General features: G+C 67.2%; 48 protein-coding genes. 21 read left to right on the forward strand and 27 right to left on the reverse strand.

Annotated elements, in window-relative coordinates; all coding sequences use genetic code 11:
* Positions 1-173: 173 nt before the first annotated feature.
* The 3 genes from V3B41_RS18440 to V3B41_RS18450 form a co-directional block, all read right to left on the reverse strand.
* The gene (locus tag V3B41_RS18440; protein ID WP_057495109.1) at positions 174-956 is read right to left on the reverse strand and encodes a helix-turn-helix transcriptional regulator; all 783 of its coding nucleotides are present in this window, start codon (positions 954-956) and stop codon (positions 174-176) included.
* A gap of 153 nt (positions 957-1,109) precedes the next feature.
* Positions 1,110-2,235 (reverse strand): peptide chain release factor 2 gene (gene prfB, locus V3B41_RS18445; RefSeq protein WP_099551678.1). Its coding sequence is split into 2 segments (ribosomal slippage): positions 1,110-2,159 and positions 2,161-2,235, totalling 1,125 coding nucleotides; the frame shifts between segments, so codons are not numbered across the junction.
* Positions 2,236-2,410: 175 nt separating this feature from the next.
* Positions 2,411-3,280, reverse strand: a complete 870-nt coding sequence (locus V3B41_RS18450; RefSeq protein ID WP_049427642.1) for a LytTR family DNA-binding domain-containing protein — start codon at positions 3,278-3,280, stop codon at positions 2,411-2,413.
* Between the two features lie 175 nt (positions 3,281-3,455).
* On the opposite strand from V3B41_RS18450, the gene V3B41_RS18455 reads away from it, so the two are divergent.
* From V3B41_RS18455 to V3B41_RS18465, 3 genes are all read left to right on the forward strand, one after another.
* Positions 3,456-4,658, forward strand: coding sequence for an acyltransferase family protein (locus V3B41_RS18455; protein WP_329861767.1), 1,203 nt, complete (start codon positions 3,456-3,458; stop codon positions 4,656-4,658).
* A 9-nt stretch (positions 4,659-4,667) separates the two neighbouring features.
* Positions 4,668-5,639 carry a phosphatase PAP2 family protein gene (locus V3B41_RS18460; protein ID WP_329861768.1) on the forward strand — a complete coding sequence of 324 codons (972 nt, stop codon included), beginning with the start codon at positions 4,668-4,670 and terminating at the stop codon, positions 5,637-5,639.
* A 127-nt stretch (positions 5,640-5,766) separates the two neighbouring features.
* On the forward strand, positions 5,767-6,924 hold the full coding sequence (locus V3B41_RS18465; protein WP_329861769.1) for a hypothetical protein: 1,158 nt from the start codon (positions 5,767-5,769) through the stop codon (positions 6,922-6,924).
* 110 nt (positions 6,925-7,034) lie between these two features.
* Here V3B41_RS18465 and V3B41_RS18470 read toward each other — a convergent pair whose 3' ends face one another.
* From V3B41_RS18470 to V3B41_RS18500, 7 genes are all read right to left on the reverse strand, one after another.
* Positions 7,035-9,929, reverse strand: a complete 2,895-nt coding sequence (locus tag V3B41_RS18470) for a VIT domain-containing protein (RefSeq protein ID WP_329861770.1) — start codon at positions 9,927-9,929, stop codon at positions 7,035-7,037.
* A gap of 125 nt (positions 9,930-10,054) precedes the next feature.
* Complete coding sequence (recJ, locus tag V3B41_RS18475) at positions 10,055-11,812, reverse strand: single-stranded-DNA-specific exonuclease RecJ (protein WP_049427637.1); 1,758 nt, start codon at positions 11,810-11,812, stop codon at positions 10,055-10,057.
* A 163-nt stretch (positions 11,813-11,975) separates the two neighbouring features.
* Complete coding sequence (locus V3B41_RS18480; protein ID WP_049427636.1) at positions 11,976-12,893, reverse strand: phosphoglycerate mutase; 918 nt, start codon at positions 12,891-12,893, stop codon at positions 11,976-11,978.
* A 4-nt stretch (positions 12,894-12,897) separates the two neighbouring features.
* Positions 12,898-13,362, reverse strand: a complete 465-nt coding sequence (greA, locus tag V3B41_RS18485) for a transcription elongation factor GreA (RefSeq protein ID WP_026347191.1) — start codon at positions 13,360-13,362, stop codon at positions 12,898-12,900.
* 8 nt (positions 13,363-13,370) lie between these two features.
* Complete coding sequence (gene carB, locus V3B41_RS18490; protein WP_197620414.1) at positions 13,371-16,613, reverse strand: carbamoyl-phosphate synthase large subunit; 3,243 nt, start codon at positions 16,611-16,613, stop codon at positions 13,371-13,373.
* Between the two features lie 148 nt (positions 16,614-16,761).
* Positions 16,762-17,889 carry a glutamine-hydrolyzing carbamoyl-phosphate synthase small subunit gene (carA, locus tag V3B41_RS18495; RefSeq protein WP_049429087.1) on the reverse strand — a complete coding sequence of 376 codons (1,128 nt, stop codon included), beginning with the start codon at positions 17,887-17,889 and terminating at the stop codon, positions 16,762-16,764.
* Between the two features lie 373 nt (positions 17,890-18,262).
* The gene (locus tag V3B41_RS18500; RefSeq protein ID WP_329861773.1) at positions 18,263-18,934 is read right to left on the reverse strand and encodes a dihydrodipicolinate reductase C-terminal domain-containing protein; all 672 of its coding nucleotides are present in this window, start codon (positions 18,932-18,934) and stop codon (positions 18,263-18,265) included.
* A 137-nt stretch (positions 18,935-19,071) separates the two neighbouring features.
* On the opposite strand from V3B41_RS18500, the gene V3B41_RS18505 reads away from it, so the two are divergent.
* The 4 genes from V3B41_RS18505 (at position 19,072) to V3B41_RS18520 (ending at position 21,489) form a co-directional block, all read left to right on the forward strand.
* Entirely contained in the window at positions 19,072-19,833 is a 762-nt protein-coding gene (locus tag V3B41_RS18505; RefSeq protein ID WP_329861771.1) for a 3-oxoacyl-ACP reductase, read from the forward strand.
* A gap of 4 nt (positions 19,834-19,837) precedes the next feature.
* A complete protein-coding gene (locus V3B41_RS18510) occupies positions 19,838-20,233 on the forward strand; it encodes a MerR family transcriptional regulator (protein WP_049429090.1) in 396 nt (131 codons plus the stop codon).
* 55 nt (positions 20,234-20,288) lie between these two features.
* The gene (locus tag V3B41_RS18515; RefSeq protein WP_197620420.1) at positions 20,289-20,870 is read left to right on the forward strand and encodes an NAD(P)H-dependent oxidoreductase; all 582 of its coding nucleotides are present in this window, start codon (positions 20,289-20,291) and stop codon (positions 20,868-20,870) included.
* Positions 20,871-21,027: 157 nt separating this feature from the next.
* Positions 21,028-21,489 carry a DUF4304 domain-containing protein gene (locus V3B41_RS18520; protein WP_049429092.1) on the forward strand — a complete coding sequence of 154 codons (462 nt, stop codon included), beginning with the start codon at positions 21,028-21,030 and terminating at the stop codon, positions 21,487-21,489.
* 95 nt (positions 21,490-21,584) lie between these two features.
* Here V3B41_RS18520 and V3B41_RS18525 read toward each other — a convergent pair whose 3' ends face one another.
* Genes V3B41_RS18525 through V3B41_RS18535 form a run of 3 tightly spaced genes read right to left on the reverse strand, consistent with a single transcriptional unit; the run spans position 21,585 to position 23,955 of the window.
* Positions 21,585-21,839 (reverse strand): DUF6587 family protein, encoded by a 255-nt coding sequence (locus tag V3B41_RS18525; RefSeq protein ID WP_049429093.1) that lies wholly within the window; start codon positions 21,837-21,839, stop codon positions 21,585-21,587.
* Positions 21,839-23,704 carry a ferrous iron transporter B gene (locus V3B41_RS18530; RefSeq protein ID WP_100443538.1) on the reverse strand — a complete coding sequence of 622 codons (1,866 nt, stop codon included), beginning with the start codon at positions 23,702-23,704 and terminating at the stop codon, positions 21,839-21,841. Before V3B41_RS18530 ends, V3B41_RS18525 begins: the two co-directional genes overlap by 1 nt.
* Positions 23,701-23,955: a FeoA family protein gene (locus V3B41_RS18535; protein ID WP_005409473.1), complete on the reverse strand. Its 255-nt coding sequence runs from the start codon at positions 23,953-23,955 to the stop codon at positions 23,701-23,703. Before V3B41_RS18535 ends, V3B41_RS18530 begins: the two co-directional genes overlap by 4 nt.
* Positions 23,956-24,074: 119 nt before the next feature.
* Between V3B41_RS18535 and V3B41_RS18540 the strand changes: the two genes are divergently transcribed.
* The 6 genes from V3B41_RS18540 to V3B41_RS18565 all read left to right on the forward strand — a co-directional run bounded on the left by V3B41_RS18540 (position 24,075) and on the right by V3B41_RS18565 (position 28,182).
* Positions 24,075-24,863 (forward strand): enoyl-CoA hydratase/isomerase family protein, encoded by a 789-nt coding sequence (locus tag V3B41_RS18540; protein WP_197620426.1) that lies wholly within the window; start codon positions 24,075-24,077, stop codon positions 24,861-24,863.
* A 2-nt stretch (positions 24,864-24,865) separates the two neighbouring features.
* A complete protein-coding gene (locus V3B41_RS18545; protein WP_100443539.1) occupies positions 24,866-25,267 on the forward strand; it encodes a VOC family protein in 402 nt (133 codons plus the stop codon).
* Entirely contained in the window at positions 25,264-26,160 is an 897-nt protein-coding gene (locus tag V3B41_RS18550) for a hydroxymethylglutaryl-CoA lyase (protein WP_049427504.1), read from the forward strand. The genes V3B41_RS18545 and V3B41_RS18550 overlap by 4 nt, the downstream gene beginning before the upstream one ends.
* 100 nt (positions 26,161-26,260) lie before the next feature.
* Positions 26,261-27,031, forward strand: a complete 771-nt coding sequence (locus tag V3B41_RS18555; protein WP_049427502.1) for an SDR family oxidoreductase — start codon at positions 26,261-26,263, stop codon at positions 27,029-27,031.
* A 49-nt stretch (positions 27,032-27,080) separates the two neighbouring features.
* Complete coding sequence (gene yeiP / locus V3B41_RS18560; RefSeq protein ID WP_005409468.1) at positions 27,081-27,647, forward strand: elongation factor P-like protein YeiP; 567 nt, start codon at positions 27,081-27,083, stop codon at positions 27,645-27,647.
* Complete coding sequence (locus tag V3B41_RS18565; protein WP_049427499.1) at positions 27,637-28,182, forward strand: hypothetical protein; 546 nt, start codon at positions 27,637-27,639, stop codon at positions 28,180-28,182. Before yeiP ends, V3B41_RS18565 begins: the two co-directional genes overlap by 11 nt.
* An 88-nt stretch (positions 28,183-28,270) precedes the next feature.
* Here V3B41_RS18565 and V3B41_RS18570 read toward each other — a convergent pair whose 3' ends face one another.
* The 4 genes from V3B41_RS18570 to V3B41_RS18585 form a co-directional block, all read right to left on the reverse strand.
* Complete coding sequence (locus V3B41_RS18570) at positions 28,271-28,963, reverse strand: MliC family protein (RefSeq protein ID WP_049427498.1); 693 nt, start codon at positions 28,961-28,963, stop codon at positions 28,271-28,273.
* Between the two features lie 83 nt (positions 28,964-29,046).
* Positions 29,047-29,439: a nuclear transport factor 2 family protein gene (locus V3B41_RS18575; RefSeq protein ID WP_049427496.1), complete on the reverse strand. Its 393-nt coding sequence runs from the start codon at positions 29,437-29,439 to the stop codon at positions 29,047-29,049.
* Positions 29,420-32,569 carry a multidrug efflux RND transporter permease subunit gene (locus V3B41_RS18580; RefSeq protein WP_049427494.1) on the reverse strand — a complete coding sequence of 1,050 codons (3,150 nt, stop codon included), beginning with the start codon at positions 32,567-32,569 and terminating at the stop codon, positions 29,420-29,422. Before V3B41_RS18580 ends, V3B41_RS18575 begins: the two co-directional genes overlap by 20 nt.
* 36 nt (positions 32,570-32,605) lie before the next feature.
* Positions 32,606-33,751, reverse strand: a complete 1,146-nt coding sequence (locus tag V3B41_RS18585; RefSeq protein ID WP_100443540.1) for an efflux RND transporter periplasmic adaptor subunit — start codon at positions 33,749-33,751, stop codon at positions 32,606-32,608.
* Positions 33,752-33,880: 129 nt separating this feature from the next.
* Between V3B41_RS18585 and V3B41_RS18590 the strand changes: the two genes are divergently transcribed.
* A complete protein-coding gene (locus V3B41_RS18590) occupies positions 33,881-34,597 on the forward strand; it encodes a response regulator (protein ID WP_180848859.1) in 717 nt (238 codons plus the stop codon).
* The gene (locus V3B41_RS18595; RefSeq protein WP_049429054.1) at positions 34,597-35,673 is read left to right on the forward strand and encodes an ATP-binding protein; all 1,077 of its coding nucleotides are present in this window, start codon (positions 34,597-34,599) and stop codon (positions 35,671-35,673) included. Before V3B41_RS18590 ends, V3B41_RS18595 begins: the two co-directional genes overlap by 1 nt.
* Here V3B41_RS18595 and V3B41_RS18600 read toward each other — a convergent pair.
* The 3 genes from V3B41_RS18600 to V3B41_RS18610 form a co-directional block, all read right to left on the reverse strand.
* Positions 35,651-37,411, reverse strand: coding sequence for a DUF4105 domain-containing protein (locus tag V3B41_RS18600; protein ID WP_100443542.1), 1,761 nt, complete (start codon positions 37,409-37,411; stop codon positions 35,651-35,653). The two genes, V3B41_RS18595 and V3B41_RS18600, sit on opposite strands and share 23 nt — an antisense overlap.
* 145 nt (positions 37,412-37,556) lie before the next feature.
* On the reverse strand, positions 37,557-37,856 hold the full coding sequence (locus V3B41_RS18605; protein ID WP_005413193.1) for a DUF2388 domain-containing protein: 300 nt from the start codon (positions 37,854-37,856) through the stop codon (positions 37,557-37,559).
* Between the two features lie 62 nt (positions 37,857-37,918).
* Positions 37,919-39,307 (reverse strand): FAD-binding oxidoreductase, encoded by a 1,389-nt coding sequence (locus V3B41_RS18610; protein ID WP_049429053.1) that lies wholly within the window; start codon positions 39,305-39,307, stop codon positions 37,919-37,921.
* 169 nt (positions 39,308-39,476) lie between these two features.
* Here V3B41_RS18610 and serA point away from each other — a divergent pair, with 169 nt between their 5' ends.
* Positions 39,477-40,718 (forward strand): phosphoglycerate dehydrogenase, encoded by a 1,242-nt coding sequence (gene serA, locus V3B41_RS18615; RefSeq protein WP_014037034.1) that lies wholly within the window; start codon positions 39,477-39,479, stop codon positions 40,716-40,718.
* Positions 40,719-40,812: 94 nt separating this feature from the next.
* Here serA and V3B41_RS18620 read toward each other — a convergent pair whose 3' ends face one another.
* Positions 40,813-41,427, reverse strand: coding sequence for an NUDIX hydrolase (locus V3B41_RS18620; protein ID WP_080355001.1), 615 nt, complete (start codon positions 41,425-41,427; stop codon positions 40,813-40,815).
* A 133-nt stretch (positions 41,428-41,560) separates the two neighbouring features.
* Here V3B41_RS18620 and V3B41_RS18625 point away from each other — a divergent pair, with 133 nt between their 5' ends.
* The 5 genes from V3B41_RS18625 to mtnC all read left to right on the forward strand — a co-directional run bounded on the left by V3B41_RS18625 (position 41,561) and on the right by mtnC (position 47,118).
* The gene (locus V3B41_RS18625) at positions 41,561-43,036 is read left to right on the forward strand and encodes an amino acid permease (RefSeq protein ID WP_100443543.1); all 1,476 of its coding nucleotides are present in this window, start codon (positions 41,561-41,563) and stop codon (positions 43,034-43,036) included.
* 82 nt (positions 43,037-43,118) lie between these two features.
* The gene (locus V3B41_RS18630) at positions 43,119-44,546 is read left to right on the forward strand and encodes an amino acid permease (RefSeq protein WP_049429050.1); all 1,428 of its coding nucleotides are present in this window, start codon (positions 43,119-43,121) and stop codon (positions 44,544-44,546) included.
* Positions 44,547-45,127: 581 nt separating this feature from the next.
* Positions 45,128-45,769, forward strand: a complete 642-nt coding sequence (locus V3B41_RS18635; RefSeq protein ID WP_049426740.1) for a methylthioribulose 1-phosphate dehydratase — start codon at positions 45,128-45,130, stop codon at positions 45,767-45,769.
* A gap of 92 nt (positions 45,770-45,861) precedes the next feature.
* On the forward strand, positions 45,862-46,419 hold the full coding sequence (locus tag V3B41_RS18640) for an acireductone dioxygenase (protein WP_049426741.1): 558 nt from the start codon (positions 45,862-45,864) through the stop codon (positions 46,417-46,419).
* A gap of 3 nt (positions 46,420-46,422) precedes the next feature.
* Positions 46,423-47,118 carry an acireductone synthase gene (gene mtnC, locus V3B41_RS18645; protein WP_329861772.1) on the forward strand — a complete coding sequence of 232 codons (696 nt, stop codon included), beginning with the start codon at positions 46,423-46,425 and terminating at the stop codon, positions 47,116-47,118.
* A 175-nt stretch (positions 47,119-47,293) separates the two neighbouring features.
* Here the strand turns inward: mtnC and V3B41_RS18650 are convergent, their stop codons facing one another.
* The 6 genes from V3B41_RS18650 to V3B41_RS18675 all read right to left on the reverse strand — a co-directional run bounded on the left by V3B41_RS18650 (position 47,294) and on the right by V3B41_RS18675 (position 57,214).
* Entirely contained in the window at positions 47,294-49,912 is a 2,619-nt protein-coding gene (locus tag V3B41_RS18650; RefSeq protein ID WP_049426743.1) for a glycoside hydrolase family 2 protein, read from the reverse strand.
* Between the two features lie 90 nt (positions 49,913-50,002).
* Entirely contained in the window at positions 50,003-51,229 is a 1,227-nt protein-coding gene (locus V3B41_RS18655) for an AGE family epimerase/isomerase (protein WP_049426744.1), read from the reverse strand.
* The gene (locus V3B41_RS18660; protein ID WP_049426745.1) at positions 51,226-52,221 is read right to left on the reverse strand and encodes a carbohydrate kinase; all 996 of its coding nucleotides are present in this window, start codon (positions 52,219-52,221) and stop codon (positions 51,226-51,228) included. The genes V3B41_RS18655 and V3B41_RS18660 overlap by 4 nt, the downstream gene beginning before the upstream one ends.
* Before the next feature lie 7 nt (positions 52,222-52,228).
* Positions 52,229-53,542: an L-fucose:H+ symporter permease gene (gene fucP, locus V3B41_RS18665; RefSeq protein WP_049426746.1), complete on the reverse strand. Its 1,314-nt coding sequence runs from the start codon at positions 53,540-53,542 to the stop codon at positions 52,229-52,231.
* Between the two features lie 60 nt (positions 53,543-53,602).
* A complete protein-coding gene (locus V3B41_RS18670) occupies positions 53,603-54,652 on the reverse strand; it encodes a LacI family DNA-binding transcriptional regulator (RefSeq protein WP_049426747.1) in 1,050 nt (349 codons plus the stop codon).
* A gap of 96 nt (positions 54,653-54,748) precedes the next feature.
* Positions 54,749-57,214 carry a GH92 family glycosyl hydrolase gene (locus V3B41_RS18675; RefSeq protein ID WP_049426748.1) on the reverse strand — a complete coding sequence of 822 codons (2,466 nt, stop codon included), beginning with the start codon at positions 57,212-57,214 and terminating at the stop codon, positions 54,749-54,751.
* Between the last annotated feature and the right edge of the window lie 358 nt (positions 57,215-57,572).

Consider the following 57,572-nt stretch of genomic DNA (forward strand, 5'->3'; position numbering starts at 1 on the left):
TGGGTTGGCAGGACCGTTGGCGCCATGGATGGCGCCATCGAGCCCCCAAGGACGGGTTTACGGCGTGTCCTGCCAACCCACACCGCCCCGCCAAACCACGGAATCCAGCTCTGGCTCTGGCTTTGGCCGTTGCATTGAGCAGGTGCAGGGCTGCAAGCCCTGCCGAACACCCCCTACTTCCGCGGCAGGTAGGTCACCAGTGACAAATCGTGCCGGCTCTCCGGTACCAGCGCCACGTACTGCAGGTCCAGCAACCCACGCGTGGGATGGTTCAACTTCTTCGCACCTTCATCGAACCGCCGCACGTCGTGCTCCGGCCACCACTGGCGGAACTCCTCACTATGCGCGGCGAGATCCTCCACCAACGCCAGGAACGGCGCCTTGTCCGGCGCCTGCGCCATCGCCGCGCGGAAGCCGGCCAGCAGGCCGCGGGTCATTTCTTCCCAGTTGAGGATCAGCGTACGGTACGGCGGGTACAGGAACATCAGCCGCAGCGTGTTGCGCTCATGCGGTGCCAGCTGGCTGTAGTCCACGAACAGGTCGGCGATGGCCGGGTTCCAGGCCAGGATGTCGAAGCGGGTATTGCGCACATACGCCGGGATCGGCTGCATCGCTTCCACCAGCTGGCGCAGGCCGTCGGTCACGCTCTCGTCCGGTGATTCCAGCGGCACGCCATAGCCGGACAACGCGAACGCATAGGCACGCTCGTCATCGCTCATGCGCAGCACCTGCGCCAGCCGCTCCAGCACCTCGGGCGAGGCGCGCACTTCACGGCCCTGCTCGATCCAGGTGTACCAGCTGACGCTGACCCCGATGGCCAGGGCGACTTCCTCGCGCTTCAGTCCCGGGGTCCGCCGGCGCCCGGCCGGCAGGCCGAGCGTGGCAGGGTCGACACGGGCGCGGCAGGCCTTGAGGAAGCCGCCGAGTTCCTTGCGTTCACTTTCGCTGCGCATCATCGGCCCGTCCTGCCCTATGTAGCGTCGAGCCATGCTCGACGCATCTGCTACTGCGCCAACAGCAGCCGAGCATGGGCTCGGCTCTACCGGAAGCGCGATCAGCCACCCTCGGCGTTGCGCGCGAGGGTGACGATCTCAGCGCACGCGCGTCGATCAGGCATCGACGCGTTTGGAGCCCACGGCCAGGCCGGCCTTCAGGCTGGCCTCGACGAACTCGTCCAGGTCGCCGTCGAGCACCTTCTGCGTGTCCGAACGTTCGATGCCGGTACGCAGGTCCTTGATGCGGCTCTGGTCCAGCACGTAGTTGCGGATCTGGCTGCCCCAGCCGATGTCGGACTTGGTGGCTTCCACCGCGTCCTTCTCGGCATTGCGCTTCTGGATCTCAAGCTCGTAAAGCTTGGCGGCCAGCATCTTCATCGCGTTGTCGCGGTTCTGGTGCTGGCTGCGGCCGGTCTGGCACGCCACGACGATGTTGGTCGGGATGTGGGTGATACGCACCGCCGACTCGGTCTTGTTCACGTGCTGGCCACCGGCACCGGACGAACGGTACACGTCGGTACGCAGGTCGGCCGGGTTGATGGTGATGTCGATGTTGTCATCGATTTCCGGCGACACGAACACCGAGGTGAAGCTGGTGTGGCGGCGGTTGTCCGAGTCGAACGGCGACTTGCGCACCAGGCGGTGCACGCCGGTCTCGGTCTTCAGCCAGCCATAGGCATAGTCGCCTTCCACGCGCAGCGTGGCCGACTTGATGCCGGCGACGTCACCACCGGAGACTTCCATCAGCTCGGTCTTCCAGCCGCGCGATTCACACCAGCGCAGGTACATGCGCAGCAGGATCTCGGCCCAGTCCTGGGCTTCGGTACCACCGGCACCGGCCTGGATGTCGACGAACGCCGCCGCATTGTCCATCTCGCCGGAGAACATGCGCTGGAATTCCAGCTTCTCCACGTGCGCCTGGTGCTTGTCCAGGTCCGCGACCACGGCCAGTGCGGTGTCCTCGTCCTGCTCGGACTCGGCCAGCTCCAGCAGCTCGGTGGCGTCGGTCAGGCCGTCCAGCACCGAGGCGATGCCGCCCACGGTCTTTTCCAGGCTGGAACGTTCGCGGCCCAGGTTCTGGGCGTACTCGGCGTTGTTCCAGACATCGGGGCTTTCCAGCTCCCGTGTTACTTCTTCAAGACGCTCTTTCTTGGCGTCGTAGTCAAAGATACCCCCGAAGCGACAGCACGCGATCGGTCAGATCGGTGATGCGCTGGCGGACAGGATTCAGTTCGATCATGTCGGCGGTTATGCATTCAAAAGATGACTGCCAATGATACCGCAGGCCGGGGGTGCCCGGAATGAGGGACCCGGGTATCCTGCTGTGCTTCAACCCGGCCGTTGGTAGAGTCGACTGTCAGTCGACTGCCTTTCATTCAGGTTGCGGCGAAGCCCGCGCTGCGCGCGATAGTCGACTAACCCGCGCCCGCCCCGCCCAGCGCCTGCCGCAGCACCGGCAGCTGTCGCCGGCTGCACGGCACCTTGGCCCCGTCGGCCATATGCAACAGGGCCTCGCCGCCGTCCAGCGGCTCGATCGAGCGCAGCTGGCCGCGATGGATCAGCCAGCTGCGGTGCGGGCGCAGAAACAACGCGGGATCCAAACGCTGTTCCAGCACCGCCATGGTGATCCGCAGCGGATAGTCATGTCCACGCACCCGCAGGTTCACGTAGTTCCCCGCTGCCTGGGCGTACTCCACGTCTGCGGTGGCGACCAGGAACTCCTTGCCCAGTTTGCGCACCAGGAAGTGCTGCGGGCGCTCGACCGGTTCCACGGGCGGGCCTACATCGGGCTCGGCCAACAGGCTCGCCTCGCCCTGCCTGCGCCGCCCGAACCAGCTGGTGAAGTGCTCCAGTGCCACGAACATCGCGAACGTGCGGACATCCTTCAGGTATTCGTAGGCAAAACGCTCCAGCCATCCCGCATCGTCCTGGTAGCGGTAGCCCAGCGATGCATAGGCCAGGTGCCGCAGCACCATCATCCCCACCACGTGCAGAAACGACCAGCCCACGCTGGCCAGCAGGTACAGCGGCAACCGCTGCTTCCAGGTATCGGCATGCAGCGGCCAGCGCTCGCAGCCCCACCACAGCAGCGGCAGGGTCAACAGGATCAGGGCGAGGCTGCTGAATTCCCAGATCATCGGCTCCCACAGGCCGAGATCGCTGCCCCGCCGCGTGGCGTCCATCACCTCAACCAGCGCATTGGTCACCGCCGAGGCCGACAGGATCGCTGCCCAGACCAGCAGACGGATGGTGGTGCGCCAGCGCGGTGGTCGGCCCTGGGTCATTGTGGCGTCCATGTGGTTGCAGTGCTCCAGCGTGCCCCAAGGGACCGAGAGTAGCGCCTCCATTGGTCCCACCACCCCCGCCATTGGTCACTGGGCGGGTTCCGGCGGCCCCTTGGCAGTCGCTGCACGGACCGGGCGGCGTCACCTTGGCTCGACTCTCCGGCACACCACCACCATGACCCGACGCCACGACATCGACGCCCTGCGCGTGTTCGCCTTCGCGCTGCTGATCCTCTACCACACCAGCATGGCCTACGTGGATGACTGGGGTTTCCACCTCAAGAGCCTGCATACCGCCGAATGGCTGCAGTGGCCGATGCTGTTCATCAACCGCTGGCGGATGTCGCTGCTGTTCCTGATCTCGGGCATCGCCATCGCGATGATGCGACCGGAAGGAAAGCTGCTGCGCTTTGCCGGCCTGCGCACGTGGCGGCTGCTGCTGCCATTGCTGTTCGGCATGTTCGTGATCGTGCCGATCCAGCCCTACTGCGAAGGCGTGGCCAACGGCCACGTGGCACCCGGCTTCGGCCACTTCCTGTTGCGCTACTGGCAGGTGCGGCCGTGGCCGGAAGGCAGCTTCGCCGGCTGGCAATACGGCATCACCTGGAACCACCTGTGGTACCTGGCCTATCTGTGGAACTACACGCTGGCCCTGGCCCTGTTGATGCCATTGCTGGGAACGGCCGTGGTTCGCCGTGCGATCGCGTTCTGCGCCGCCTCGCCGATACTGCTGATCGGAATTCCGTCTGCGCTGCTGCTGGCCTGGGTGATCTGGCTGGAGCCGATCTATCCGTCCACCAATGCCCTGCTTGGCGACTGGTACCAGCACGCGAAGTACGCGACAGTGTTCCTGGCCGGCTACCTGCTCGGTCGCGAGCCGTTGTTCTGGCAGCGCGTGGTCTCCCTGCGCCGCACCACGCTGTGGCTGGCGCTGGCGGCGGTCGGCTGGTATCTGGGGTTGCGCATCCTCGGCCAGGTGCTGCCGGCTGACTCCTCGCTGCGGCAATGGCCTGAAACGTTCTGGGACCTGCAGGGCAGGACCAGCCAGTCGGTGTATGTCTGGAGCGCGCTGCTGGCCATCCTCGGCTGGGGCAAGGTCTTCCTCGACCGCCCGTTCGGCTGGCTGCCGTACTGCACCGAGGCAATCTATCCCTGGTACATGCTGCACCAGAGCCTGATCATCGCCCTGCTGTTCTGGCTCAAGCCGTTGCAACTGGGTCCTTGGCTGGAGCCGTCGCTACTGCTGGGCGGCACCGTCGGCGGCTGCATGCTGATCCACGAACTGCTGATCCGACGCTCCCGCTGGCTGCGGCCCCTGTTCGGCCTGAAGGCCGATCCGCTATCGTCACCGGCGGTACGCGCCGCCACGGCGCAATGAGGACAACGGATGTTCCAGACCCACTGGCACCTGTGGCTGCAGCAGACCTTCGACGGCGGCTGGATGCTGGCGCTGATGCAGTTCATCAGCCTGCTCGGCTACGAAATGGCCTACACAGCGCTGATCCTGCTCTGCGCGTTCGGCGCACGAATGCGCGCCGGCCTGTGCGTGATGCTGGCGGTACTGCTGATGGCCTGCGCCACCCATGCGATCAAACAGGGTGCCGCCCTACCCCGTCCATCGGATGTGGATGCACGCGTGCTGGACAAAGGAGTGCCGTCGCACCCGTTCGTGGTCGACGGCGGAGGGCACACGTTCTGGTCCCTGCCTGATGCCCGGGCCACCGCGATGCTGCGGGCGCAGCCCGATGCCGACTATGGCTTCAACAGTGGCCACGTCGGCGTAGCCACCGCCGCCTGCGTGGGCCTGCTGCTGGCCTTCGGCATCCGCCGCCGCTGGCTGCGCTGGGCATTGGCGTTCGGTTGGCCACTGCTGATGGCGGTGTCACGGATGTACCTGGGCCGGCATTTCCTGGCCGACGTACTGGCCGGCTGGCTGGTCGGCATCGGTGTTGCGCTGCTGGCGTGGCAGTTGATGCCAGGCATGCGCTCAAACCAGCGTTGGCAGCTGCCGGTCCTGCTGGGGCTGGGCGTGCTGATGGCATGGGCGGCAGCGACCACCCGCTTCGTTCCAGTGGGTGAAGCCGGTCGACTGCTCGCACTGGGCCTGCTGGTGGCGTGGCTGCAATGGCGTGGCTGGCCGAAGGACCCGCAGGGTATCGTGCAGCGGATATTGCGCGTGTTGGGCGTGGTGCTGATCTACCTGCTGGCACGGCCGTTGATCGACTGGCTTGCCGGAACTGCGAGGCTGCCCGACGTGCCGGCTACCGAGCTGCTGTGGCAGACCGTCGGCGCGCTGTTGGTCCTTGGCGGCGGCGTGGCGCTGACGCGGTGGATTCCGCGCAGGGTCACTGCGGCCTGATACGTGCACGGATACTCGTTGCCTTCACGGCATTTGCAATTATTCGCATTGGATGTTCCAAGGCACCCTGCGAGCCTAGGAGGTCACCTTCCCGACGGAAGGCTCCCCTTTTACCTGGAGGCCTGCAATGGATCAATCCGACATCAATCTGCTCGTAGCCTTTGTTGATTCAGAAGAAGCTGCGCTTGCCGAAGAACGTCAGGGCGACCTGTACCCGAGTTGCCACTCCCCCCTCGGAGCACTTGCGCCGAAAGCCGGTCGCGGCCTGTCCGGGGAAATGTTGCAACGCTTCTACTTCCACTGGCTGCGCGTTGGGGACTGGAAGGTCGCCGGACTCCCTGAGAGAGACTTTCCCACCCTTGTTGCAGCCTATCTGGAACTCACAAAGCTCCCGGTGGGCTACTACACGCGCCAAGCCAGCCGCAGCCTCGAGCACCTGTTCTGCTTCGGCTTCAATGAGCATGGCGAGCTGCCAAGTGGCACGGTTGCAAATGCAGCCGATCTGAAACAGCGCACCCGTCTGGTGGAGCATTGCAGGAAGTACCAATCGTTCCATGCCCAGCGAGAGAAGGTCGAAAAATTCCTTCCATTCCGCTCGTCGGCCCCAATCATTCTCGAAGCCGGCCGATCCCTGCAACACGATATCAAGGAAATGGGGCCAATCCTCTATTGGGGCATGGCACTCATTGCACAACTCAATGAGGACACGCGCATCCAGATGGCACATGACCTGATGGTCAGGAAGTGGTCTGGAGACGGAGATCGAAGCCACGCGCTCTCCGTGCTTTACCTGACTGCCGAAGCCGCCCGACCACACTGCGCGGAGAACAGCGAGTACGTCGCTCTTTGTGAAAATCTGGCGCAACTGCATGACATGCGGATCATGGCGGGGGACGCTGTCCAGCTGGTGCAGCGCCAGGGTTGGCGCGTGCAGAACATCCGAGACTGGAGCGCCAGAATCACCCTCTATCAGGACGGCGAGTACAGCAGCGAGAGCGGGCATCCTCGGATCAGCCTGACCCTCAACAGTTGGCCTGACAGCCCTTGGTCAATCAACCTGACCTCTGGTGATGGCTCCTACGTCGCCTACCGGGACAGACCCACCAGCAACGACTTCCAGTTGCCGCCAATCATCGGCGCCAAGCTTGATCACTTTCCCGAATGGGTCAAGCAGATAAATACAAGCCTGGGTATCAACTTGGTTCCAGGGACGGATTCGGTTGCGTCTGCCCACAAGAATCGCACGCTGGCCAGGCAGCTAGACGCTTGGATGCGCGGAAAATAGCAGTGTAGAGCCGAGCCCACGCTCGGCTGCTTCTGCCATGAGCCGAGCGCAGGCTCGGCTCTACATTGAGGCAGTCGAGCAAGCTCGACTCCACAGGGGCGTCCGAGTGATCAACGCACCTCGAACTCGCCCACCAGCACGGTTTCGGCGCGATCCTTCAAGCGCATCGTGACCATCTGGTCCTTCTGCTTCGGCGTGCCCCAGTGGGTGGTCAGGCGCAGCATCAGCGTCGTCGCACCCGTTACCAGCTGCTGGCGGCTGCCGAAGTAGTTCGCTTCCACCTTGTACTTGCCCGGCTTGGCGTTGCGCAGCGAGAACTGCTCGGGACCATAGCCGCCGGTGAAGTCCTGCGACATCTGCCCGCCCTGGTAGGTCAGGCGGTTGCCGTAGTAAGCGCGCTCGCCGTTCGGGTCGGTCACCCACAGGTCCATGTCGCTGTTGTCGGCATCCCACGACAGCACCACGCGCAGGTCCAGCGGCATCGCCTGCAGCAGGCGTGGGTCGATGGCCGAGGTATCCAGCCGGGGGGTGCTGCGTGCCACCAGGTTGGTCAGCTCATCCAGTGCGATCAGCGCGATGCCATCGAAACGGCTGTCCCACGGGCGCACGACCACCTGGTACAGCGGCGCCAGCGCCTGCTGCGGCTTGCCGGCTGCTGCCAGTGCCAGGCCCAGGTCGCGGAAGCTCTGCGGTTCTTCCTGGCCCATGGCCAGCACCTGCTCGAACACCGGCACCGCCAGCGCAGGCGCATCGGCCTGCATCAGCCGATAGCCGAGCACGCGCAGCAGGTGGCGATTGTCCAGGTCCATCTCGGCCAGGTTCGACAACACGCGCAGCGCCAGGTCGCGTTGGCCCTGCTCCAGCAGCAGGTCAGCCACGTCGAGGAAGAATGCGCTGCTGTCGGCATGGGCATCGCGCTCGGCCAGATAGCGGTCATACAGTTGCGACGCCGGGCCCTGGCGCAGGCGCCGGGCGATGGCCGAGTCCGGCTGCCACGCCGCCAGCTGGATGCCGAGCTCGCCCTCGTTGGCGGCAGCGGGCGCAGCGACACGGCCACCCGTGACCGTGATTGAATCCAGGGCCTTGTTCGATGCAGGCGCTGAGCGACGTGCACGCGCGCTGCTGGCTTCCATGCGCTGCTCGGCGGCAGCCATCGGTGCCGCAGGGGCCGGCGCGGCGAGCATCGCTACCGGCGCCGATTCCATCGCGTAGTCCGCAGAGGCCACTTCCAGTGCCCCGCCCTTCGGCTGCGGCGGCCTTCCCTTCGGCCAGCTGCGGTCCCACCACTGCAGGCGTTCCTTCCAGCGTGCCGCCACTTCATCCAGGCGCTGGCGATCTGCCGCGGCGCGATCCGCCACCTGCACTGCGAATCGTGCATCGTATTCGGTGCGAAGCGTGCCAGACGGACGGATCGCATAGCGCAGGTAGTCCTCCAGGGTCTCCAGCACGATCAGCGAGGTATCCGGCCCCACCAGGCCAAACTGCTGCGACAGGCGCTGCATCGCCTCGCGGTTGCCACGGCGGTCGGCGGCCAGCTGCTGCAGGCGCGCCTGCGCCCACAAGCCCGCCAGCAGTTCTCCGTCGTTGCTCTTCTGCGTGGCGGGCAGCGCCTGCCATTCGCCGCCACCCACGCGCACCCGCATCGGCACGCCATCGGCTGCCAGTCGTGCGTGCAGCCACAGCCAACCCTGGGCCTCACTGCGACGATCGATCACCACGTCCTGTACGCCACGACCTGCATCGACCTGCACGTCCAACGGCGACGACAGCAGCTCGCGCGCAGCCGAATCGACATCCTTGCCCAGCGCGACGAAGCGACCGCCATGGGATTCGCTCCAGCCACGCAGTCGGGTGCTGTCGGTGCGGGCACCGGCGCTGCTGATTGCAAACAGGCGCTGATCCGGTACCAGCGTCGGCAACTGCTCCGGCCCATAGGTCAGCAGGCCATCGCTGACCAGCAGGTATTCCTTCACACTCGGCTGCGGCTGCCACTGGGCCAGCGCGCTGGCACCGTCCGGGCGCACCGCCTGCAGTGCCGCGCGCAGCTCGCTCCAGTTGCCTGCGCGGATACGGAAGCGCCGTACCGGTTCGGCGCGGTCGCGCAGTACGGTCAGTGCCACCGTGCCGTCACCCATTGCGGCGAAGTACCGATCCAGCAGGGCGAACTCACGCGTGCGGTCGCGCTGGCCCGCCGAGCCGGAGCCATCCCACAGCAGCCCGACCTCGCTGGGCAGCGTGCGCGGCGAGTGGCTGACCGGCACCGGCAGCTGCGCCAGCAGGTAGTGGCCGTCCTGCCAGGGCGCCACCTGCACCTGTGCCTGACGTGCCGCCGGCAGGCTCCACTGCAGCTGCGCTGGCAGCTGCGCGCCCTTGCCCTGCCAGTACAACTGGCCCGCGTTGATTCGGAATGGCGCCGTACCCGCAGTGGTCGCACCCGGCGCCTGCAGCTTCAGCTCAACCGAGGCCGCACCGGCGGCGAACTGCAGCGGCAGCGTCCACTGCCAGCCTTGTCCGGCGAAGGCCAACGGCTCACGAATCACCAACTGCACGCGGCGGCTGCCACCGGCCGGCAGCGGATAGATGCGCAGGCGGAACTGGTTGCCGGCGGTCTGTTCCAGCAGGCCCGGATCAACGCCACGGCGGGCGATCTCCTCGAACACCTGGCGGCCGCGGTCCTTCGGTACCGGCACGGCGTCGCGCAGCTCGCCGTTGATATCCAGGGCGAAGCCGGAGATCTGCTGGCCATCGGCCAGCGGGAACTGCAGCTCGCCCTCCAGCACGCGCCGGTTCGGGTTGTGGAATTCCAGTGTGATCCGGGTCTGGGCAACGCCGGCCTGCACGTCGCCTTCAATGCGTGCGCGCTGCAGCTGCACCGGTTGTTCGGCGGCCGGCGCGATCAGCAGCGGCGTGGTGGCCTGCGGCCGGGAGATCCGTGGCGACTGCGCGCCAGCGGGCCAGGCCACGAGGGCCAGCAACAACACAGTGCAGCATCGGGCGAAGACCATGACCGGACTCCAGTGGGATCGTGGACGGTTCAACGCTTCAGCATGGCAGACGGGGTTACCGTTCCAACACTGAAGTCGTCCGCCGGGCGTGGCCCGGCGCTACCTTGGCGTCTGGCCCCCCTTTCCTAGGCGGGCAGGCTGTGCTCGACGATCAGCTGGATGGCGCTGCCGCCGCGGTAGTCGTCGCAGGCCAGGCGGTAGGCGAGATGCACGTGGCGGCCCGGCGCGTTCCCGTGCCAGCCGCCGAAGTGGATCGCGTTGATCGTGCCGGGTACGCCTGGCAGGCGCAGTTCCAGCTTGAGGTGGCGTTCCTTCAGCACGCGCCAGTTGGCCACTTCGAAGTGGCCGTCGAACAGCGGCTCGGGGAAGCCTTGGCCCCACGGTCCAGCAAGACGCAGCGCGTCGGCGTGGCGATGGTCGAGTTCGTCCGCCGCCAGTTCGCCGTCGCTGAGTACCTGCTGCTGCAGCGCGGCCGGGTCGAGCATTTCCAGCACCACGGCGACGAAGGCCGCCTTGAAGTCATCGACGTGATCGAGGCGCAGGCTGAGGCCGGCCGCCATGGCGTGGCCGCCGAAGCGTTCGATCAAGCCCGGATGGCGCGCATCGACCAATGCCAGTGCGTCACGGATATGCAGGCCGGGAATGGAGCGCGCCGAGCCACGCAGGGTGTCGGCACCGGGTTCGGACGGCGCGAAGGCGATCACCGGGCGATGCAGGCGGTCCTTCATCTTCGACGCGACCAGCCCCACCACGCCCGGGTGCCAGTCGGCGTCGAACAGGCAGGCCGCGACCGGACGTTGCCCGGCCATCTCCAGCACCACGCGGGTCAGCGCCTGCTCGGCGTCGTCGGTCATCGACTGCTGCACGGCGCGGCGCTCCGAGTTGATCTGTTCCAGCGTCTGCGCGATCTCGCGCGCCTGGCGCGGGTCTTCGGTCAGCAGCAGCGCGATGCCCAGCGCCATGTCTTCCAGGCGGCCCGCAGCATTCAGGCGTGGGCCGAGGGCGAAGCCGATGTCGGTGGCGGTCAGTCGCGCGGCGTCACGGCCACTGGCTTCGATCAGGGCACGCAGGCCGATGCAGCCCTGCCCTGCACGCAACCGACGCAGGCCCGCGCTGACCAGCGCACGGTTGTTCGGGTCCAGCGCCACCAGATCGGCGACGGTGCCAACCGCCACCAGGTCCAGCAACGTGGTCAGGTCCGGGCCCTTGCCATCGGCGAAGACGCCGGCCTCGCGCATCTGACGGCGCAATGCCATCAGCACGTAGAAGATCACGCCGACGCCGGCCAGCGATTTGCTGGGGAACGCATCACCGTCCAGGTTTGGATCGACGATGACATCGGCCGGCGGCAACTGCGGACCGGGAAGATGATGGTCGGTGACCAGCACCTGCCAGCCGCGTGCCTTGGCCGCAATGACACCCGCGTGGCAGGCAATGCCATGGTCGACCGTGACCAGCAGGTCCGGCTTCAACTCGGCCAGTTCCTCCACCAGCGACGGCGACAGGCCATAGCCATGCACCATGCGGTTCGGCACGGCGTGGAAGACATGCCGTGCGCCGAGCATGCGCAGGCCACGCACGCCGACCGCACAGGCGGTGGCGCCATCGCAATCGAAATCGCCGACCACCAGGATGCGCTTGTCGTTGGCGATGGCCTCGACCAGCAGGCCCACCGCATCGTCGATGCCGGTCAGCAACTCGGGAGCGTGCAGATTGCCCAGCTTCGGCTGCGCCAGCTCCGGGGTATGCGCGCCGCGTGCAGCGTACAGGCGCGCCAGCAGCGGCAGCGTGCCCTCCGGCCAGCTTCCGGGCACGACCGCATCGCGGCGGCGGATCGTCGGCGTATCAGGGGATGACTGCACAGCATCGGCGGCAAGGGACATCGGCATCGCCGGGTGACGGAGGACCCGTCGATGATACCGCCACGGCGGCCGCCCGGTAGAGTCGACTGTTAGTCGACTAACGCGCAACGCGCGGGATTTTCTGCATCCGAGCGAAGTGCAGTCGACTAACAGTCGACTCTACCTGCCGGATCCTGCCGGATGCTCAGTCGTGAAGCTGGCGCGGCTTCTTCCAGAACTGCCAGCGCTGGCCGCGGTCCAGCTGGAACTGCAGGCCATCCTCGAAATCCAGCACCAGCCGCTGCAGTTCGCCACGCTTCAGCGCGGCCAGCAACGGCCGGATCGCATCGTTGCCGAGCTGCTGCAGCGAACGCAGCTGGCGCAGATCGACCAGTGCATCCACGGCCTGCTCGCCATCGACCGCCACACCCGCGGCCAGAGCCAGGCCCTGCAGCAGGGCATCGCGGCTGCGCACCTGCGCGTGTGGCGTACTCACCGACACCGGCATCACGCCACCGCCCCAGAACCACAGCGAGTTGATCGGCTGCTGGCCCTGCGCGGCACGTTGCTGGTTCCAGGAATGGTTGTGCAGCAGCACCTGCGCTTCGGTCATCAGCGCGCGCCAGCGGCGACCGCCCTCGCCTTCGGGCAGGTGCGAGAACAGGTCATCGCCGAGCACCTCGTCCGGGCTGTCGAAGTCAGGCAACGCCATGTCGATCGGAAGCCGCAGGTACCAGCGCGAAGGGTCCGGCGCGTCGAGCACGAATCCGGCATCGGCAAACAGCGGCTGCAGCACCGGCAACAGTGCCAGGCAGTCGGCCAATGTCGGCCGCAGCGTCTCGCCGTAGGCCATCATCCGCGCGCCGTGCATGTCCGGCACCATGCAGGCCGGGTCGGCACGCAGCCAGCTGGCGCCGGCTGCATCGCCGACGTCGCGCTGGCGGGTCATCGCGGCTACCGGCCAATGCGGCGCGGCAACCGTGAAATGGCGCGTCAGTTGTGCACGTTCGCCCGGTGCGACCTGCACCGTCGTGGCACGGCCGAGCGCACGCGCCACATCGTCCGGCAGCGCAGCCGCGGCAAAGCGGCTGCGTGCAGGCAACAGCAGGGTCGCCGTCGCCACGCGGTCAGTCCACGTAGCTGACGCTGACGATCTCGTACTCGCGCTGGCCGGCCGGGGCGTCGATCACGATCGAATCGCCTTCCAGCTTGCCGATCATCGCGCGCGCCACAGGCGAGGAAATCGCGATCAGGCCCAGCTTGATGTCCGCTTCCAGGTCACCGACGATCTGGTACTTCTTCTCTTCGTCGGTTTCCACGTCAGCCAGCGTCACGCTGGCGCCGAACACCACCTTGGAGCCGGCGTTGAGCTTGCTCACGTCGATGATCTCGGCGTGCGACAGCTCGCCTTCCAGCTGCTTGATGCGCCCTTCGATGAAGCCCTGCTCCTCGCGCGCGGCGTGGTACTCGGCATTCTCCTTCAGGTCGCCGTGCTCACGCGCTTCGGCGATGGCCGCAATGACTTTCGGGCGCTTGACCGACTTCAGGTGATCCAGCTCATCGCGCAGCTTCTGCGCGCCCTTCATGGTGATCGGTGCTCTCATGCATTCAACTCCTTGTGCAGCTCCTGCAGCGACCAGACGGGGCCGGTACCGCGGAATTCCAGTGAATCCACCAGCGCCTTGGCGCCGGCAATGGTGGTCGAGTAGGTGACGCGGTGCTGCAGCGCCTCGCGACGGATCGAGAACGAGTCGTTGATCGCCGAACGACCTTCGGTCGTGTTGACGATGTAGACGATCTCGCCGTTCTTGATCGAGTCGACGATGTGCGGACGGCCTTCGACCACCTTGTTGATGATCTCGCAGTCCATGCCGTGCTGCTGCAGCCACGCGGCGGTGCCACGGGTGGCGACCAGGCTGTAGCCACGCGCCAGCAGGGCCTTGGCCACCGGCAGCACGCGCTTCTTGTCCGGATCGCGCACCGAAACGAAGGCCTTGCCGACCGGCGGCGCCTTGATGCCACCGGCTTCCTGCGCACGCGCAAAGGCGGCGTTGAAGGTGCGGCCGACGCCCATCACCTCACCGGTGGAGCGCATCTCCGGCCCGAGGATCGGGTCGACGCCCTGGAACTTGGCGAACGGGAAGATCGCTTCCTTCACCGAGTAGTAGTCCGGCACGATTTCCTTGGTCGCGCCCTGCTCGGCCAGGCTCTTGCCAGCCATGCAGCGGGCGGCGATCTTGGCCAGCGGCATGCCGGTGGCCTTGGACACGAACGGCACGGTGCGCGAGGCACGCGGGTTCACTTCCAGCAGGTAGATGGTGTCGGCACCTTCGTCGCTGGTCTGGATTGCGAACTGGGTGTTCATCAGGCCGACCACGTTCAGGGCCTTGGCCAGCTCCACCACCTGGCGGCGCAGCTCGGCCTGGGTTTCAGCGGACAGCGAGTACGGCGGCAGCGAGCACGAGGAATCGCCCGAGTGCACGCCGGCTTCTTCGATGTGCTCCATCACGCCGCCGATCAGGACGTTGCCATCCTTGTCGGCGATGATGTCGACGTCGCACTCGACCGCGTTGTCGAGGAAGCGGTCCAACAGCACCGGCGAATCGTTGGACACCTTCACCGCGTCGCGCACGTAGCGGGCCAGATCGGCTTCGCCGTAGACGATTTCCATCGCACGGCCGCCCAGCACGTAGCTCGGGCGCACCACCAGCGGGTAGCCGATCTCGCGGGCCAGCAGCAAGGCTTCCTGGTCGTTGCGGGCGATGCGGTTCGGCGGCTGCTTCAGGCCCAGCTTGTCCACCAGCTGCTGGAAGCGCTCGCGGTCTTCGGCCAGGTCGATCGAGTCCGGGCTGGTGCCGATCACCGGCACGCCGTTGGCTTCCAGCGCGCGCGCAAGCTTCAGCGGGGTCTGGCCGCCGTACTGCACGATCACGCCCTTCGGCTGTTCCAGCTCGACGATTTCCAGCACGTCTTCCAGGGTCAGCGGCTCGAAGTACAGGCGATCGGAAGTGTCGTAGTCGGTCGACACGGTTTCCGGGTTGCAGTTGACCATGATGGTTTCATAACCATCCTCGCGCAGCGCCAGTGCCGCGTGCACGCAGCAGTAATCGAACTCGATGCCCTGGCCGATGCGGTTCGGGCCACCGCCCAGGATCATGATCTTGTCGCGGTTGCTCGGCGCAGCCTCGCACTCGTCCTCGTAGGTCGAGTACAGGTAGGCGGTACCGGTGGAGAATTCACCGGCACAGGAGTCCACGCGCTTGTAGACCGGGCGCACCTTGTGCGCACGACGCAGCGCGCGGATGGCGGCTTCGTTGGTACCGGTCAGCTGCGCCAGGCGCGCGTCGGAGAAACCGGCGCGCTTCAGCTTGCGCAGGCGCGCGGCGTCCAGCGCGTCGATGCCATCGGCGGCGACGGCGGTTTCCGCGGCGATGATTTCCTCGATCTGGTCCAGGAACCAGTGATCGATGAACGACAGTGCGTAGATTTCTTCAACGCTCATGCCGGCGCGGAACGCATCAGCGACGAAGAACAGGCGCTCCGGACCCGGTGCCTTCAGTTCGCGGCGCAGGGTCTGCAGGTCTTCTTCGTTGCCCAGGTCCAGGCCGGTCGGGTCGAAGCCGACCTTGCCGGTTTCCAGGCCGCGCAGCGCCTTCTGCACCGACTCCTGGAAGGTGCGGCCCATCGCCATCACCTCGCCCACCGACTTCATCTGGGTGGTCAGGCGCGCATCGGCGGCCGGGAACTTCTCGAAGGCAAAACGCGGAATCTTGGTGACAACGTAGTCGATGGACGGTTCAAACGACGCCGGGGTCAGGCCACCGGTGATCTCGTTCTTCAGTTCGTCCAGGGTGTAGCCCACGGCCAGCTTGGCGGCGACCTTGGCGATCGGGAAGCCGGTGGCCTTCGAGGCCAGTGCCGACGAACGCGACACGCGCGGGTTCATCTCGATGACGACCACGCGGCCGGTCTTCGGGTTGATACCAAACTGCACGTTCGAGCCACCGGTATCGACGCCGATCTTGCGCAGCACGGCGATGGAGGCATCGCGCAGGCGCTGGTATTCCTTGTCGGTCAGGGTCTGCGCCGGCGCCACGGTGATCGAGTCACCGGTGTGCACGCCCATCGGGTCCAGGTTTTCGATCGAGCAGACGATGATGCAGTTGTCCGCCGTATCGCGGACCACTTCCATCTCGAACTCCTTCCAGCCCAGCACCGACTCTTCCACCAGCACTTCGGTGGTCGGCGACAGTTCCAGGCCGCGGCTGACGATCTCGACCAGCTCTTCGCGGTTGTAGGCGATGCCGCCACCGCTGCCGCCCAGGGTGAAGCTGGGGCGGATGATGGTCGGGTAGCCGACGCGGGTCTGGATCTCCAGCGCTTCGTCCAGGGTGTGGGCGACGGCGGCGGTCGGGCATTCCAGGCCGATCTCACCCATGGCCACGCGGAACAGCTCGCGATCTTCGGCCATGCGGATCGCTTCGCGCTTGGCGCCGATCAGTTCGACGTTGTACTTCTCCAGCACGCCGTGGTCGGCAAGGTCCAGCGCGCAGTTCAGCGCGGTCTGGCCACCCATGGTCGGCAGCAGCGCGTCGGGCTTTTCCTTGGCGATGATCTTCTCGACCGTCTGCCAGTTGATCGGCTCGATGTAGACGGCGTCGGCCATCTCCGGGTCGGTCATGATCGTGGCCGGGTTGCTGTTGACCAGCACCACGCGGTAACCCTCGTCACGCAGGGCCTTGCAGGCCTGGGCGCCGGAGTAGTCGAACTCGCAGGCCTGGCCGATGACGATCGGGCCAGCACCGATGATGAGGATGGTCTTGAGGTCAGTGCGCTTGGGCATTTTCTTCTCTAAGTCAGTACAGCGTGACAAGGGGGGTGATCGCACGCTGTCGATCAGGAATCTTGATCCGCAGCGCCGCGCCGGGGGCAGCAGCGATGCGGGGTTTACGGTCCATCGCGACGCCACCGGGAGGCCGGCGGCGTACTGATCACGCCTTGGCCTGCTCCATCAGCACCACGAAGCGGTCGAACAACGGACCGACGTCGGTCGGGCCCGGCGACGCTTCCGGGTGGCCCTGGAACGAGAACGCCGGCACGTCGGTGCGGGCGACACCCTGGTTGGTGCCATCGAACAGCGAACGGTGGGTCACGCGCAGGGTCGGCGGCAGGGTCGCTTCATCGATCGCGAAGCCGTGGTTCTGCGAGGTGATCATCACCCGGCCGCTGTCCAGGTCCTGCACCGGGTGGTTGGCACCGTGGTGGCCATGGCCCATCTTCATGGTCTTCGCGCCCGAGGCCAGGCCGAGCAGCTGATGGCCCAGGCAGATGCCGAAGGTCGGGATCTTCACGTCGATGAAGGCCTTGATCGCGTCGATGGCGTAGTTGCACGGTTCCGGGTCACCCGGGCCGTTGGACAGGAACACACCATCCGGCTTCAGTGCCAGCACCTCGGCGGCCGGGGTCTGCGCCGGCACCACGGTCACTTCGCAGCCGCGCTCGGCCAGCATGCGCAGGATATTGGTCTTCACGCCGAAATCGTAGGCCACGACCTTGAACTTCGCCGGCACGCTGACGAAGGCATTGGCATCCAGGTCCAGCTGGCCCTCGGTCCAGGTGTAGGTCTTCTCGGTAGTGACAACCTTGGCCAGATCCATGCCCTTCAGCCCCGGGAACTTGCGGGCGGCTTCCAGTGCCTTTTCCACGTCGATGTCACCGGCCATCAACGCACCGTTCTGTGCGCCCTTCTCGCGCAGGATGCGGGTCAGCTTGCGGGTGTCGATGCCGGCGATGGCGACCACGCCACGCTGGATCAGCCAATCCTGCAGCGACACCTGGCTGCGCCAGTTGCTGGGGCGGCGCGGAACATCGCGCACGATCAGGCCGGCCGACCACACCTTGGACGCTTCATTGTCCTGGTCGGTCATGCCGGTATTTCCGATATGCGGATAGGTCAGCGTGACCATCTGCCGGGCGTAGGACGGGTCGGTCAACACTTCCTGATAGCCGGTCATGGCGGTGTTGAACACCACCTCACCGACGGACAGGCCGGGCGCGCCTACGGATTCGCCCTCGAATACGGTGCCGTCTTCGAGGACGAGGATTGCGGCTTGGGTCACGGGAATCTCACTTTGGCTACCGAGGGGGCTGCCGAAGTCACGCCTGCGCTTCACGGAAATCCGGTTGCAAAAAAGCGCGGACGTACGGTCTGGGACCGGTCCGGCTTTCGTGATTCGGCGAGTGCGAATTGTAGCGCTGACGGGGCGCTCGCGCCAGCGGTTATCGCGCTTCATGAACAGGCGATTGCGTATTCATTTCAATCCGGCGGCGTATGCGGCGCCCGCTACCCGGTAGTGGGGGGGGGGGGGGGGGGGGGGGGGCCGGGCGGGGGGGGGGGCGCCGGGGCCGGGCGGGCGCGCGCCCCCCGCCCCCCCCCCCCCCCCCCCCCCCCCCCCCCCCCGGGGCCCCCCCCCCCCCCCCGCCACTACCGCCTTACGCCAGCAGGTCCCGCACCCGGTAGCTGCCCGGGGCTCGGCCCTGCAGCTGGCGGGCGGCAAACAGGGCGCCGCGGGCGAAGATGTCGCGGTTGGTGGCCCGATGCACCAGTTCGATGCGCTCACCCAGGCCGGTAAACTGGACCAGATGCTCGCCGACGATGTCACCGGCGCGCAGGCTGGCGTAGTGCGGCTCCGCCCCGCCCCGTTGCGCGGCGGCACCCAGGGTCAGCGCGGTGCCCGAAGGCGCGTCCTTCTTCTGGGTATGGTGCGATTCGACGATGTCGCAGTCCCAGCCGGCCAGCGCCTGCGCCGCGCGCTCGACCAACTCGTCCAGCACCGCCACGCCCAGGCTGAAATTCGAGGCCCAGACCAGCGGGATCTTCGCCGCCGCCGCCTCCAGCGCCTGGCGCTGCGTGCTGGAGATGCCGGTCGTGCCTGAGACCAGGCCCGCGCCACGCTCCACGCACAGCGCCAGCATCGGGTCGAAACCCTCCGGCAGGCTGAAATCGATCGCCACATCGAACACCGGCGCGCCAGGCAATTCGCTGGCAGCGAAGAACGGTACGCCATCGACCACGCGCTGGGCCGGCGCACGACCGGTCACCGCGGCGGCGATCTGCAGGGTTTCGGGGTGTTCGGCGGCCAGCCGCAGCAGGGCCTGGCCCATGCGCCCGGAGGCGCCGTGAATGAGCAATCGCAGGGGAGTCTGGTTCATGCCTGCAGGCTAGCGGCAGCACGGCCGCTCCGGCAAGCGCCATCGCTGCTACGCTGCATGCCCTTTCGTGCAATGGATGGCAGCCCCTCATGCAGATCAGCGAACAGCTGGTGCTGGTCACCGGTGCCGGCCGCGGACTTGGCCAGCACATCGCCCGCGCCTTCGCCGCACAGGGCGCGCGCGTCATCGTCAATTACCACCGAAGCGAAGGCGCCGCACGTGCCCTGGCTGCCGAGCTTGGCGGACAGGCGATCGCACTGCCGGCCGACGTCACCGACCGCGCCCAGGTCGATGCGATGCTGCAGCAGGCACTGGCCCACTTCGGGCAAGGCGTAACCACCGTGGTCAACAACGCGCTGGCGGCGTTCTCGTTCAATGGCGATGCCCGCGACAATGCCGCAGACATCGGCTGGCCGGCCTTCCAGGCCCAGTTCGAGGGCAGCGTGCGCGGCGCACTGAACACCGTGCAGGCTGCCCTGCCCGGCATGCAGGCCCGGCGTTTCGGCCGCGTCATCAACGTCGGCACCAACCTGTTCCAGAACCCGGTGGTGCCCTACCACGACTACACCGCAGCCAAGGCCGCACTGCTGTCACTCACCCGCACCCTGGCCGGTGACCTCGGCCCGCACGGGATCACCGTGAACATGCTGTCCGGCGGACTGCTGCGCACCACCGATGCCAGTGCCGCCACACCCGAAGCGGTGTTCGACTACATCGCCGCCAACACGCCACTGCGCAGCGTCACCACCCCGGCCGAGTTCGCCGATGCCGCGCTGTTCTTCGCCAGCCCGTGGTCGCGCGCGGTGACCGGCCAGAACCTGGTGGTGGACGGCGGACTGGTGCGGGACTGAGCCGATGCGCATTTCCGAGGTCAGCCGCCTGACCGGTGCCAGCGCCAAGGCCATCCGCCTGTACGAGGCACGCGGGCTGCTGCCGCCGGTGCCACGCGTGAACCGCTATCGCGACTACAGCGAACAGGACGTAGCCTGGGTGCAGCTGATCCGCCAGGCGTTGGCGCTGGGCATCACGCTGGCTGCGATTTCCCGCCTGCAGGGCCGTGACGGGCAGCTCGACTGGCCCGCGGTACTGGCCTTGCTGGAGCAGCAGCGTAGCCACATCGCCAGTGAACGGGCACGACTGGAACAGGTCGAACTCGCCCTGCGACAGGTCAGCGACGAACTCCGGCAATGGCTGCATGCCGGCCGCGGTGACTGCGTGCTGGACCCCAACGGCTGCACCACCCCGGCTTGACTCTGCCCCAGGGGCAGACTGCACCCTCGCGCACTTTCCACTGCCCGAGGTTGCCGTGTCCCGTTCCATCCTGATCCTGCTGGGCCATCCCGACCGCGACAGCCTGTGCGGCGCTCTCGCCCAGCGCTACGCCACCGCCGCCGAGAACGCAGGCCACCAGGTACGCCTGATCGCACTGGGCGAGCTCGAATTCGACCCGGTGTTGCGGCACGGCTATCGCCAGATCCAGCCGCTTGAACCCGATCTGCAGGACGCCGCCGATGCGATCGAGGCCTGCGATCATCTGGTACTGGTCTACCCCACCTGGTGGGGCGCGATGCCGGCCCTGCTGAAGGGCTTCTTCGATCGCGTGCTGCTGCCGGGGTACGCCTTCCGCTACAGGCGTGATTCGGTGTGGTGGGATCGCCTGCTGGCCGGGCGCAGTGCACGGGTGATCACCACGCTGGACACGCCCCCCTGGTACTACCGCTGGATCTACCGCGACCCGGGCATCACCCAGATCCGCGCCACCATCCTGGAGTTCTGCGGCATCCGCCCGGTGCGTGTCAGCCGCCTCGGTGCGGTTCGCGGCAGCACCCCGGCGCAGCGAGAGCGCTGGCTGGCGGTGGCAGCAGATCTGGGAGCGCGGGCTCGATAGATTCAGGCCATGGGCAAGGCGTGCGAACCAAGGTTCGCACCCACCTGGAAGGATCGCACCCACCCGGGGCGCTCGCTGCGCGTGTCGCATTTGCCAATTGATCTGGAATCACTGCGCCTCAAGGCTGTGGGCCCTTCTTCCGGCTCGGGCAGAACGCATGAAATCCGCGACAGTCTTCAGCAGATGTGCAAGGAAAACAGGCTTTGCCGGAACAACGACCACCCGCTACCGGTTGCTGGACGGCGCTTCGCTTGTCGTAAATCACCAGGCCGCCAGTCACGGCAGGGGCTTCTATGTGAATGCCGGGCTCTACTTCGCGGAGCTGCTTGAGCACACGCTTGAACCGTGCGACCTCGAGAAGGCCTTCAGATACCGCACCAGCATTCCCACGCCCCATGTGGACTGGCGGATCGAAGAGACGCCAGGGCTGCGCCGGGCCTTCACCCAGCAGGATCTCCATGACCTGCTCGAGGCCGGCGACCGCAGCGCGATGAAGCGCCTGCTGCTGGATGCCTTTCGCGATGTCCTGCGCTTCGTCGCAGCCCACGGAAACCGCGCCTCGGTGCGGCGGATGCAGCAGGAAGGACGCTTTCGCGCGATCATCCGCAAGGAGGTCTGAACCCGGCCGACGTTCGGTAGATCCACGCCATGCGTGGATGAACCCCGCAAGCGTGCGAACCAGGGTTCGCACCCACCAGGGCAGGAAAAGCAGCGTCAGTGCTGCTTCGGCGGCGTCGGCCCGCAGCTGTCGCAGCCACCACAGGCGCCACCGCCGCCCGTAGCTGGTGGCGCGATCTTCCGCCCCAGCGCCTGCATCCAGCCGGGACGGCCCGGCTTCAGCAGGGCCAATGCCAGCACACCGCGCAGCTTGCGCACAGTGCCCGGGAACTGCTTCTTCAACACCACCCAGGCACTGACCAGCACGGCCACCGCGATGATCAGGTACTGGATCAGCAGGCCGGTATCCATCAGCCGCCTCCCAGCGCCTTGGTCACCTGGTAGGTGATCAGCGCGGCCACATAGGCCGCTGCGAACAGGTAGAACGCGGCGAAGCCCATCTGCTTCCACGAGTTGGTCTCGCGCTTGATGGTGGCCAGCGTCGAGATGCACATCGGTGCGTAGATGTACCAGACCAGCAGCGACAGTGCGGTGGCCAGCGACCAGCCGTCGCTGATCAGCGGGGTCAGCGCCTGGCTGGCGGCATCGTCATCGGCCGCGGACAGCGCGTAGACCGTGGCCAGCGACGATACTGCCACTTCGCGCGCGGCCAGGCCCGGGATCAGTGCGATGCAGATCTGCCAGTTGAAGCCCAGCGGCGCGAAGAACACCGCCATCGCATGGCCGATCTGGCCGGCGTAGCTGTAATCGATCGCGGGCATGGTGGCGCCGACCGGCGCGGCCGGGAACGACAGCAGCACCCACAGCAGGATGGTCAGCGCCAGGATGATGCCGCCGACGCGCTTGAGGAAGATCATGCCGCGCTCGTACAGGCCCACGGCCAGGTCGCGCACGTGCGGCAGGCGGTACGACGGCAGCTCCAGCATCAGCGGGTGCTCGCTCTTGTCGCGACGCCACTTCTTCATGATCCACGACATCGCCAGCGCACTGAGGATGCCCGCCGCGTACAGGCCGAACAGCACCAGGCCCTGCTGGTTGAACACGCCCCATACCGTCTTCTGCGGAATGAACGCACCGATCAGCAGCGCGTACACCGGCAGGCGTGCGGAACAGGTCATCAGCGGCGCCACCAGGATCGTGGCCAGGCGGTCACGTGGGTCCTGGATGCTGCGCGTGGACATGATGCCCGGCACTGCGCAGGCAAAGCTGGACAGCAGCGGGATGAACGAGCGGCCGGACAGCCCGGCGGCGGCCATCATGCGGTCGAGCAGGAACGCCGCGCGCGGCAGGTAGCCGGATTCCTCCAGCACCAGGATGAAGAAGAACAGGATCAGGATCTGCGGCAGAAACACCACCACGCCGCCGACGCCGGCGATGATGCCGTCGGTGAGCAGGCTGGCCAGCGGCCCTTCCGGCAGCACGCTGCCGACGAACTGGCCAAGCCAGGCGAAGGCGGCTTCGATGCCATCCATCAGCGGCGTCGCCCAGGCGTACACCGCCTGGAAGATCAGGAACATCACCACCGACAGGCTGACCAGGCCGAACACCGGGTGCAGCAGCCAGCGGTCCAGCGCGTCATCGATCTTCGCGGTACGTGCGGGCATGCGCACGGCCACCGCAAGGATCTGGCGCACCTTGGCGTGGTAGTCGATGCCGCCTTCCGGGCCCGGCACCGGTGCATCCAGGTGCGGCACCATCGCGTCCAGGCGCTCGACCAGGGCCTTGGCACCCTGCTTGCGCACCGCCACGGTCTCCACCACCGGCACGCCCAGCTCGCGCTCCAGCGCGGCCACATCCACCTGGATGCCACGGCGCTGGGCGGCATCGACCATGTTCAGGGCCACCACCATCGGCTTGCCCAGTTCGCGCAGTTCCAGCGCGAAACGCAGGTGCAGGCGCAGGTTGGTGGCGTCAATCACGCACAGCAGCACGTCCGGCGCGGCCTCACCCGGGTAGAAGCCCCGGCACAGGTCGCGGGTGATCGCCTCGTCCAGGCTCGCCGGCTGCAGGCTGTAGGCGCCCGGCAGATCGAGCACGGCGAACTCGCGGCCGGACGGCGCACGCAGGCGGCCTTCCTTGCGCTCGACGGTGACGCCGGTGTAATTGGCGACCTTCTGCCGGCTCCCGGTCAGCTGGTTGAACAGTGCGGTCTTGCCGCTGTTCGGATTACCGACCAGCGCAACGCGCAGGGGGGCGGTAGTGGCAGTGGCGGTCATGCACGTCGTTCCTGGCTGGCGGCGTCAACAACGACGCGCTTGGCTTCACTGATCCGCAGCGCGAACCGGGTGAACCCGACCTGCACCAGCAGCGGCTCGCCCCCCACCGGACCCTTGGCCACCAGGCGTACTTCCTCGCCCTTCACGAAACCCAGCTCGCGCAGGCGACGGGCGATGGCATCGTTGGCATGCAGGTCCTGCACGGACTCGACCACGGCCGAGGTGTGCAGCGGCAGTTCGGACAGCGTCATCTAGCGTGTTCTCTGCTGGATGTAAATGGTTCTCGATTCTAACATTCCCGCGTCGCGTCATGGCCCATGACCAATGGCCCGCTATGATCCATACAGGTATGGAGTGACCCTGGAATCCCATGAACGATGCTTTGCAGATCGAGCGCAGCGGCGCCACCCTCACGCTCTGGCTGAACCGGCCGGAGCTGCACAACGCCTTTGACGCCGGGCTGATCGCCCGCCTGACCGCTGCACTTGAGGCCGCCGGCCGCGATGATTCGGTGCGCGCGGTGGTGCTGGCCGGCCACGGCGCCTCCTTCTCGGCCGGTGCCGACATGCAGTGGATGCGCGGCATGGCCGCCGCCAGCGAGGCCGACAACCGCGAGGACTCACTGGCCCTGGCCCGGCTGATGCGCACCCTGGACGAGCTTCCCAAGCCGACGCTGGCCCGGGTCCACGGCGCGGCCTTCGGCGGCGGCGTCGGCCTGGTCGCCTGCTGCGACATCGCCATCGCCAGCACCTCGGCCCGCTTCGGCCTGACCGAAAGCCGCCTTGGCCTATTGCCGGCGGTGATCTCGCCCTATGTGATCGAGGCCATCGGCCCGCGCCAGGCCCGCCGCTGGTTCGCCACCGGCGAGCACTTCGACGCCGATACCGCACTGCGCATCGGCCTGGTCCACCAGCTGGTCGAGCCCGAACGCCTGGACGAGGCCGTGCAACGCCAGCTGGCCCTGCTCGACAAGGCCGGCCCGATCGCCTCGTCCACCGCCAAGCAGCTGGTGCGCCAGGTCCGCGACAGCCATGACCGCGACACCCTGGATCGCGATAATGCCGCCCTGATCGCGCGCCTGAGGGTGTCCGCCGAGGGCCAGGAAGGCCTGGGCGCCTTCCTCGACAAGCGCGCGCCCCACTGGGTCACGGAAGCCTGAACATGCTCGATCATCTTGGTTTGACCAGCGCCGACCTGGCGCGCAGCAAGACCTTCTTCCTGCAGGCCCTGGCACCGTTGCAGATCGGCGTGGTGATGGAAGTGACCGCCGAACAGACCGGCGCGCACGACCACATCGGCTTCGGCAGCGACGGCAAGCCGTTCTTCTGGCTGGGCAATGGCGGCACCGCCAGCCATGGCGTGCACGTGGCCTTCGCCTGCGCCAGCCGCGACCAGGTGGACGCCTTCCATGCCGCCGCCCTCGCCGCCGGCGGCCGCGACAACGGCGCGCCTGGCCTGCGCCCGTGGTACCACCCCGACTACTACGGCGCCTTCGTGCTCGACCCGGACGGCAACAACATCGAGGCGGTCTGCGATCGCCCCGTCAGCGAGGTGGCCGCATGAGCGACTACGTCCGCATTGTCGAGGTCGGCCCGCGTGACGGCCTGCAGAACGAAAAGCAGTCGGTGTCCACCGCTGACAAGATCGAACTGATCAACCGCCTGTCGGCCACCGGCCTGCGCAGCATCGAGGCGACCAGCTTTGTCAGCCCGAAGTGGATCCCGCAGCTGGCCGACGCCGCCGAGGTCTACGCCGGCATCCAGCGCCGGCCCGGCATCCACTACCCGGTGCTGGTACCGAACGAACAGGGCTACGACCGCGCCCGTGCGGTGGGCGTGGAGGAAGTGGCGGTGTTCACCGCCGCCTCCGAGGCGTTCAACCGCACCAACACCAATGCCGGCATCGATGAATCGCTGGCACGCTTCGAACCGATCCTGCGCCGCGCCGCCGCCGATGGCGTGCGCGTGCGCGGCTACGTCTCGACCGTGCTCGGCTGCCCCTACCAGGGCGAAGTGCCGCTGGCCGACGTGGTGCGTGTTGCACGCGCCCTGCACCAGATGGGCTGTTACGAAATCTCGCTGGGCGACACCATCGGCGTCGGCACCCCGCGCAAGGCACGGGCGATGCTGCAGGCGGTAGCGGCCGAGATTCCGATGACGGCATTGGCCGTGCACTTCCACGACACCTACGGCCAGGCCATCGCCAACATCGCCACCTGCCTGGAAGAAGGCGTGCGCGTGGTCGACAGCGCGGTATCGGGCGCCGGCGGCTGCCCGTATGCGAAGGGTGCCAGCGGCAACGTCGCCAGCGAGGACGTGGTCTATCTCCTGCAGGGCCTGGGCCTGGAGAGCGGCGTGGACCTGCCGGCCCTGGCCGAGACCGGGCGCTGGCTGGCCGGCCTGCTTGGCCGCGCCACTGCCAGCCGCACCGGCCAGGCGCTGGCCGCCGCCGGTTGATGGTGGCACTGCGCCGTCCTTGCCGGGCGGCGCAGTGCACAACGGCGACGGTCGCGGCTTCCGTTAGAATCGGCGGTTCTCGAACCTGCAGGACCGTTCAATGCAGCTGTCTTCCGTACGTGCCGTGATCACTGGCGGCGTCTCCGGCCTCGGCCTGGCCGTGGCCCAGCACCTCGTCGCCCAGGGCGGCAAGGTGGCCCTGTTCGACCTCAACGATGACAAGGGCGCTGCCGCCGTTGCCGGACTGGGCGCCGAAAAGGCCCGCTACTTCAACGTCAACGTCAGCGATGAGGCGGCGGTGACCGCGGCCATCGACCAGGCCCACGATTTCCTCGGCGGCCTCAACGTGGCGATGAACTGTGCCGGCATCCTCGGCGCCGGTCGCGTGCTGGGCAAAGAAGGCCCGATGCCGCTGGCCGGTTTCCAGGGCACGGTGATGGTCAACCTGGTCGGCAGCTTCAACGTCGCCAAGGCCGCGGCCAACCGCATGCAGCACAACGAAGCCGGCACCGACGGCGAGCGCGGGGTGATCATCAACACCGCCAGCATCGCCGCCTACGAAGGCCAGATCGGCCAGGCCGCGTATGCCGCCAGCAAGGGCGGCGTGGTCTCGATGACGCTGCCGATGGCGCGCGAACTGTCGCGCTTCGGCATCCGCGTCAATACGATTGCGCCCGGCGTGTTCTGGACGCCGATGGTCGACGGCATGCCCGAGGCCGTGCAGCAGTCGCTGGCCGCCTCGATCCCCTTCCCGTCGCGCCTGGGCAAGCCGGAAGACTTCGCCAGCCTGGTCGGCTTCATCCTCGGCAACACCTACCTCAACGGCGAGACCATCCGCCTGGACGGCGCTACCCGCCTCGCTCCGAAGTGATTCCCCCCGGGCGCCGGGACGGCGCCCTCCCCCAACGACCTAGATCACCATGAAAGCCAACGACATCAAGAAGGGCAACGTCGTCGAGTACAACAACGGCGTGTACCAGATCCGCGACATCGAGCGCAGCTCGCCGCAGGGTCGCGGCGGCAACGTCCGCTTCCGCTTCATCATGTACAGCGTGCCGGGCGGCAACAAGCTCGACGCCAGCTTCGATGCCGACGACAACCTGGTCGAGGTCGAACTGCTGCGCCGCCAGTCCACCTATTCGTACAAGGATGGCGATGCGTTCGTGTTCCTCGATGACGAGGACTACACCCCCTACACCCTGGACGCGGACGTGATCGGCGACGACGCCGGCTACATCACCGACGGCCTGACCGGCATCTACGTGCAGGTCATCGACGAGCAGCCGGTGGCGATCCAGCTGCCGGCCTCGGTGGTGCTGGAAGTGATCGAGACCCCGCCGGAACTGAAGGGCGGCACCGCCACCAAGCGCCCGAAGCCGGCCAAGCTCAACACCGGCATCGAGATCATGGTGCCGGAATACATCGTCAACGGCGAACGCGTGCTGGTGAACACCGCCACCGGCGAATTCGCTGGCCGTGCCGACTAAGCGCCTGGCGCTGATCGCCTGCCTGTCCCTGCTTGCGGCGTGTTCGCCGCAGGCAGCGGACAGCGCTGCCGATGCCGCCCCGGGCAGCACGCAGGTCGAACCGGCCGTGACGGCCGCGGCGGCGGCGGAGGCACCGGCCGCCGTGGAGGCCACCACCGAAGCGGAGCCATCGACCGGTCTGCCCTCGGGCGACGATGCGCTGGACAAGGCACGTGCGGCAGCCGGCTGTCCGGTCCCTGAGGATGTGTATGACGTCGAGGACGTGCGCATCTACTGCACGATGCCGGCCGATGTGCAGGCCTTCCTCGCACGCGAGAACACCTGCCAGCATTTCGCCGGCGAAGAGCCGTACGACGACGAGCGTCGCCGCGAACTGGAAGAGGCCAGCGCGAAGTACTGCGAGGGCCGCGAGAAGATCTTCACTGATCTGGTCGCGCGTCATCGCGGTGACTGTGCGATCCGTGATGCGCTGATCGCGATCAACGGCCGCTACGATCTGGTGTTCGAGCTGGACCTGAAGACCTGCGAGGGCTGACCCGCAATGTTGATGTAGAGCCGAGCCCATGCTCGGCTGCGTTGCGCTCTGCACTGCAGTCGAGCGTGGGCCCGGCTCTACAGAGGGCTTACGGCTGCTTCGCGCCGAAATTGCCACAGCCGTGGTACTGGCGCGTGCCGACCGTCAGCATCACCTTGGCCTCGAACGCCTCGCCACTCATGTCGTCCTGGCAGGTCGTGCGCTGGAAGCTGAGCTTGACGTCGGTGCCATCGGACGCCTTGCCACTCCAACCGTCAGCACCTTCGGTGGGCTTGGCCACGTCGAAGCGACGCTCGCCATAGTCGACTTCCACCTGCAGGCCCGGCGCGTCGCCATCAACGACCGCAAGCCAGCCGGGTTCATTGCCGGTGGCACGGAACGCAGCGTTGCCGGCACTGCCATCGCCTTCGGCAGCCTCCACCGCGTGGCACTCACGATCCGCTTCGCCCTTCAGGCTCAGCAGACCGTCATCGCTGCCCCTGGTCCAGAAGCTGTTGCCCTGGCCATCGCCATATTTGGCGCCGGATGCCGTGCGTTCGGAGGTCATGGCGAAGGTGCGCTCGCCGATCACCACCGTGGCCGCGTCTTCGCCATTGAAGGTCGCACGCACGTTCAGATCACCACACTGGTAGGCGGTCTCGCTGCCACCCGCGGTGCTGGCACCTGGCTGCGGCGTGGGAGGCGGGGTGTCATTGCCGCCAGCGGCGGGTGCCTGGGCCGGCTGGCACGCGGCCAGCGCCAACCCGAGGGAGGCTGCCAACAGACTGGGAACTACACGCATGGCTCGACTCCTTGTCGACACTACTGAGATCATCGACCCTACCACCTGCCGGTGAGCGGGGCCTGAAAGGGGCCTGACCATGCTCACACGGCCAACACCGCCATCGACAGCAGTTGTGCGCCGCTGTCGCCGGAACTGCAGGTCCACACCCGCAGCAGGCGCAGTTTCAGTTCGCGCTCCTGGCCCTGCCCGCGCACTGACAGGCGCACGTCGCTGGACAGCAATGCCAGACGCCCGCACAGCAGCGTTTCCACAGCGCACGTCTGCAGGCTGCCCACCTGCAGTTTCCCAGCCAGCCAGTCGCCCAGCCATGGCAGGTCGAGCATGCGGCCGCCGTGGCCATCCATCATGAACAAGGCCGGCGATACAAGCGTGCTCAATGCATCGTGATCATTTTCCAGCAGCGCTGCGCACAGGCGCTGCTCCAGCGCCATCAACTGTTGCTCGTGCAGATCTTCAACGATGTTCCGTTCCATCCACGATTCCTCCCGGCATCGGCCGGCGCCTGCGCAGGCGCTGCGCGATCCATTGCCGCGCGCCCTGCACCACTACATAGAAGACCGGCACGAAGAACACGGCCAGCACGGTCGCACTGACCATGCCACCGAACACACCAGTTCCGATCGCCCGCTGGGTTTCCTTCGACGCCCCCTGCGCCAGCATCAGCGGCACCACGCCCAACGCGAAAGCCAGCGAGGTCATCACGATCGGCCGCAGGCGCAGCCTGGCCGCCTCCAATGCTGCCTCGACCAGGCCGCGCCCCTGCTGTTGCAGCTGCCGCGCGAACTCGACGATGAGGATCGCGTTCTTCGCAGACAGCCCGATCACGGTGATCATGCCGACCTTGAAGAACACGTCGTTGGGCATGCCGCGCAACAACACCGCGGCGACCGCACCGAGCAGGCCCAGCGGCACCACCAGCATCACCGCCAGCGGAATCGACCAGCTCTCGTACAGCGCCGCCAGTACCAGGAACACCACCAGCATCGACAACACCAGCAGCCATGGCGCCTGCGCCCCCGACTCGCGCTCCTGCAGCGACTGGCTGGTCCACTGCAGGGAGAAGCCGGTTGGCAGCGCTTCGGCCAGCCGCTCCATCTCCGCCATCGCCTGGCCGGTCGACACGCCGGAGGCCGGTGCACCGGACAGGTTCAATGCCGGAAAGCCGAGGTAGCGCTGCAGCTGCAGCGGCGCCTCGGTCCAGTGTGGCGTCACCAGTTCCGACAACGCCACCATGCCACCCTCACTGTTGCGCACGTACAGCTTCAGCACGTCCTCCAGTTCCATCCGGTACGGCGCATCGGCCTGCAGGATCACCTGCTGCAACCGGCCCCTGTTGGGGAAGTCGTTGACGTACTGCGAGCCCATTGCTGCCGACAGCGTGCTGCTGATGTGCTCGAAGCCCACGCCCATCGCCTCGGCCTTGGCCCGGTCGATGTCCAGCCGCACGCTGGTGCCCGCAGGCAGGCCATCGGCGTGCACTTCCGACAGCAGCGGGCTGGCCTCGGCCAGCTTCAGCAGCTGCTGCAACGCCGCGCGCAGTTCCGCCTGGCTCTGCCCGGTACGTGCCTGCAGGGCCAGCGAGAAGCCGGAAGAACGCCCCAGGCTGTCGATCGCCGGCGGCATCACGCTCATCACCTCGCCCTCGGCCAGCGTGGCCATCGCCTTCTGCGCGGCCTCCACCTCACCGGCCGCAGTGGCGCCTGCACGCTCGCCCCAGTCCTTCAGCATGGTGTAGGTCAGCGCCGCGCTCGGGCCGGAGCCTGAGAAGCTGTAGCCGAGGATGGACTGGTTGGAAGCAATGCCCGGGCGCGAGGCCACGTGCCGCTCATAGGCTTCGACCACCGCCAGCGTGCGTTCGGCCGTCGCTTCGGCCGGCAGCTGGATCGATGTCATGAAGTAGCCCTGGTCCTCTTCCGGCAGGAACGCGCCCGGCAGCCAGTGCAGGCCCAGCAGCAGGGCCGCCACCAGGGCAGCGAACACGCCCATCACCCGGCCACTGCGCTGCAGCACCGAGGCCACGCCACGCTGGTAGCGCCCGGTCATCCTCTCGAAGCCACGATTGAACGCGCCGAACAGCCCACCACGACCGTGATGACCATGGGTGCTGGGGCGCAGCAGGGTCGCGCACAACGCCGGCGTCAGGCTCAGTGCCAACAATGCCGAGAACAGGATCGACACCGCCATCGCCACGGTAAACTGACGGTAGATCGCGCCCACCGAACCGCTGGCGAATGCCATCGGAATGAAGACCGCGGTCAGCACCAGGGTGATGCCGATCACCGCGCCGGTCAGCTCACGCATCGCCTTGATGGTGGCCTCGCGGGGTGGCAGACCTTCCTCGGCCATGATGCGCTCCACGCCTTCGACCACCACGATCGCATCGTCAACGATGATGCCGATCGCCAGCACCATGCCGAACATCGTCAGCACGTTGATCGAGAAGCCCAGCGCCAGCATCACTGCAAAGGTGCCCAGCAGCGCGATCGGCGCGACCAGCGCCGGGATCAGCGTGTAACGCCAGTTCTGCAGGAACAGGTACATCACCGCGAACACCAGCAGCATCGCTTCCAGCAGCGTCTGCACCACCTTCTGGATCGAGATCTTCACGAAGGGTGCGGTGTCGAACGGAATGCTCGACTCCACCCCACGCGGCAGGAGCGATGCCAGTTCGGCCATGCGTTCGCGAACTGCAGATGCGGTCCGCACGGCATTCGCGCCGGGGCGTAGCTGCACGCCGGCGGCGGTAGCGGGATGGCCATCCTCGCGGGTGCCCCAGGCATAGCTCTGCGCGCCCAGTTCGACGCGGGCGACATCGCCCAGCAGCACCCGTGAGCCATCGGTCCCGGCGCGCAGCACGATGGCGGCGAACTGTTCCGGCGTGGACAGCTGACCGTCGGCGCTGAGTGGCACGGTGATGCGCTGCCCCGGCACACCGGGCGAATCGCCGATGCGTCCCGGCGAGATCTCCAGGTTCTGCTGCTCGATGGCGTCCGCCACATCGCCCATGGTCAGGCCGTAGCCGGTCAACCGGGTCGGGTCCAGCCACACCCGCATCGCCTGCTCCGCGCCGAACAACTGCACGCGGCCGACGCCATCGATGCGGCGCAGCTCTTCGATGATGTTGCGCGCCATGAAGTCGCCCAGCGCGGCCTCGCTGACGCTGGCATCCGGCGAACGCAGGCCGACCAGCATCAGGAAGCCGGAATCGGCGGCCTCCACGAACAGGCCGTTCTGGCGCACGCTGCGCGGCAGCCGCGGTTCGATCGCCTTGATCCGGTTCTGCACGTCCACCTGTGCCAGTTCCGGATCGGTGCCGGGCTTGAAGGTGGCGGTGATGGAGGCCTCGCCGGAGGTGTCCACCGACGATTCGAAGTAGAGCAGGTGCTTGACGCTGGACAGCTCGCGCTCGATCAGGCCGACCACCGCATCGTTCAGCGTCTGCGGGCTGGCGCCCGGGTAGCTGGCGTAGATGCTGACGCTGGGCGGCGCCACCGCCGGGTAGCGCTCCACCGCCAGGCGCGGGATCGCCAGCACGCCGGCCAGAATGATGAAGATCGCCAGCACCCAGGCGAACACCGGGCGATCGATGAAGAAACGTGCCATGTTGGATTTTCCTGGAGGGACCGGCCCGGGACAGGCTCAGCCCTTGCTGCCGGCCTGCACGGCACCGGCGCCTGCGACCGGCAGCTGCCAGTCGCGCGCATCGACCACTACGCCTTCCTGCAGGCGTTCCTGGCCCTCGACCACCACCTTCTCGCCGGCCTTCAGGCCGGAGCGCACCAGCCACTGGCGATCGACGCTGCCATCGACCTCCAGCGTGCGGATCACCGCCTTGCCGTTGGCGCCGATCACCCAGGCATAGGCCTGGCCGCCGGCGCTGCGCAGCAAGGCCTGCTGCGGCACGGTCAATGCGCTGGCCGGTGCACCGCGCGGCACCTTCGCACGCACGTACATCCCCGGCAGCAGCTGGCGCTGGGGGTTGTCGACCAGGATGCGCAGGATCACGTCTCCGGTGCGCGCGTCGACATTGATACCGGAGAACAGCAGCTGGCCGCGTTCGGACAGTGGCTTGCCCGCTGCACCGATGATGGTTACCGGCAGTTCGCCACCACCGGCACTGCGCTGCAGCGCCTCCAGCTGTGCGGCCGGCTGGCGCACGTCCACGTAGACCTGGTCGATCTGCTGCACCACCGCCATCGGTTCGGCGTCGGCAGCACCGACCAGCGCGCCCTCGGTCACCAGCGCCTGGTCGATGCGGCCGGCAATCGGTGCGCTGACCGTTGCGTAGCGCAGGTCGAGCTGGCGTCGTGCCAGGATCGCGCGCGCCTCGTTCACTGCCGCACGGGCCTGTTCGTACTCGGCACTGGCATCGTCGCGGTGCTGTTGGCTGACCGCCTGCGCGGCCGCCAGCGCATGCAGGCGCTGCGAGTGCACGCGGCTGCGGCCCAGCGCCGCTTCGCTGCGCTGAAGAGCCGCCAGTGCCGAATCCACGTCGGCGCGGAATGCCGCCGGATCGATCTGGAACAGCGCCTGGCCGGCGCTGACTTCCGCGCCCTGGTCAAACAAGCGGCGCTGCACGATGCCACCCACCTGGGCACGGATCTGTGCGGTGCGCACGGCGGACACGCGGCCGGGCAGTTCGTCATCGCGCTGTACCACCTGCGGGCCGACGGTGACCACGCTGACACGCGGCGTGGCTTCCGGCGTGGCTTCGGGGGTGGAGCAGGCCGTCATGGCCAGGGCGAGGGCCGCGATCAACGCGACCGGAGTCCTGAAGGTTCTCATTGCTGTGCACAATGCCGCGCAGGCGGCTGATAGGTTCTGAAGCGTGCAGTCTGCGGGGTGATGATGGGGTTTCGATGGAGGAACTGTGGAGATACGATGGAGGCAAGCACCTTAAGGCCCCGCCCCTGCATGCATGCCTCCCCTGCCCTCGCCGCCCTCGTCCTGATCGTCGAGGATGAGGCCGAGATCGCCGATATTCTTACCGCCTACCTGGAACGCGAAGGACTGCGCACCCTGCGTGCCGCCGATGGCCACAGCGCACTGGACCTGCACCGCAGCGCCCGCCCGGACCTGGTCCTGCTCGACGTACAGCTGCCGCGACTGGATGGCTGGAGCGTGCTGACCCAGCTGCGCCAGCGCGGCGAAACGCCGGTGATCATGCTGACCGCGCTGGACCAGGACCTGGACAAGCTGACCGCGCTGCGCATGGGCGCCGACGACTATGTGGTCAAGCCATTCAATCCGGCCGAAGTTGCCGCGCGCGTGCGTGCGGTACTTCGGCGTACGCTGCGTGCCTCACGCGTGGACACGCCGACGGCGCTGCGCGCGGGCCCATTGCTGATCGACTCGGCCACCCACGCCGTGCACGTCGAAGGCGATGGCTACAGCCATGAAGTACTGCTCACCCTTACCGAGTTCAAGCTGCTGCACTGCATGGCGCTGGCGCCGACCCGCATCTTCAGCCGCAGCGAACTGATGCACGAATGCCTGCCGGAAAGCGAGGCACTGGAACGCACCGTCGACAGCCATGTCAGCAAGCTTCGCCGCAAGCTGGATGAAGTCGGCATGGTCAACGTACCGGCCAGCGTGCGGGGTGTCGGCTACCGGTTGATGGCCGACCGCTGATGGGCCGCCTGCGCCGATCCGGGCTCAGCCGGCACATCATCGTCTCGATGTCGCTGATGGTCATCGGCGTGATCGTGATGATGATCCTGTCGTCATGGTTGCTGTATGCGGTGCTGGTCGAGTTTTTCCCCGGCAGCACCGAGGAACCGGAAGGATGGCTGCCGACCGGGCCGGAGCTGGCGTGGATGGTCGGCGTGATCCTGACCGGCCTGGCGCTGGCCATCGCCGCCTCGTTCCGACTCGCCCATCGCATCCTGTCACCCCTGAATTCACTGGTGGATAGCGTGCGAGCGCTCGCTGGCGGCGATCTGGGTGCACGTGCCAGCGTCGAAGAGAATTCGCCGGGCGAGGTGGCGACCCTGGTCGAGGATTTCAATGCGATGGCGCGCCGCCTACAGCATATGGAGAGCGAGCGTGCGATGTGGCATGCGGCCATCGCCCATGAACTGCGGACCCCGGTGACGATCCTGCGCGGCCGCCTGCAGGGCCTGGCCGAGGGCGTGTTCCAGCCAGACGAATCGCAGTTCCGCAGCCTGCTCGCGCAGGTCGAGGGCCTGTCGCGTCTGATCGAGGATCTGCGCGTACTCAGTCTGTCCGACAATGCACGGCTGGACGTGCGCCGCGCCCGGACCGACGTGGTGGCCGAAGTGCACTCGGTGATGACCCTGGTCGACCCGCAGTTCCGCGCCGCCGGCTTCGTGCTGGAACTGGAAACCAGCCGTGAAGAACACAACGCGCACTGTGATCCGACCCGCCTGCGCCAGGCCCTGCTGGCGCTGCTGGAGAACGCACGCCGCTACGCCAGCCCGGGCAAGGTGCGGATTGCCGTGCATGACACGCCTGGGCACGTGCAGGTGACAATCGAAGACGAAGGTCCGGGCATCGACCCGGAACTTCACACCGACATCTTCACTCCGTTCATGCGCGCCGATGGCTCGCGCTCGCGCCAGGGCGGCGGCAGCGGGCTTGGCCTGGCGGTGGTCAAGGCCATCGCCGATGCACATGGTGGCCGCGTCTACTGCACGCCCGGCAGCGCCGGCGGCAGCCGCTTCGTCATCGAGCTTCCGCGCCAGTAACCGACGTCGCTGCCTGCTCGCGCAGATGCGCACCGAGTTCGGCCAGGTTGCCATCGATCGCATCCATCTGGTCGCGCTGCCTGGACGGCAACTGCTGGCGCAGCTGCACGCGCAGCGCCTGCCAGGCAGGTACGGCCTGCGCACTGGCAGTGGCCACCGCCTCGGACAGCAGCGCCTGGTCGTCGCTCAGCGGCAACCCATAGCCTCCGTCCTGCAGCAGCGTCCCCGGCCGCAACCACTGCCCGCTCTGCTCCAGCAGGCCGCGCAGGCTGCGGGTTTCCGCACTGTCCGGTGAAGCCAGCAGCTGCCGCTTCAGCACGTCACGCGCGCGCAGCTCGGCACGCCGCTGTGCGGCCTGTTCCAGCAGCAGCAAGCCGGCACTGGCGCGCAGGTCGCCCTTCAGCAGCCACGGTGCGCGTTGCTGTGCAGGCAGCTTCAACCAGGCGCGCACATCACGGACGGGCAAGGCCAGCTGCCCCGCCGCCACTGCGAACAACTGCTGGTAGTGGTCGCGTGCAGAGGCGAAGTAATAGCCCTGTGCCTGCGCTGCGCTGCGGTCGGCCAGCACCTGCTCGTCAAGTACCTGCAATCGCGCCAGGCGGCGCTTCAACCCACGCGGGCTCAGCTGGGCCAGACCGGCCCGCCCAAGGCGCGGCACGCCCGCCTGCAGCAGCTTGGCGGTTTCCACCGCGCAGTTGTTGCTGACGAAGTAATAGCGCCCGTCATAGCTCCAGTGCACCTGCGCAGTGCGCTCGAGCAGGCTGGCGATCTCCTCGCGTCGCAGCTGTAACGGCAGCGATTGCAGGCCACGCAGTTCGACCTTGGTGTATTCGTCCACCACCTGCTGCAGCGGCAACACGAACAGCCGCGAGGGATAGCCGCCAGTCAGTCCGCGCCAGTTGGAAATCTGCACGTCGCCGACGAATGCACGGAACGACAGCACGCGGTGGTACTCCAGGTCCAGGCGGCAGTCCGGCCCCGGTGCGCGGCCGGGTCGGCAGATCACCAGCCGCAGCATGCTGTGGCCCCAGCGGCTCATCGGTTGTGCGCTGCCTTCGGCGAACAGGTAGTCCACGGCATAGACACGCGCGGGGTCGAGCTGCAGCAGCGATGCGGCACCCTCTTCTGAGTCGGACTGGAGCAAGGGCAGCGTCGTAGCGCAGTGCGACTGCGGCAGCGATGGCGGTGTTCCGAAATGGGCCTGGTACCACTGCGCCAGTGCCGGGCGCCGGCAGGCGAATTCGGCATCGAGCACGAAATGCTCGGCGTTCACCGCCAGGTATTCGGCCGGGTCCTTCAGTTCATAGGCATCCGGGCTGCGGTCACGGAAGTCGTTGTCGCCGCGCCCCATATGCCAGGGCTTGCGCTGCCACCCGGCCAGATCGCGCCAACGCGGGCTGCGCGACCATGCCGCGCCGCTTCGATCTGCCACATGGGTCAGTTCGTGCACGAGCGCGCTCCGCCTTGCCCGGCGCGCACCCGGCAGGCCGTCTTCAAGCAGGTCGCGGCGCAGGGCAATGCCGCCAGCAAAGGCGCGGCCGTGCACGTCAGCCGGCAGGTCGTCGCTCCAGCGCACCTGCACGCGTGCCGGCAACGCGCGCAGCAGGCCATCGGGCAGCAATGACTGCACGTCGGCCAGGGTCTGGCTGGCGAGCTGCTGCTGCGCCGGATCGAGACCTGAGGGATCGAGCTGAAGGCGATCGGCTGCGTGCGCGGAAGGGATGAGCAGCCACGCCAATGCGGCGATCCACCCGCACCGCCCGCTGTGCCTCTGTAGAGCCGAGCCATGCTCGGCTGAATGCCCGGCGCATGCGGATCGCAACAGCAGCCGAGCTTGGCTCGGCGCTACAGAAAGCGATGACGCCGAGGCCATGCTGCCTGGATCACCGCGCCAGCAGCGCGCGGGCCAGTTCCAGATCGCTCTGCTGCTGTGCGGCGGCGCTCTGCTCACGCAGGTGGACCAGCGCGGCCTGCAGGCGCGCACCCCGGATCTGGCCGTCGCTGGCAACGAATGCGGCGGCATCATCACGTGCAGCCTGCACCACCTTGTCATCGCCCGAACTGCTGGCCGAAGAGCCCGACGATGCGCCGGTGGCGGAACCGGCCGAGGTGCCGGCGAAGCTGGAAGCGAAGCCGGCCAGCGGCAGGGACAGCAGGGCAAGCAGCAGAAGCGGACGGGTCATCGGTGCGGAGCCGGTTGTGAAGGTGCGTGGAGCGTAACGGGTACGTGAAGGATTTTGCCGGCTCAGAGGTCGAAGAGCTTGCCGGGATTCAGCCGCGCTTGGGGATCGAACGCGCGTTTGACCGCCTTCATCAGGGCGATCTCGGCCGGGCCACGGGTGCTGTCCAGGTACCCCTTCTTGACCAGGCCGATGCCGTGTTCGGCCGAAATGCTGCCGTCGAAGCGGGCCAGCACCTGCGCCAGCAGCTTGGTCACCTGCTCGCACTGCGCCACGAAATCGGCGTCGCTGGTGTCATCGGGCTTGAGCACGTTGATGTGCAGGTTGCCGTCGCCGATATGGCCGAACCAGACCACGTCGAAGTGCGGGTAGGCTTCACCGATCAGCGCCTGGGTCTCGGCCAGGAACGCCGGCATCGACGAGATCCGCACAGAGACATCATTCTTGTAGGGCTTGTAGCGCGCCAGCGACTCAGTGATGCCTTCGCGCAGACGCCACAGCTGGGCCGCCTGGGCGTCGCTGGCGCTGATCACGCCGTCGCTGACCCAGCCATTGCCCATGCAGTCCTCGAAGGCCGCCATCGCCGCCGCTTCCTGAGCGTCGTCGCCGGCGGCGAACTCGGTGACCACGTAGTACGGATGCACCTCATCGAACGGCGCCTGCGCACCGTGCGCCAGCACATGCTCCAACGCCCGGTCGGTGAAGAACTCGAAGGCCTGCAACTGCAGGCGCGCACGGAACGCGGCGAACACCTGCATCAGCACTTCGAAGCTGGGCAGTGCCAGCAGCATCACGTTGCTTGCAGGCGGCGGATCGGTCAGCTTCACCGTCGCCTCGACAATCACGCCCAAGGTGCCCTCCGAGCCGATCAGCAGCTGGCGGAAGTCGTAGCCGCTGGAGTTCTTGATCAGGCCCTTGTTGAGCTCGAGCAGTTCGCCACCGGCAGTGACCACCTTCAGCCCTGCGATCCACTCGCGGGTATTGCCGTAGCGGATCACGCGGATGCCGCCGGCATTCGTAGCGATGTTGCCGCCGATCGTGCAGGAACCACGCGCGGCGAAATCCACCGGGTAGATCAGGCCATGGTCCAGCGCGGCATTGTGCACGGCTTCCAGCGGCATGCCGGCCTGCACCACCAGCGTGCGATCGACCGCATCGTAGGCCAGTGCCTTGTTCATCCGTTCCAGGCTGAGCACCAGCTCGCCGTTGGCCGCCACTGCGCCACCGGACAGGCCGGTGCGGCCGCCGGACGGCACCACCGCCACGTCATTCCCGGCGCTCCAGCGCATCACCGCCTGTACTTCCTCGACCGTGGCCGGCAGCGCGACCGCCAGCGGCGCCGGTGTCCAGCGCCGGGTCCAGTCGCGCCCGTAATGCTCCAGGTCGGCCGGGTCGGTCTTCAGCTTCAGGCCGGGACAGGCCTGCTGCAGCGAGGCAATGCGGGAATCAGTCATGACGGTCCAGCGCGGGGCGTGAAGAACGGGCAAGCGTGCCAGCGGCACGCGCCAGCGTCCAGCCCCGCAGGCAGGCAGATAGCTACCGATGCAACCAATTGCGCACTGCACCATGGGCGTCGCGATCTGGCATAGTGATTGGCCCCTGTCCCACTGGCCGTGTTGCCCCATGTCGCCGAAGAAGACCTCGTTCCCGAAGCAGGATATCCGCGTGCTGTTGCTGGAGGGGGTCAGCCAGACCGCCGTGGAGGTGTTCAGCGCCGCCGGCTACAGCCAGATCGAGGCGCACACCAAGGCGCTGCCCGAGGACGAACTGAAGGCGCGCATCGCCGAGGCGCACATCGTCGGCATCCGTTCGCGCACCCAGCTCAGCGCTGAGGTACTGGCCGAGGCCAAGCGCCTGATCGCGGTGGGCTGCTTCTGCATCGGCACCAACCAGGTCGACCTGGACGCGGCCGAGCTGGCCGGCATCCCGGTGTTCAACGCGCCCTATTCCAATACCCGCAGCGTGGCCGAGCTGGTGATCGCCGAGGCGATCATGCTGACCCGCGGCATTCCGCAGAAGAACGCCGAATGCCATCGCGGCGGCTGGTCGAAGTCGGCCAGCGGCAGCCATGAGGTGCGCGGCAAGACGCTGGGCATCATCGGCTACGGCCACATCGGCACCCAGGTCGGCGTGCTGGCTGAGTCGCTGGGCATGCAGGTGATCTTCCACGACGTGGAAACCAAGCTGGCGCTGGGCAATGCGCGTGCTGCCGCCAGCCTGGACGACCTGCTGGCGCGCGCCGACATCGTGACCCTGCACGTGCCGGAAACCCCTTCCACGCAGTGGATGATCGGCAGCACCGAGCTGGCGAAGATGCGCAAGGGTGCGCACCTGATCAATGCCGCACGCGGCACCGTGGTCGACATCGATGCACTGGACGCGGCGTTGGCCAGCGGCCACGTCGGCGGCGCCGCGCTGGACGTGTTCCCGGTCGAGCCGAAGGGCAACGGCGATATCTTCGAATCGCCGCTGACCCGCCACGACAACGTGATCCTGACCCCGCACGTGGGCGGCAGCACGCTGGAGGCGCAGGACAACATCGGCGTGGAAGTGGCGGCCAAGCTGGTGCGCTACAGCGACAACGGCAGCACCCTGTCGGCGGTCAACTTCCCCGAAGTGACCCTGCCCGAGCACGCCGACAGCCTGCGCCTGCTGCACATCCACCAGAACGTGCCGGGCGTGCTGTCCAAGGTCAACGAGATCTTCTCGCGCCACAACGTCAACATCGACGGTCAGTTCCTGCGCACCGACCCGAAGGTGGGCTACGTGGTCATCGACATCACCGCCAGCGAGGAACAGGCCGCGGCCGTGCGCGACGAACTGGCCGCGATTCCGGGCACGCTGCGTACGCGCATCCTGTATTGACGCGCGTTCCACCTTGCACTTGTAGAGCCGAGCCCATGCTCGGCTGCGCTTCTGGCCGACATTGAGCCGAGCATTGGCTCGGCTCCACATATTGCTAGCGCGCCAACCACCGGCGCGCCATGCGCTGCATCGACTCATCCGATTCCGGGTCTGCGGCGACCTCCGCCACCGGCCGCCAGGCCAGCTCCAGCGACTCCTCGCTGAGCACGAAGGCCTCGCCGCCCAGTGCCCGGATCACGAAACGCACGTCATAGTGCCAGTGTCCCGGCACGTCCTTGCGTTCCGGAATCCAGTGCTTGTCGATGTCGAAGATGGCAGGGTCTTCCAGCACCAGGCCGCTCAGGCCGGACTCCTCCTCGGCCTCCTTCAGCGCGACCTGGGCCAGGTCGCGGTCGCCGTCGGCGTGGCCGCCCAGCTGCAGCCAGCGCTGCAGCTTGCGGTGGTGGGTCAGCAGCAGGCGCTGGCCATCGGCACTGACCAGCCAGCAGCTGGCGGTGAAGTGGCCGGCCAGGCGCTCGCGGCGGAACGGATCTTCCGGATCGTCCAGCAATGTGCCGAATTCGGCAGCCAGTGCGTCGTGGGCCGGTTCGCGGCGGGCATAGTCACGCAGCAGGCCACGCAGGCGATCGTCAAGCACGGCAAGGGTTTCGGCGGTCTGGCTCATGAATGGGCGGCGTTTGGAAAAATACTGCTCATTATCGCCGTTCATTGTTGCGATTGCGCTTGTGCGTTGGCTTCAGCTTTGGCTAAGGTACAGCGGGCCGTTCGCGCGGCCTTCACCATTCCAGGGTTGCCGGCAACGTATCGGCGGCCCACCCAATCCGATCACTAGGAAGTACTGCATGCTGAAAGCTCTGTTGAGGGTCAAGCCGGTTGAACCGGCCGGGCACGTCGATGCCGGCGAACCCATCGAAGGCAGCCTGGATGGCGAAGCCACGCTGAAACGGACCCTCACGGCTAAACACCTCATCCTGCTTGGCGTAGGTGCGGTGATCGGCGCTGGTATCTTCGTGCTGACCGGCCAGGCCGCGGCCAACCATGCCGGCCCGGCGGTCATGCTGTCGTTCGTGATCGCCGGCTTCGCCTGCGCCCTGGCGGGCCTGTGCTACGCCGAGTTCGCGGCGATGATGCCGGTCTCCGGCAGTGCCTACTCCTATTCCTACGCCACCCTGGGCGAGGGCATGGCCTGGTTCATCGGCTGGTGCCTGGTGCTGGAATACCTGTTCGCCTCGGCCTCGGTCGCGGTGGGCTGGTCGGCGTACCTGATCAGCTTCATCACCACCACGCTGCACATGCCGTTCCCGGATGCCCTCAGCGCGGCCCCGATTGCCTGGACCGGCAGCGAGTTCATCGCTTCGGGCAAGCTGTTCAACCTGCCGGCGGTGCTGATCGTGGCGGCGGTGTCCGGCCTGCTGTACGTGGGTGTGACCCAGTCGGCCTTCGTCAACGCGATCATCGTGGCGATCAAGGTCACCGTCATCTGCCTGTTCATCGGTATCGGCGCGGCCCACATCGACCCCGCCAACTGGCAGCCGTTCATCCCGGAAAACACCGGCGTGCCGGGTGAGTTCGGCTGGAGCGGCGTGTTCCGCGCGGCCACCATCGTGTTCTTCGCCTACATCGGCTTCGATGCTGTCTCCACCGCAGCCGGTGAAACCAAGGACCCGCAGCGCAACATGCCGATCGGCCTGCTCGGCTCGCTGGCCGTGTGCACCATCGTCTACATCATCGTCTGTGCGGTGCTGACCGGCATGATGCCCTACCACCTGCTGGGCACCGACAAGCCGGTGGCCACCGCGCTGGAGCCCTACCCGACCCTGTCCTGGCTGAAGACGTTCGTGGAGATCGGTGCCATCGCCGGCCTGTCCTCGGTGGTGCTGGTGATGATGATGGGCCAGACCCGCATCGCCTACACGATCTCCCGCGACGGCCTGCTGCCGAAGTTCTTCGGCAAGGTCCACGCCCGCTTCCGCACCCCGTATGTCGCTACCATCGTGGTCGGCGTGATCGCTGCCGCCCTGGCCGGCCTGGTGCCGCTGAACGTGCTGGGCGAGCTGGTGTCGATGGGCACCCTGCTGGCCTTCGCCACGGTCTGCATCGGCGTGCTGGTACTGCGCTATTCCAAGCCGGAAATCCATCGCCCGTTCCGCGTGCCGATGGTGTGGATCATCTGCCCGCTGGGCGCGGCCACCTGCCTGTTCCTGTTCTGGCAGGCGTTCGTGGTGCACTGGCACCTGTTCGTGGGCTGGACGCTGCTCGGCCTGCTGATCTACCTGGGCTACGGCATCCGCAACAGCAAGCTGGCCAAGTCGCCCTGATCCGCCTACGGGCCGGCCTCGCGCCGGCCCGTCCGTTTTCCCCGCGCGCCAGCCACGGCGCGCTTCGACAAGACCACCACACATGTTCAAGCAACTGTGGGCCACCAAGCACCCGCACGCCGCCCATGAAGACGCCAATGGCCTGAGCCTGCGCCGCCACCTCGGCCCCTGGGGGCTGACCGCCCTCGGCATCGGCGCGGTGATCGGCGGCGGCATCTTCGTCATCACCGGCCAGGCCGCCGCCAACCACGCCGGCCCGGCCATCATGCTGTCCTTCGTGCTGGCCGCCATCTGCTGCGCCTTCTGCGCGCTGGCCTACGCCGAGTTCGCCTCGATGGTGCCGGTTTCCGGCAGCGCCTACACCTACACCTACGCCACCTTCGGCGAGCTCTCGGCCTGGTTCATCGGCTGGATGCTGGTGCTCGAATACGGCGTCTCCGCCTCGGCGGTGGCGGTCAGCTGGACCGGCTACTTCCTCAGCCTGCTCAGCCAGTTCGACATCCATCTGCCCGCCGCGCTGGTCAGCGCGCCACTGGACGCACAGCTGCGCCCCACCGGCGCGATCGCCAACCTGCCCGCCGCGGCACTGGTGATGCTGCTGACCTGGCTGTGCTACGTCGGCATCAGCAAGTCCTCGGCGATGAACATGGCCATGGTCGTGCTCAAGACCGGCTTGATCGTGCTGGTCATCGTTGTCGGCTGGAAGTACGTGGATACCAGCAACTGGACCCCGTTCATCCCGGCCAACGAGGGCCCCGGCAAGTACGGCATGGAAGGCGTGCTGCGCGGCGCGGCGATGGTGTTCTTCGCCTACATCGGCTTCGAGGCAGTGTCGGTGGCGGCGCAGGAATCGAAGAACCCGCAGCGCGACATGCCGATCGGCATGATGCTGTCACTGGTGGTCTGCACCGTGCTGTACATCGCGATGGCCGCGGTGATGACCGGCCTGGTGCCGTTCCAGCTGCTGGGCACCGATGAGCCGGTGGTGACCGCGGTGGCCGCGCATCCGCAGCTGGGTTGGCTGCGCTGGGTGGTCGAGGTCGGCGCGCTGGTCGGCCTGTCCTCGGTGGTGCTGGTGATGATCATCGGCCAGCCGCGCATCTTCATGATCATGGGCCGCGACGGCCTGCTGCCACCGGTGTTCACCAGGATCCATCCGAAGTACCGCACCCCGCACATCAACACCGTGATCACCGGCATCGGCATCGCGCTGCTGGCGGCGCTGTTCCCGCTGGACATCCTCGGCGAACTGACCTCGATGGGCACGCTGATCGCGTTTGCCGCCGTGTGCGCGGGCGTGCTGATCCTGCGCCGCACCCAGCCGGACCTGCCGCGCCCGTTCCGCATGCCGATGGCGTGGCTGATCTGCGGCCTGGGCGTGCTGAGCTGCCTGGCGCTGCTGTCGGCGATGACGATGCACAACTGGATGCTGATGGGCGTGTGGACGTTCGTCGGTTTCGTGATCTATTTCTGCTACGGGTTCAGGCACAGCCGCCTGCGGGGTCAGTGAGGTTTTTTGTTTTGCAGGGCCTGCGGCCCTGCACCCGCGTCTGAAGCCAGAGCAACGGCAAGAGCGGGTGTGTTGGTTTGGCGGGGAGGCATGGGTACGCGGGGGACGCCACGTGCCCATGCCTCCCCACCCCTGACAGTCTCCCGGCGTGTCCGGTAGATCCACGCCATGCGTGGATGAAGCGTTCCCGGAAGCGAATGTATCGGGACGAATCTTCTGTAGAGCCGAGCCATGCTCGGCTGCGAGCAAGCGCAGCGCCGCGACCCGCTTTTCGCTCTTCCTTCTTCACTCCGTGGCCGGCCGCAGCCGGAACCTGTCCGAGGCGGGGCGGGTGGGCCGTGCAGGGGCGTTGGCGCCATGGATGGCGCCATCGAGCTTACAGGGACGTACTTGCAGCGTCCCCGGCACGGCCCACCGGCGCGGGGCCGGCGCCGCCCCCCGCCCCCCCCCCCTCCCCCCCCCCCCCCCCCCCCCCCCCCCCCCCCCCCCCCCCCCCCCCCCCCCCGCCAAACCCATGAACCGCTCTGCACGACCCGCCACGAGGGGCTCAGCCGTTGGCCGAATCCAGTAAAATCACCCGCATGAACGCCCCCACCTTCCCCTACGACACCGCCCGCCTGGGCGAACTGGCCCAGCTGCTGATCGACAACGTCCGCGAGCTGGCCCAGGCCGGCTGGACCCCGGCTACCAGCAGCAACTTCTCCCACCGCCTGGACGACCGCCACGCCGCGATCACCGTCTCCGGCAAGGACAAGGGCCGCCTGATCGAGGACGACATCATGGTGGTGGACTTCGATGGCAAGGCCGTCGGCCGCCCGCTGCGCCCCTCCGCCGAAACCCTGCTGCACACCCAGCTGTACCGCCGCTTCCCGGAAATCGGCTGCGTGCTGCACACCCATTCGCCGGTGCAGACCATCGCCTCGCGCTTGTACGCGCCGCAGGGCCATGTGCACCTGGAAGGCTACGAGCTGCTGAAGGCCTTCGCCGGCAACAGCACCCACGAGATGGCCATCGACGTACCGGTGTTCGCCAACACCCAGGACATGAACGTGCTTTCGCAGCAGGTCGATGATCTGCTCGACCGCCAGAACCTGTGGGGCTACCTGATCGATGGCCACGGGCTGTACGCCTGGGGCCGCGACATGGCCGAAGCGCGCCGTCACCTGGAGGCCTTCGAGTTCCTGTTCCACTGCGAGCTGGAACTGCGCAAGCTGCGCGGCTGAACCCGCGCGCAGGTGCAGATGCCGATCCGGAATCTGCACCCTGCGCCCACCCTGCTACCCTGTCTTTCCCCCGAGACGTTCAAGCTGCCGCCATGAGCCGACTGCGCATCTACGACGACACCCGCCCCGAATCGCCGCTGCTGGACACCCAGGACGGCGCTGTCATCGCTGCCGAACTGAAGCAGATCGGCGTCACCTTCGAGCGCTGGCAGGCCACCGCACCGGTCGCGCCGGGCGCCAGCCAGGATGAAGTGTTCGCCGCCTACCGTGCGGACATCGACCGCTTGGTCGCCGAGCGCGGCTTCAAGAGCGTGGACGTAGCCTCGATCGCCCCGGACAACCCCAACCGCGCCGAGCTGCGCAGGAAGTTCCTCGACGAGCACTTCCACAAGGAAGACGAGGTGCGCTTCTTCGTCGCCGGCTCCGGCCTGTTCACCCTGCACGTGGAAGACAAGGTGTACGAGATCGAGTGCGTGAAGGACGACCTGATCGCCGTGCCCGATGGCACCACCCACTGGTTCGACATGGGCGATGAGCCCAGCTTCGTGGCGATCCGCTTCTTCACCGAGCCGGATGGCTGGGTCGGTCACTTCACCGGCACCGACATCGCACAGAAGTTCCCCCGTTACGTCCCTACCCAGGCATCCTGATCCATGCAGCCCCGCGTCATCCTGACCGATATCGAAGGCACTACCAGCAGCATCTCGTTCGTCAAGAACGTGCTGTTTCCCTATGCGCGCCAGGCGCTGCCCGGCTTCGTCGCCGAACACGGCCAGGACCCGGACGTGCGCCGCTGGCTGGACGCGGTAGCCACCGAGATCGGCGGCGCCTGCCAGGACAGCCTGGTGGTCGAAACGCTGCAGGGCTGGATCGACCAGGACCGCAAGCACACCGCGCTGAAGGCCCTGCAGGGCCGGATCTGGGACGCCGGCTACCGTCGCGGCGACTACACCGCGCACTTCTATCCGGAAGTGACGGCGGTACTGAAGGGCTGGCACGCCTCGGGCCTGCCGCTGTACGTGTACTCCTCCGGTTCGGTGCCGGCGCAGAAGCTGTTCTTCGGTTTCAGCGGCGCCGGCGACCTCAGCCCGCTGGTGTCGGGCTGGTTCGATACCGAAGTCGGCGGCAAGCGTGAGGCCGACAGCTATCGCCGCATCGTGCAGGCGATCGGCGTCCCGGCCGGCGAGATCCTGTTCCTGTCGGATGTGGTGGAAGAGCTGGACGCCGCCCGCGAAGCCGGCCTGCAGACCCGCCTGATCGACCGTCTGGATGATTACCCGCTGCCGCGCACCGGCCAGGCCACCAACGGCCATGAGCGGGTCGAGAATTTCCAGCAGATCCAGCTGTAACTCGAAAAGGGTAGATGCCAACCTTGGTTGGCATGCTCCCGGCGTGCCAACCAAGGTTGGCACCTACCAGAGCAGAATATGCCTGCCCGATGGTCCGGTAGATGCCAACCTTGGTTGGCATACGGCCGATGTGTCAACCAAGGTTGACACCTACCATAACATGGTTCGCCTGCCCTCAACGATCGTTGAGTGTTTTTACCTTCAACGCTTCTCGCAGCGTCGTCAGATCCACCGGACCACGCACTGCAATGTCCCGGGTTTCACCCGGCAGCAGGTCCAGCAGGTTGTCTTCGATCTGCACATCCAGCGCACCGAAATCGATCCACGTCGCGCGCACGTATGCCGCGCTTTCCAGCCGTAGTCGATAGTGGTCGCCTTCTATGGACAACGTGGCCTTGAGCTTCTGCCGCGGCAACACCTGGTCCTTGGCCTCGGCGAAACCGACCACCTGCCTCGCGCTCACCTTGCCGTCCTGCAGCAGTTCGAACACCGCCACCGTGCGCTTCGGGTCGGCACCGGCCAGCAGTTCGGCGTCGCGGAAATCACCGATCGAGGTGACACCTTCCCCCGCCAACGTGACCGCCTCCTCACGGCGGCCCAGCACCTTGCCCTCCACGTCCATCACCCGCAGCCGCAAACGTGCCTCCCGCGCGGCGCCATCATTGATCAGGCGCACCCGCGTATTGCCCTCGTCGCGCAGCGCAGCCACCGTCACCGGCGCGAAGAAACGCCGCGCGGCAAAGTGCAGCGCCTTCCAGCGGCCGAAGTAGTCCACGCTGGACCATGAAGCGCCCGGCCAGACATCGTTGAGCTGCCAGTACAGCGAACCCATCGTGTACGGACGCGAGGCGCGGTGATGCAGCGCCGCCAGGGCGATGCCATCGGCCTGCATCACCTGGCTCAGGTAGACGAAGTCCTCGAAGTCCTTTGGCGTGCCGTAGCCCAGTTCGATGTAATGCAGCAGGCGGCTGTTGCCCTCGCCGGCCATGAATTTCTGGTGCGCGCGGATGACCGGGCTGTCGATGCGCTGCTCGGCACGGGTGGCGATCTGGTCCACCGTCGCCACCGACGGCCACGCCTGCAGCCCGTACTCGGACATGAAGCGTGGGGTCTCGCGCAGATAGGCCTGCACCGGCAGCGCCGGATTGCCCCAGACCTGCCAGTAATGCTTGTCGCCGCGGGTGGAATCGTTGGCTTTCTCGTCCAGATCATTGCTGGGCGAGCTGGACCAGTACGGCACGCCCAGCCCCTCCTCACCCACCACCTGGCGCAGGTCGTTGCCGAACAGGTCGACATAGCCCTGCCACACCTTCGCTGCAAACGCCGGGTCGGCCGCCTTCAGGTCGCGACCGTGGCCCCAGTCCTTCCAGGCGGTTTCTTCCTCGTTGTTACCACACCACAGCACGATGCTGGGGTGATGGCGCAGCCGGCGCACGTTGTCGCGCGCCTCGGCCATCACGCTGGCACGGAAGGCCGGATCGTAACCCGGCTGCATGCCGCCGCCGAACATGAAGTCCTGCCAGACCAGCAGGCCCAGCTCGTCAGCGATGTCGAAGAACGCATCATCCTCGTAGTAGCCGCCGCCCCAGTTGCGCAGCATGTTCATGTTGGCGTCGCGCGCGGCCGTCAGTACCTGGCGCAGGCGTGCGGCATCGGCGCGCGCGGGGAAGGCATCGAACGGAATGACGTTGGCGCCCTTGGCGAAGATCTCCACACCGTTGATGACGAAGGCGAAGCCCTGTCCACCCTTGCCGTCTTCCTCACGGCGCAGCTCAACCGTGCGCAGGCCGATGCGCTGCTCGCGCACCCGCGTTGCATCGGCGCCATCATCCAGGCGGGCCTGCACGGTGTAGCGGTCCTGTGCACCGTGGCCGACCGGCCACCAGCGCTGCGGCTTGACCAGTTCGACTGGTACTTCGACAGCGTTCTGGCCGGGCTTCAACAGCACCGTGCGCTGCACCTGGGCCACGCTGCGGCCTTGCGGATCGCGCACATCGACATTGACCACCGCAGAACCGGCAGCGTTGCCCTGCTCCACCTGCAGCAACACCGCCAGCTTCGCCTGTTCCGCGCTTAATGCATCGGTGCGCACGGCAAGATCGGTCAGGCGGTGCGCATCCCAGGCCTGCAGGTCGACCCCGCGCCAGACGCCGGCGGTGACATAGCGCGGGCCCCAGTCCCAACCGAAGTGGTAGGCCGGTTTGCGCGCGAAGTTGCCGACCATCGCGTCTTTGGGCTCATCCCCATAGGGCGAAGGATAGTTGCCGGCGATCTTGTGCGGCATCGCCTGCACGCCCGGCAGCAGGGTGCGGATGGGCGATCGGAACACGATCTGCAGTTCATTGCCATTCGCCCGCAGGCGCCGGTCCACGCGCGCACGCCACGTGCGGTGCGCGTTGTCTGCACGCAGCAGCGGCTTGCCGTTGAGGCTGACCTCGGCATAGGTATCCAGCCCGTCAAAGCGAAGCTCGGCATTGGGCTTGGCCAGCGTCGCCGCATCCACGTCGAAGCGGGCGCGGTATTCCCAGGCTGCCAGGCCGATCCACTGCAGCTCCGCCTCGGGCGCACCGACGTACGGATCGCGGATCAGCCCGTGGGCCAGCAGGTCGGTGTGCACGCTGCCCGGCACCTTCGCCGCACGCCACTGCTGCAGGCCCGGATGGGCTGCACCCTGCGCGTCGCCGGGCAGCATGCGGAACTCCCACTGCGCCTGCAACGGGGCCGCCAGTGCAGGGAACACAGAGGTTGCGACCAGCAGCAGGAGCAGGCGGACAACGAGGGAAAGGCGATGCACGGGATGCTCCTGTTTTTCCGCCGGGCCTGGCCCGGCGCTACCTGCAAGTCTGATTCGAGGTAGTGCCGGGCCATGCCCGGCGTACCCATCTCAACGCACGACGTTCAATACTTCGTAGCACGCACCCATGGTGTGGTAATCCACCTTGCCTGCCGGGCTCTTCTCGTCGCTGTACTTGCGGTTGTCGGCATCGAGGATGCGGAACCAGGCACCGTACTGGTGGTCGACGAAGTGCTCCCACGAGTACGCCCAGATGCGCTCGTACCACTGCCAGTAGCGGTCATCGCCGGTGCGCTGGGCCATCAGTGCGGCGGTGGCCAGGGTCTCGGCCTGAACCCAGAAGTACTTGTCGTCGTCGCAGACGAAACTGTCGCCACCGATCGGGGCGCCCTCCATGCCCGGCTGCCGGCGCGATTCCGGCGCGAAGCCGTAGTAGAGGCCACCACGCGCCTCATCCCAGCTGCGGGCCACGGCGACATCGAACAGATGCTGCGCGGTCGCCACCAGCCAATCGGCCTGCACATGGCGGTCCAGGATCAGCAGCAGCTTGGCCCACTCGGTCTGGTGACCGGGCTGGAAGCCCCACGGGCGGAACAAGTGCTTGGGGTCGTCCAGGTTGTAGTCCCAGTCGATCTCCCAGTTCACGTCATAGTGTTCCCAGACCAGGCCACCGGCCTTGGCGGCCTGGCGGCGGGTCATGTTGTCGGCCAGCTGCAGCGCGCGTTCCACATAGCGCTGCTCGCCACTGGCCTCGAACGCCGCCAGCATCGCCTCGCACATGTGCATGTTGGCGTTCTGGCCACGGTAGCCGGTAAAGTTCCACTGGCCATCGGCCTCGTCCTTGTACAGGCCGTGTTCCGGCTCCCAGAAGCGCGCTTCCAGCAGCTGCCAGGTCTCGTCCATCCACGCGCGGGCCTGCTCGATGCCGGCCTTCAACGCACAGCTGTAGGCCAGCAACACGAAGGCCACGCCGTAGCAATGGTTCATGTCGTCCTCGACCTTGCCGTCGCGCAGGGTCCAGGCATAGCCACCGGTAACCGGATTGCGATGCACCTCGCGCAGGTAGCGCACGCCGTGCTCGACCGCGTCGCGGTATTCAGCGTTGCCGAATTCGCGGTAGGCCATCGCGTAGTTGAAGACGAAGCGCGTGCTGCTGACCAGATGGCGATGGCTGGCATCGTAGATGCTGCCGTCATCGCGGAAGTAGTGGAAGAAGCCGCCGTTCGGGTCGATGCAGCGCGGGTGGTAGAACGCCATCGTGTCGGCGATATGCGCACGCAGGAACGCGGGCGAACGGAAATCGGGCGAGGTGTTCATGCGGTAATGTCCTGGGCCTGCAGCAGCTGCTGCACTTCATCGAGCGAGGGCATCGCGGCGAACGCGCCCTTGCGGGTAACAGCCAGCGCGCCGACCGCGGCGCCGAAGCGCAGCGTGGCGGTGATCGCCTCGGGGTCCTGGCAGAACGCGGCAAAGCCTGCGCCCGCCCCGCCACGCTCCAGCAGTCCGACCAGCACCCCACCGACAAAGGCATCGCCGGCGGCCGTGGTATCGACGGTGGCTACGCGGAAGCTGGTGACCGTGCCGTGGTTGTCGCGCGTGTACCAGTGCAGCGTGGCCGCACCATCGGTAACGATGACCCAGCGTGCCTGCGCAGCCAGCAGGCGCTTCAGCACCACTGCCTCACCATCGGCACCCAGCGGTGCCGCCAGGTAGTCCAGCTCCTCGCGCGACAGCTTGACCAGGTCGGCACGCTGCAGCGCCTGCCACAGGCGCGGCGTCGGATCTTCGCTGGCCGGCCACAGTGCCGGGCGCAGGTTGAGGTCCAGGCTGACCACCGCACCGGCGGCACGGGCGCGCTCCATGCCGGCGAAGGTCGCCTCGGCGATGGACGGCTCGGTCAGGCTGTTGGAGCAGACGTGGAAGCACTGCGCGCTGTCGAAGCACGCGGCCTGGAAGTCGCTGTCACGGAACAGCAGGTCGGCGGCCGGGGGGCGGTAGAAACTGAAGCTGCGCTCGCCGCTGGCATCCAGCGCGACGAAGGCCAGTGCGGTCTTGGCCGCATCGGTACGCACGATGTAATCCGTGCCTACGCCGTGTTCGACCAGGCTCTCGGCCAGGAAGTCACCAAACATGTCGCGGCCCAGCATGCCGACGAACTGGGTCTTCGCACCCAGTCGCGCTGCCGCCACCGCAACGTTGGCCGGCGCCCCGCCGGCGTACTGCAGGAACGCGCGCGGCGTGTCGGCCGAGGCCGGCGGCTGCGCCAGTAGATCGATCAAAATTTCGCCGAAGCAAACGATGGAACCCATTCCGGACTCAGCCTCCCTGCGTTGCGGAAGCCGGCGTACGTGCGCCGACCAGTCCGTAGAAAATGATGTAGCCGTAGCACAGCAGCGGCAGGATGAAGCTGGCCTGCACACCGATGTGGTCGGCCAGCACGCCCTGCAGGTACGGCACTACGGCACCGCCGACGATGGCCATGATCAGCAGGCTGGAGCCCTTGTTGGTCAGCGGGCCCAGGCGCTCGATGCTCAGCGCGAAGATGGTCGGGAACATGATCGAATTGAACAGGCCGATCGCCACCACCGAGTACAGCGCGATGTTGCCGGAGGTCAGCATGGTCGTGACCAGCAGTGCCACGTTGACCAGCGCGAAGATCGCCAGCAGGCGGCTGGGCGAGAAGCGCGCCAACAGCGCCGAGCCGGCGAAGCGGCCGATCATCGCCATGGTCCAGTAGGCCGACACGTAATGGGTGGCCTCCTGTTCGCTGAAGCCACCGATGTTCGGCATCGACAGGTAATTGACCAGGAAGCTGCCGATCGATACTTCGGCACCGACGTAGAAGAAGATGCCCAGCACGCCCAGCAGCAGGTGGCGCTTGCGCAGCGCATCCAGGTAGCTGTGGCGGTGACCCTGGTCGGCCTGTTCGGTGGCATCGCTCAGTGCCGGCAGGCGGAACAGGAACACGAACAGCGCCAGCAGCACCAGCGCAACGGCCAGGCCCACGTACGGGCCCTGCACGGCCTGCGCCTCGGCGGCGCGGTAGGCCAGCTGTTCGGCGGGCGGCAGCGCGCTCAGTTCATCGGCGCTCTTGACCGTGTTGGACAGGATCAGCATGCCGCCGAAGATCGGGGCGATGGCCGTGCCCAGCGAGTTCAGTGCCTGCGCCAGGGTCAGGCGGCTGGAGCTGGTCTGCTCCGGGCCCAGCAGCGCGACGTAGGGGTTCGCAGCAACCTGCAGCACGGTGATGCCGGTGGCCAGCACGAACAGTGCGCCGAGGAAGGCGCCATACACGCGCAGCTCGGCCGCCGGCCAGAAGCCCAGTGCGCCGATACCGGCGATCACCAGGCCGGCCACGATGCCCTTCTTGTAACCCAGCGCCGCCACCAGGCGGCCGGCCGGCAGCGACATCAGGAAATAGGTTCCGAAGAAGGTGAACTGCACCAGCATCGCCTTGGCGTAGTTCAGCTCGAACACTGCCTTCAGGTGCGGGATCAGGATGTCATTGAGGCAGGTCAGGAAGCCCCACATGAAGAAGATCGTGGTGACCACGGCCAGCGCCTTGCCGTTGGTGACGGCGGGTGCGTTGCCCGAAGAACCCGATGGACGGGGCGTTGCGGAGATCGGCATGCGGTACGCGCCTCGATGCGCGGAAGGTCGTTGTTGCGTGGAAGGGGTACGTGGAAGGAATCAGTTCGGCCGTGCGGCACTGCTTTCGCGGATGCGCAACTGCACCGGCGCCACCGTGCGCCGTGGTGGCGCGTCCGGTTCGTCCAATCGTTGCAGCAGCAGCGCGGCCGCCTGCCGGCCCCGCTCGCGCGGATCGGCGGTGAGCGTGGTCAATGGCGGCACCGCGACCGATGCCTCGGAAATATCGTCGAAGCCGGTCACGGCAAAGTCACCGCCCGGACGAATGCCTCGCGAGTTCAGGCCCAGCATCAGGCCCAGCGCGACGGTGTCGTTGTAGCAGACCGCCGCGCTGGGGCGATGGCCATCGGCAAACAGCTCATCGGTGCGCGCAGCGGCTTCCAGCCGGTTCGGCGCCGACTCGATCATCCAGCCCGGCGGCAGCGACAGGCAGGCCTCGGCCAGCGCCTGCTGGAACCCGGCACGCCGCTGGTGGCACGAGCTCGATGCGGCGTGGCCGCCGAAGAAGGCGATCTGGCGATGGCCGCGCTCGATCAGGTGGCGCGTCGCCAGATAGGCGCCGTGCTGGTTGTCCAGGGTCAGGAAGTCCCAGTCGGCCCCTTCCAGTTCGCGGTTGAACAGCAGCACGTTGGCATTGGCGCCCAATGCCTGGCGCAGCTGCGCGGTGTCGCTGCCTTCGGCCGGCGACAGGATCAGGCCGGCCGGGGTGTGCTCCATCAGCGTGGACAGCACCGCCTGCTGGCGCTCCGGCGATTCGCCGGTGCTGCCGAGCAGGGTCACATAACCACGCCCGCCCAACGCCTCGTCCACGCCGGACGCAAATTCGGCGAAGAACGGGTTGGACAGGTCGTTGATCACCAGCGCGATGCTCGACGAGGTACGACGGCGCAGGTTGGCGGCCGCGCGGTTGTAGACATAGCGCTGCCGGCGCAGCTCGGCCTCGACCTTGGCCCGGGTATCGACATTGACCAGCGGGCTGCCGCGCAGCACCAGCGACACGGTCGCCCGTGACACGCCGATGGCACGCGCGATGTCGGTCACCGTCACTGCCTTGCCGGCGCGTTTGCTGGGACTGCTGCCGTTGTCGTTCATCGTCTTCCCGGACTCCGCTGGAGGCTCAAGCCTAATGGATCAGGGCCGTGTCGTGCCGTGCCGTTCGCTGGGTCACCGCGAACGGCACAGTCCGGCTCAGCGCAGCTGGCTGCCCGGTGCCGCGCACCAGGATACCGGCAGGTCCTTCACCGCCGTGCCCCAGCCCTGCTCCGGCACCTTCGCATCCAGCGCAAAGCGCACGCGCGGGCCCTGCTGCAGGCGGCTCCAGTCCAGCCACACCGCTGCATGTGCCTGGCCATCGACCTGCACGCCCTGCACGTACTGCAGGCGGCGGCCATCGGCGCCCGGCGCGTCGATGCGCAGGGTGCGGCCATTGCCCATGTCCACTTCCACCCTGCTGAAACGCGGGGTGTGCAGCAGGAACTGGCCGCTGCCCGGCACCGCCGGGTACACGCCGATGGCGCTGAACAGGTACCAGGCCGACATCGTGCCGAGGTCGTCGTTGCCGGTCACGCCGTTCGGGGCGTTGGTGAACAGCTGCTGCGCGGCACGCACCACGGCAGCGGTCTTCCATGGCTGGCCGATCAGCGTGTACAGCCACGGCGAGTGCAGGTCCGGTTCGTTGTTCGGGTTGTAGCGGAACTGGTTGTAGTAGCTGTACGGCCCGACCACCCACTCCTTGCGGGCAGCGTTGAGCGGGTCGGCCTGCAGCGCATCCATCGCGAAGAACGCATCGAGGCGGCGACCGGCCTGCTCGCGGCCATCCATCGCTTCGACCAGGCCTGGCACGTCCTGCTGCGCCAGCCACTGGTACTGCCACGCGGTGCCCTCATGGAAGCCATGGTGCGAACGCGGGCTGTAGTGACCATCGGCCGGGGTGTACCACTGGCCGTCCTCGGTACGCGGGCGCGGGAAACCGGTGAAGCCGGTCTCGGCATCGCGCACCTGCGGGTCCCACACCTTGCGCCAGTTGCGGCCGCGCTCACGCAGCGTCGCCGCGTCCTGCGCGTGACCCAGGCCATCGGCCATCTGCGAGAGCGCGCAGTCGGCCAGCGCATATTCGAGCGTCGCCGAGCCACCGTGGTGCGGATCGACGTCCATGCCCTTGGATGGGAACGCACGGTCGTAGACCACGTAACCCTTGTCCAGGTAGGTGGGGTTGCCGGAGCGGCCGGCCATGCGCGAGTTCAACGGCGGCGTGCCGAAGGCGTTGCGGCGCAGCGCATCCCAGGCCTGCGATTCACTGCCCTTGAGCGCACCGAAGCGCCACAGGTCGACCATGAACGGGGTAACCGGATCACCGGTCATGATGTTGGTCTCGAAGTTGGCATAGCCCCAGCGCGGCAGCCAACCGCCCTGTTCGTCAATCGCCAGCAGGGTCCGGCCGATATCGCGCGCCACGTCCGGGCGGGTCAGCGCCAGCCACTGGTTCTGCGCGCGGTAGGTATCCCACAGCGAGAAGTACTCGTAGTAGGTCCAACCATCGGCGCGATGGATGCGATCGTCGTAGCCGCGATAGCGGCCATCAGCATCGTTGCCGGTCATCGGCTGCAGCAGTGCGTGGTAGACCGCGCTGTAGAACACGGCGCGGTCGTCGGCGTTGCCGCCCTGCACGCGCACCCGGCCCAGCTGCTCGCGCCAGGACTGCTGCGACAGGGCACGCATGCGGTCGAAACCGAGCAGCGCCCCACCCTGCATGCCCTCGGCGCGCAGGTTGGTGCGCGCGCCTTCGGCATCCACGTGCGAGATCGCGCTGACCGCCGTCACCGACTGGCCCTTGGCCAGATCGAAGCTGAGCCAGGCGCCATTCGGCTTCTGCTCGCCTTCCATGCTGTGACGCGCACCGGGCAGGCCACCGCCCTCGCCCCAGGTGCCATGCGCCTTGAACGGACGGTCGAACTCGATGCGGAACCAGGTGGTGTACTGGTGGCCGCCACAGAAGCTCTTGGTGACCAGCTTGCCTTCCACCACGCGGTCACCGACCACGTCGACCACGCTGCCGATGACCGAATGGCGCTCGTTGGCCTGTCCGACATTGACCAGCACGTGGCCATCGCCGCTGCGCTGGCTGAAGGTGTAGCGCTCGGCGGCGGCGCGCGTACGCGCGGTGGCCTCGGCGTCGATGCCGCCGTAGCTGGTCAGCCGCACCTTGTAGTAGCCGGCCTGGCCGATCTCGCCGTCATGGGTGTAGTTCGATGCGTAGGCCTTGTGGTCGAACTGCTTGGCGTTGCCGGTATCGAAATCGCCACCGGGGCCGATGCTGCCGGTGACCGGCAGGATGGACACCTGCCCGCCCTGCTCCCAGCAACCGGCGCCGGAGATGAACGAGTGGCCGAACCCGCGGATCTTCTCGTCGTCGTAGCGCCAGCCGGAATAGTGGCTGCCGATCGGGCTGACCTGGATCAGGCCAAACGGTGCCGACGCGCCCGGGAAGGTATTGCCGTCGTCCTTGCTGCCGATGAAGGTGTTGACCTCGCGCTCCAGCGCTGCCGGCGCAGCCTGCAGCAGCATCGGCATGGCCGAAAGCGCCAGCAGGCAGGCCAGGCGCGCCAGCGGGCGCGAGGTCGATGGGACGGCGGGAGCGGACGGCACTGGACGCATGTCGGGTTCCTGTAGTCGATGATGCGGAGGCAGACGGCCGGGGCCGTCCGGCACCGTTCCGCTGAGCCCCGCCGTGACCGGCAGAGAGCTCCCCCTGGAATGACGCCCGACCCATTCGACCGTGAATTTAGATCGATTCAAGTAGAGCATGCAGGTTCAGCCGAATGCATTCTGCGGCGCAGCATGAAAGGGGTGTTCGGCAGGGCTGCGCCCTGCACCTGCTACGAGCTGGAGCAACAGCAACAGCAGAAGCCGGTTTCCTGTGGGGAGTCGGGGTGGGTCCGGTTGCGGGGGACGCCGTAAACCCGTCCCTGGGGGCTTGGCCGCGGCATCCATGCCGCGGACACCCCCGCAACCG

This window comes from Stenotrophomonas sp. SMYL89, from assembly GCF_036319985.1.
Lineage (GTDB): Bacteria > Pseudomonadota > Gammaproteobacteria > Xanthomonadales > Xanthomonadaceae > Stenotrophomonas > Stenotrophomonas maltophilia_Q.

Bases quoted from the DNA above. Each gene is read 5' to 3' on its own strand.
- V3B41_RS18440 (WP_057495109.1), bottom strand. From the start codon at position 956: ATGATGCGCAGCGAAAGTGAACGCAAGGAACTCGGCGGCTTCCTCAAG.
- V3B41_RS18450 (WP_049427642.1), bottom strand. From the start codon at position 3,280: ATGACCCAGGGCCGACCACCGCGCTGGCGCACCACCATCCGTCTGCTG.
- V3B41_RS18455 (WP_329861767.1), top strand. From the start codon at position 3,456: ATGACCCGACGCCACGACATCGACGCCCTGCGCGTGTTCGCCTTCGCG.
- V3B41_RS18460 (WP_329861768.1), top strand. From the start codon at position 4,668: ATGTTCCAGACCCACTGGCACCTGTGGCTGCAGCAGACCTTCGACGGC.
- V3B41_RS18465 (WP_329861769.1), top strand. From the start codon at position 5,767: ATGGATCAATCCGACATCAATCTGCTCGTAGCCTTTGTTGATTCAGAA.
- V3B41_RS18470 (WP_329861770.1), bottom strand. From the start codon at position 9,929: ATGGTCTTCGCCCGATGCTGCACTGTGTTGTTGCTGGCCCTCGTGGCC.
- recJ (WP_049427637.1), bottom strand. From the start codon at position 11,812: ATGTCCCTTGCCGCCGATGCTGTGCAGTCATCCCCTGATACGCCGACG.
- carB (WP_197620414.1), bottom strand. From the start codon at position 16,613: ATGCCCAAGCGCACTGACCTCAAGACCATCCTCATCATCGGTGCTGGC.
- V3B41_RS18500 (WP_329861773.1), bottom strand. From the start codon at position 18,934: ATGGGCCAGGCCCTGCTGCGGCTGGCCGCCGAACACCCCGAAACCCTG.
- V3B41_RS18505 (WP_329861771.1), top strand. From the start codon at position 19,072: ATGCAGATCAGCGAACAGCTGGTGCTGGTCACCGGTGCCGGCCGCGGA.
- V3B41_RS18510 (WP_049429090.1), top strand. From the start codon at position 19,838: ATGCGCATTTCCGAGGTCAGCCGCCTGACCGGTGCCAGCGCCAAGGCC.
- V3B41_RS18520 (WP_049429092.1), top strand. From the start codon at position 21,028: ATGAAATCCGCGACAGTCTTCAGCAGATGTGCAAGGAAAACAGGCTTT.
- V3B41_RS18525 (WP_049429093.1), bottom strand. From the start codon at position 21,839: ATGGATACCGGCCTGCTGATCCAGTACCTGATCATCGCGGTGGCCGTG.
- V3B41_RS18530 (WP_100443538.1), bottom strand. From the start codon at position 23,704: ATGACCGCCACTGCCACTACCGCCCCCCTGCGCGTTGCGCTGGTCGGT.
- V3B41_RS18535 (WP_005409473.1), bottom strand. From the start codon at position 23,955: ATGACGCTGTCCGAACTGCCGCTGCACACCTCGGCCGTGGTCGAGTCC.
- V3B41_RS18540 (WP_197620426.1), top strand. From the start codon at position 24,075: ATGAACGATGCTTTGCAGATCGAGCGCAGCGGCGCCACCCTCACGCTC.
- V3B41_RS18545 (WP_100443539.1), top strand. From the start codon at position 24,866: ATGCTCGATCATCTTGGTTTGACCAGCGCCGACCTGGCGCGCAGCAAG.
- V3B41_RS18550 (WP_049427504.1), top strand. From the start codon at position 25,264: ATGAGCGACTACGTCCGCATTGTCGAGGTCGGCCCGCGTGACGGCCTG.
- V3B41_RS18555 (WP_049427502.1), top strand. From the start codon at position 26,261: ATGCAGCTGTCTTCCGTACGTGCCGTGATCACTGGCGGCGTCTCCGGC.
- yeiP (WP_005409468.1), top strand. From the start codon at position 27,081: ATGAAAGCCAACGACATCAAGAAGGGCAACGTCGTCGAGTACAACAAC.
- V3B41_RS18570 (WP_049427498.1), bottom strand. From the start codon at position 28,963: ATGCGTGTAGTTCCCAGTCTGTTGGCAGCCTCCCTCGGGTTGGCGCTG.
- V3B41_RS18575 (WP_049427496.1), bottom strand. From the start codon at position 29,439: ATGGAACGGAACATCGTTGAAGATCTGCACGAGCAACAGTTGATGGCG.
- V3B41_RS18580 (WP_049427494.1), bottom strand. From the start codon at position 32,569: ATGGCACGTTTCTTCATCGATCGCCCGGTGTTCGCCTGGGTGCTGGCG.
- V3B41_RS18585 (WP_100443540.1), bottom strand. From the start codon at position 33,751: ATGAGAACCTTCAGGACTCCGGTCGCGTTGATCGCGGCCCTCGCCCTG.
- V3B41_RS18590 (WP_180848859.1), top strand. From the start codon at position 33,881: ATGCATGCCTCCCCTGCCCTCGCCGCCCTCGTCCTGATCGTCGAGGAT.
- V3B41_RS18595 (WP_049429054.1), top strand. From the start codon at position 34,597: ATGGGCCGCCTGCGCCGATCCGGGCTCAGCCGGCACATCATCGTCTCG.
- V3B41_RS18605 (WP_005413193.1), bottom strand. From the start codon at position 37,856: ATGACCCGTCCGCTTCTGCTGCTTGCCCTGCTGTCCCTGCCGCTGGCC.
- V3B41_RS18610 (WP_049429053.1), bottom strand. From the start codon at position 39,307: ATGACTGATTCCCGCATTGCCTCGCTGCAGCAGGCCTGTCCCGGCCTG.
- serA (WP_014037034.1), top strand. From the start codon at position 39,477: ATGTCGCCGAAGAAGACCTCGTTCCCGAAGCAGGATATCCGCGTGCTG.
- V3B41_RS18620 (WP_080355001.1), bottom strand. From the start codon at position 41,427: ATGAACGGCGATAATGAGCAGTATTTTTCCAAACGCCGCCCATTCATG.
- V3B41_RS18625 (WP_100443543.1), top strand. From the start codon at position 41,561: ATGCTGAAAGCTCTGTTGAGGGTCAAGCCGGTTGAACCGGCCGGGCAC.
- V3B41_RS18630 (WP_049429050.1), top strand. From the start codon at position 43,119: ATGTTCAAGCAACTGTGGGCCACCAAGCACCCGCACGCCGCCCATGAA.
- V3B41_RS18635 (WP_049426740.1), top strand. From the start codon at position 45,128: ATGAACGCCCCCACCTTCCCCTACGACACCGCCCGCCTGGGCGAACTG.
- V3B41_RS18640 (WP_049426741.1), top strand. From the start codon at position 45,862: ATGAGCCGACTGCGCATCTACGACGACACCCGCCCCGAATCGCCGCTG.
- mtnC (WP_329861772.1), top strand. From the start codon at position 46,423: ATGCAGCCCCGCGTCATCCTGACCGATATCGAAGGCACTACCAGCAGC.
- V3B41_RS18655 (WP_049426744.1), bottom strand. From the start codon at position 51,229: ATGAACACCTCGCCCGATTTCCGTTCGCCCGCGTTCCTGCGTGCGCAT.
- V3B41_RS18660 (WP_049426745.1), bottom strand. From the start codon at position 52,221: ATGGGTTCCATCGTTTGCTTCGGCGAAATTTTGATCGATCTACTGGCG.
- fucP (WP_049426746.1), bottom strand. From the start codon at position 53,542: ATGCCGATCTCCGCAACGCCCCGTCCATCGGGTTCTTCGGGCAACGCA.
- V3B41_RS18670 (WP_049426747.1), bottom strand. From the start codon at position 54,652: ATGAACGACAACGGCAGCAGTCCCAGCAAACGCGCCGGCAAGGCAGTG.
- V3B41_RS18675 (WP_049426748.1), bottom strand. From the start codon at position 57,214: ATGCGTCCAGTGCCGTCCGCTCCCGCCGTCCCATCGACCTCGCGCCCG.